This is a genomic window from Amycolatopsis sp. NBC_01286 (assembly GCF_035982555.1).
Classification (GTDB): Bacteria; Actinomycetota; Actinomycetes; order Mycobacteriales; family Pseudonocardiaceae; genus Amycolatopsis.
Genome location: NZ_CP108428.1, coordinates 4980208 through 5037878 on the forward strand (window position 1 = coordinate 4980208; position 57671 = coordinate 5037878).

The window sequence follows — 57671 nt, forward strand, 5'->3', positions numbered from 1 at the left end:
AACCGCCGGGAGGCGGGGGAGACGGACAAGAAGAAGATCGACCAGGAGGCGCTGACCGCGGGCCGCCGCGCGACGCGGCAGGCGGTCGAGGACCTCACCGGCGTCACGATCGACCACTTCGCCGAAGTCAACCTGCTGAGCTTCTACGAGATCAGCAAGGCGGTCGGCGGCGTCGACGTCTGCCTGAAGGCGGACACGAAGGACAAGAACTCGGGGGCCGACTTCAAGGCGGGCCCGCAGCGGATCGCGGGCGCGGACGCGCTGGCCTTCGTCCGCCAGCGCGACTACGTCAAGGGCGGCGACCTGGGTCGCGCCCGGCGGCAGCAGGTCTTCCTGGCGGGGCTGGCGAAGCAGGTGCTGTCGTCGGGGACGCTGAGCGACCCGGGCAAGCTGTCGGACCTCATCGACGCGGTGAAGCGCTCGGTGGTCCTCGACGGTTCCTGGAACCTGCTCGACTTCGTGGCGCAGATGCGCGGGGTTTCCGGCGGTGGCATCCAGTTCGCGACGATCCCGACGGTCAACGTGGACTACCGGTACGACCCGGCCAACCCGCGCGCCACCGCGGTGCAGGTGGATCCGGCTCAGGTCAAGGCGTTCGCGGCGGGACTGATCGGCGCCGCGGCTCCGGCCGCACCCGCGCCGATCGTCGACGTGGCCAACGCGAGCGGACGCTCGGGCCTGGCCGCACGAGTCGGGGATGTTCTGCGGGACAAGGGATTCGCGCCGGGAACGGCGGGCAACACGGCCTCGCGCCGGACGTCGTTGGTCCGTTTCGGCCCGGACCTCGCGGACCGCGGTGCGGAGGTGGCGACGCTCCTGGGCGGCTTGACGACCCAGCAGGCGTCCTCGGTCCCGGCGGGCCACATCGAAGTGGTGCTGGGAACGGTGTACTCGGGCCCCGGAATAGCGGGCGGCGGCGGCGCCCCGGGCGGCGACGAACCGATCACATCGGGCGGCGTCGTCTGCGTGGACTGACCCGCGCTGGTCCTGCAAGCGGGCGGCCTTGGTCATGGCGGCGTTGCGGCGGTCGATCGTGACCTGCAAGGAGCTGGGCCACGCGATCGGCCTGAAGGAGATCGCGCTGCGCAACGAAGTGCCGCGCGTGCCGGCCGAATCCTGTTACGGCGCTGACGAGCCGCCGTTGACCGCGCTGATGGTCAACGCGCAGACCGGGGAACCGGGAGCCGGCCGGCGTGGCACCGGCAAGCCGTGACACGCCGACGTCCAACGGGTCTTCCGGTACTGGGCCGCGCGGGATTGACCAAAATACGCAGCCGTGCTGGTCATTTTCCCGAAACGCGTCGAAGTTGTTTTCTCCTGGCGGGGACCGGACCACAGTGGACCACCGGCGATGGTGGTCCTTGACGCTGCTGTCCTGGTGAGGCAGGGTTCATCAAACCGTGAAACCCCGGGTGCCGAACGGTTTCGGCGCCGCTCCACCGCAACTGATCACCGGATCGGCGATCATCAGGAAAACCGATTTCCACCGTTTTCGTCTCAGGAAAACCGAATGCGCAGAAGCTCCGTCCGCCAATGGTGGTGGACACTTCCGATGATCGCTTCAGCCGTTCTGCTCGCCGGCTGCCAGTCGATGTCCGGGACGGTGCACTACCCCGATGCCGTGGACGCCTGCAAGCTGCCCGGGCCGGACATCCTCAAGCAGCTCGCGCCCGGGACCGTCGAGATCCCGGCCGGCTCGATCAAGACCGTCGACACCAGGGTCGTGCCCGAAGACCGTTCCAGTGCCGGCAACGAGCTGACCAGCTGCAAGCGCCTGTTCGCCCGTGATCTCGGCGGCGGGAAGCCGAACCTGCAGGACTACCGGATCGTGACGATCGCCGTCGTGCGGTTCACCGCGTCCGACGCCGCCGAAGCGTCCGCCAAGGCCACCCAGCTGATGACCGACGCCCTCGGCGACCACTCGGGCGTGCGGCTCGCCACCGGCGTCGGCGACGAGGCCGGGTTCTCCGAGCAGTGGGCGGCCGTGCGCACCGGCAACGTCGTGCTCGGCCTGGCCATCGCCGACGGCGGGACCGAGGCCGCGCTGATCCCGCCGGCCACGCTCGACAACGTCCAGGCCATGGTCACCGACATGACCGGCACCCTGCGCCGGGACTACCAAGGCTGACGACCAAGGCCGACGGTCAGGGCTGCGGCTCCAGCCGCACCACGATCGCCTTGGACACCGGCGTGTTCGACTTGTCGGCCACCGAGCCGAGCGGCACGAGCGCGTTCGCCTCGGGGAAGTACGCCGCCGCGCAGCCGCGGGCCGTCGGGTAGGACACCACCCGGAACGCCGGGGCGCGGCGGTCGCCGTCGTGCCATTCCGACACGAGGTCGACCACCGCGGCGTCCGCCAGCCCCAGCGCGGCCAGGTCGTCCGGGTTGACGAGCACGACGCGGCGGGCGTTCTCGATGCCGCGGTAGCGGTCGGACAGGCCGTAGATCGTGGTGTTGTACTGGTCGTGGCTGCGCATCGTCTGCAGCAGCAGCCGCCCTTCGGGCACCTTCGGGTACTCCAGTCCGGACACCGTGAAGTTGGCCTTGCCGTTGGCCGTGCCGCTGAACTCGCGGGAGTCGCGCGGCGCGTTCGGCAGCACGAACCCGTCCGGCTCGCGGACGCGGCGGTTGTAGTCGTCGCAGCCGGTCACGACCCGCGCGATCCGGTCGCGGATCAGGTCGTAGTCGCCTTCGAACGTCCGCCACGGCACCGCGTGGCCCGCGCCGAGCAGCTTCTCCGCCAGCCGGCAGACGATCGCGACCTCGGACAGCAGGTGCTCGCTCGCCGGCTTCAGCCGCCCGTGGGAGGCGTGCACCTGCGACATCGAGTCCTCGACCGTGACGAACTGCTCGCCCGCGGCCTGGACGTCGCGCTCGGTGCGGCCGAGCGTCGGCAGGACCAGCGCCGTGCGGCCGTGCACGACGTGCGAGCGGTTCAGCTTCGTCGAGACGTGCACGGTCAGCGAGCACGACTGGAGCGCCTTCTCGGTCGCCTCCGTGTCCGGCGTCGCCGAGGCGAAGTTGCCGCCGACGGCGAAGAAGACCTTGCCGCGGCCGTCGCGCATCGCGTGGATCGAGTCGACGGTGTCGAGGCCGTGCTCGCGGGGGACGTCGATGCCGAATTCGCCGGCGAGGGCGTCCATGAAGGACTGCGGCATCTTCTCCCAGATGCCCATCGTCCGGTCGCCCTGGACGTTCGAGTGCCCGCGCACCGGGCACAGGCCCGCGCCGGGCTTGCCGATCATCCCGCGCATCAGCGCCAGGTTCGCGATCTCCGAGATCGTCGGGACGGCGTGCTTGTGCTGTGTCAGGCCCATCGCCCAGCAGTAGATCGTCCGCTCCGACGACGCGATCATCCGCGCGACGCGCTCGATCTGCTCCCGCGGCAGCCCGGTGGCCCGCTCGACCTCCGGCCAGTCGATGCGGTGCAGGTGCTTGGCGTAGTCGTCGAAGTACTCGGTCGAGTGCTGGACGAACTCCCAGTCGACGATCGTGCCCGGCGCCTGCTCGTCCCAGGTCAGCAGCAGGTGCCCGACGGCCTGGAACAGCGCCAGGTCGCCACCGAGGCGGATCTGGGCGAACTCGTCGGCCAGCGGCGTGCCTTTGCCGACGACGCCGCGGACGTTCTGCGGGTTCTTGAAGCGCATCAGCCCGGCTTCGGGCAGCGGGTTGACCGCGATGATCTTCGCGCCGTTGCCCTTGGCCTCCTCCAGCGCCGAGAGCATCCGCGGGTGGTTGGTGCCCGGGTTCTGCCCGACGACGACGATCAGGTCGGCCTTGTGGATGTCGGCCAGGCTCACCGAGCCCTTGCCGATGCCGGTGGTCGCCTGCAGCGCCGCGCCCGAGGACTCGTGGCACATGTTCGAGCAGTCGGGCAGGTTGTTGGTGCCGAACGAGCGCACCATCAGCTGGTAGAGGAACGCGGCTTCGTTGCTGGTCCGGCCCGAGGTGTAGAAGAACGCCTCGTTCGGGTCGGTCAGGGCCTTCAGCTCGCCCGCGACCAGCTCGAAGGCGTCGTCCCAGGAGATCGGTTCGTAGTGCGAAGCGCCTTCGCGCAGCACGAACGGTTCGGTGATCCGGCCCTGCTGGCCCAGCCAGTAGTCGGTCTTCCCGCGCAGTTCGGCGATCGGGTGCGCGGCGAAGAACTCCCGGCCGACCCGCCGTTTCGTCGCCTCCTCGGCGACGGCCTTCGCCCCGTTCTCACAGAACTCGGCCAGCTTGCGGTGTTCCCCGTCGACCTCGCGGGGCTCCGGCCACGCGCAGCCCGGGCAGTCGAAGCCCTGACGCTGGTTCAGCAGCCGCAGCGCCTTGACCGTCCGGCCGGTGCCCATCTGCTCGACGCTGCGCAGGAGTGACACGGCCACGCCGGGTATGCCGGCCGCCCAGCCCTTCGGCTTGTGCACTTCGAGCTGGTCCTCGTCCACGTCCTGTGCCGGCGCCTCACGGGTCATGTGTTCATGGTGCGCCCCGATGACCGTTCACGCGAGCAGGGGGTTCGTCACACCCGCGCGGCGCGCAGTCCGCGGTCGACGACGGTGACGACGAGCAGGGCGGCGCTGATGACGAGCAGCGCGATCGCCAGCCGGTGCAGCCCGGCCGAATCGGCGTGCGGGCCATAACAAAGCGCGATGAGCGTCGAGGCCACGATCGCGCCCAGGTACTGGGCCGTGCGGAACAGCCCGCTCGCCGTGCCCATCTGCTCGGCCGGGGCCTCCTGGTACAGCGTCGTCTGGTTCGCGACGCTGGTCAGACCCTGCGCCAGGCCGAACAGCGCGGCCAGGGCCAGCAGCGCGCCGATCCACGTGCCGTCGTGGACGACCAGCAGCAGCGCCGAGCCGCCGAGCAGCGCCACGGCGACCGTGACCAGCCGGGCCTTGATGCCGGTGCCGCGGCCGGAGAACGCGGCGGCGCACACCGCCGTGCCCGACATCGGGAGCAGCATCAGCCCGGCGGCCTCCGCGCTGAGGTGCCGCGCGGTCTCGAGCCACTGGACGTAGCCGAACATGATCGCGTAGATCGCCATGAAGCTCAGCGCCTGCCGCAGGTAGGTGCGCAGGATCGCGCCGTTGGCCGCGAGCATCCGCAGGTCCAGGAACGGGGCGGCGCGGCGCAGCTCGACCAGCGTGAACGCGATCGCGAAGGCGGCGACGACGGCGAGCAGCCACAGGTCCGCGCCGGGGTTCATCAGGAACAGCAGCAACGCCAGCAGCGTCGCGGAGAACAGCGCGATGCCCAGGACGTCGATCGGCGCCGCCGTGCGCGCGCCGCGGTCGTCCTTCGGCACCCACAGCAGGGCCAGCACCAGCGACAACCCGGCGAGCGGGATGTTCACGGCGAAGATCGCGGGCCAGCCGAACAGGCCGATGAGCAGCCCGCCGAGCGTCGGGCCGATGACCATCACCGTCTGCGCGGACATCGACAGCAGCGACAGCACCCGCGCGGGCACACCTTGGCCGCTCGCTTCGGCGTGGTGGCGCAGCACGGCCATCGCGGCCGGGAACCCGGCGCAGGTGCCCAGGCCCAGGACCACGCGCACGCCGGTCAGCCAGCCGACCGAGAGCGGGATCATGCCGGCGATCCCGGCGACGATCACCAGCACCGCCCCGCCGAGCAGCACCCGGCGGGCGCCGTAGCGGTCCACCAGCAGCCCGACCACCGGCTGCCCGACCGCGGTGGCCAGGTAGAGCGCGGAGATCAGCCAGGCCGTCTGGCCGGGGCCGGCGCCGAAGCTCCGCCCGATCGGCACGAGCGCGACGGCGATGAGCGTGGAGTTGATCGGGTTGAGCACCGCCCCGGCCACCAGCGGGGTGACCAGGCGGGCGCCGAACTTGGCGGGAGCGGTGAGGGTGGTCGTGAGGACTCCTTCGGGGTCAGTGCTGGGCGACGCGCTGCAGCAGCGGCAGGGCGCGCACGACGGTCTCGAGCTCGGCGGGGGACAGCTCGTCCACCAGCGCCTGGGCGAGCCATTCCTCGCGGTGCTGGAAGACGCCGCGCACGGTGTCGGTGCCGGCGTCGGACAGGCTGATCACCACGCGGCGCCGGTCGCCCGGGTCGGGGGTGCGGGCGAGGTAGCCCAGCTCGTCGAGGACGCCGAGGGTGGCGGCCATCGACTGCTGCCGCACGTGCTCGGCGGCGGCCAGCTCGCCCTGCGTGGCGGGGCCCCTGCGGTAGAGCCGGTTGAGCACGGCGGACTGCGACGGCGTCAGGATCCCGGCGTTGTCGACCTGGCGCAGCCGCCGGTGCAGCTGCCCGACGACCCCGCGGATCCAGCCGGCGTTCTCGGCGACGTGCGGTGGTACTTCACCCATACCCACAGCTTAGACTGCACAGTCCAGCCTGTGCATCTGGCTGTGACGCACTCCTCGGCGGGAGTGCGGGAGGGTCAGTCCTTGCAGCCGTGGACGTCGGGCATGGGGAGGCTCGGGTCGTAGGCGCCCGGCACGTCCTGGTCGTCGCCGGGCAGCCCGGGCTGGTCCGGGTTGGCGTAAGCGGGCGCGAGATAACCCTGCTTGAGCGCCTCGCAGCCGATCGAGTCGTAGAAGCTCCCCCCGCCGTCGCCGGGCCACAGGCCGCGGCTGCCCGCCGCGAAGTTCTTGCCCTGGCGGACGACGTAGCTCTCGTCCGACCGCACGAAACTCACGATCTCCCACGGGCCCTGCAGCCCGTCGGGGTGGACGTTGTCGAAGGCGTACGCGGTGACGTACTTGACGTCGACGACCAGCTCGCCCGGTTTCGCGCCGGCTTTCGCGGTCATCGAGCCGAACGTGCGCGGGCCCTGGTCGAGCAGGTGGTAGCCGTCGGCCAGCTCGGTGACGTAGGCCGAGAAGTCCGGCTTGGTCCCCAGCTCCTTCGCGATGGCGCCCTCGGCGTCCTTCGCGAACAGCGCCAGGTAGGCCGCGGTGTCGTGCCGGTCGAGCACGGCGGGGTCGAGCCGGGACGCCGTGATCGCCTGCTTCACCTTCGTGTAGGCGTCGCCGACCTGCGGTGCGGTGAACGACCCCAGCGCGGCCGGCGCGGGGACGGTGATCCCGTCGATGCCCTTGCGCCAGGCGTCCGCCGGGGTCCGCGCGTACGCGTGCTTCAGGTCCACCGGCGCGTACTGGGCGACCGAGGTCGGGTTGACCGTCGTCGGCACCGGCGTGTCCGGGGTGCCCGCTTCGCTCGCGGGCGTGCGCTGCCCGAGCGCCACGACCACCGCCGTCGTCACGGCCAGGATCAGCACGAACGCGATCAGGCCCCACCGGCGTCCCCGGCCCGGCGACGGCGCGTTCCGCCGGGCGCGCTTCTGCTGCTTGCGGAACTTCTTCCGGTCGCTCTTCGCCCCCAGCCAGGCGTCGGTCTGGGCGTGCTTGCGCCACTCCGGGTCCATCAGGTCCGGGTGCGTTTCGAGCAGGTTGTCCTCGTCCACGTGCTTCCCCCACAGTCGATGACTGATCATCGACGGAAGCGCGGGTTCGTTACGCGGAAGTGTGCAGCGAGGCGCCGAAGAACAGGAACGGGTCCTCGTTGACGCCGACGCCCTGGACCTGGTGCACGACGACGGCCGCCGCGACCAGCGCGACGACCAGCAGCAGGGCGAGCAGCCCCGGCCACCGGCTGCTGCCGGGCCGCTCGGTGCCGCCGGTCCGGCGGTCGCGCTTGCGGCGTTTCCTCAGGTCCTTCTTGGCGCCCAGCCAGGCGTCCCGCTCGGCGTACTTCTGCCAGTCGGGGTTCATCAGGTCCGGGTGCGTCTCGAGGCGCCGGTCGTCCGGATCCTGCGGTTGCTGAGGCTGTGCCATCCCGAGTGCCTTCCCCCTGGGTGACCCGCCGTGACGGGTTCGTAGACTTGTCCATTGTGACCGAGAACGCTCCGCAGCAGACCACCGACCTTCCGGGTGCCTGGGACCCGGCCGCCGAGGAAGCACCGATGTACGACCGCTGGGTAGCGGCCGGGTACTTCACGGCCGACGCCTCGTCGGAGAAGCCGCCGTTCTCGATCGTACTGCCGCCGCCGAACGTGACCGGTTCCCTGCACATGGGCCACGCGCTCAACCACACCCTGATGGACGCGATGAGCCGTCGCCGTCGGATGCAGGGCTACGAGGTGCTGTGGCTGCCGGGCATGGACCACGCCGGCATCGCGACGCAGAACGTCGTCGAGCGCCAGCTCGCCGGTGAGGGCCTTTCGCGCCACGACCTGGGCCGCGAGAAGTTCGTCGAGCGCGTCTGGGAGTGGAAGGCCGAGTACGGCGGCCGGATCCTCGGCCAGATGAAGCGCCTCGGCGACGGCGTCGACTGGTCGCGCGAGCGCTTCACGATGGACGAGAACCTGTCGAAGGCCGTCCAGACCGTGTTCAAGAACTTCTTCGACGAGGGCCTGATCTACCGCGCCGAGCGGATCATCAACTGGTGCCCGCGCTGCCAGACCGCGCTGTCGGACATCGAGGTCGACCACAACGACGACGACGGCGAGCTCGTGTCGATCCGCTACGGCGACGGCGACGACGCGATCGTGGTGGCCACCACCCGTGCCGAGACGATGCTGGGCGACACCGCGGTCGCCGTCCACCCGGACGACGAGCGCTACGCGCACCTGGTCGGCACGACCGTCGAGCTGCCGCTCACCAGGCGCCGCATCCCGATCGTGGCCGACAAGCACGTCGACCCGGAGTTCGGCACCGGCGCGGTCAAGGTGACCCCGGCGCACGACCCGAACGACTTCGAGATCGGCCGCCGGCACGACCTGCCGATGCTCACGGTGATGAACGAGCGCGCCGAGATCACCGTGAAGGGCCCGTTCGAGGGGCTCGACCGCTTCGAGGCGCGGCCCGCGGTGGTCGCGGCGCTGCGCGAGCTCGGCCGGATCGTCGCGGAGAAGCGGCCGTACGTGCACGCCGTCGGGCACTGCTCGCGCTGCGACACGGTCGTCGAGCCGCGGCTGTCGCTGCAGTGGTGGGTCAAGGTCGAGGAGCTGGCCAAGCTGGCCGGCGACGCGGTCCGCGACGGCCGCACGAAGATCCACCCGCCGGAGCTGGGCAAGCGGTACTTCGACTGGGTCGACAACATGCACGACTGGACGATCTCGCGCCAGCTGTGGTGGGGCCACCGGATCCCGGTCTTCTACGGCCCGGACGGCGAAGTCGTCTGCGTCGGCCCGGACGAGCAGCCGCCGTCCGGCGAGGGCTGGACGCAGGACCCGGACGTCCTGGACACCTGGTTCTCCTCGGGCCTGTGGCCGATGTCGACGCTGGGCTGGCCCTCGTCGTCCGACGACCTGGCCAAGTTCTATCCGACCAGCGTGCTGTCGACCGGCTACGACATCCTGTTCTTCTGGGTCGTCCGGATGATGATGTTCGGCGTGCACCAGATGGACGGCCGTCCGCCGTTCGACCACGTCTACCTGCACGGCCTGATCCGTGACGCGCAGGGCAAGAAGATGTCCAAGTCGCGCGGCAACGTGATCGACCCGCTGGAGTGGATGGACGCCTACGGCGCCGACGCCACGAGGTTCACCCTGGCCCGCGGCGCCAACCCGGGCGCGGACATGGCGCTGGCCGACGAGTGGGCCGCGGGTTCCCGCAACTTCTGCACGAAGCTGTGGAACGCCACCAAGTTCGCGATGATGAACGGCGCGTCGGTCGCTGAGCCGCTGCCCGCTGCCGCTGACTTGACGGAGTCGGACCGCTGGATCCTCGGCCGCCTGGGCGCACTGGTGTCCGAAGTGGACGGCCTGTTCGAGGACTTCCAGTTCGCCAAGGTGGCGGGCGCGCTCTACCAGTTCACCTGGAACGAGCTGTGCGACTGGTACCTGGAGCTGGCGAAGGTCCAGCTGTATCAAGGGGACTCCTCCCGGGTGTCCGCCACCCGAGCGGTGCTGGGCCACGTCCTGGACACGGTGCTGCGCTTGCTGCACCCGTTCATCCCGTTCATCACCGAGAAGCTGTGGAAGGCGCTGACGGGCGGCGAGTCCCTGGTGGTCGCATCGTGGCCGGTCGCTTTCGCGGGCTACGCGGACCCGGTCGCCGACGCGCACATCGCCGACGTCCAGAAGCTGGTCACGGAGATCCGCCGTTTCCGGGCGGACCAGGGCCTCAAGCCGGGCCAGAAGGTCGCATCCCGCCTGGGCGGCTACGCGGGCGGCCACGAGGAGGCGGTCCGGTCGCTGGTGCGCCTGACCGAGCCGCCGGCCGACTTCGCGGCGAGCGCGTCACTGGAGGTCGCCTTGGCGGACGGCGTGGTCACGGTGGAGCTGGACCTCTCGGGCACGGTCGACGTCGAGGCCGAGCGCAAGCGCCTGCAGAAGGACCTCGCGGCGGCCCAGAAGGAACTGACCCAGACGGAGGCCAAGCTGGGCAACGAGGCGTTCATCGCCAAGGCCCCGGCCCCGGTGATCGACAAGATCAAGACCCGCAAGCAAACGGCGGCCACAGACATCGACCGCATCACGGCGCGCTTGGCATCGTTGCCGGCTTCCTGACACTCGGCGGCACTTTCACGTGAAAGTGCCGCCTCCCGGCCGACCCGAACGGGCGTTGTTCCCTTGTGGACAGCGCCCGTTTCGCGTTGCCGGAAAGGCCGGAACTGTCGTACCCCTCCGGTATGTTGGAAACGGGGCTGCTCAGCCGGTCTCCGGAACTGACGGCCCTTGTCGTGCGACGGCCGAGCGCAGCCGCCGGGCGTGAACTTGGTACCTGCCGCCGGGCAAGGCAGTGTCCTCCGGCGTCACCAGCGCGCTTCACAGCGGTTCGCCGCGCGCAGACACCTGCTCGAAATGCACCCACGTGATGCGCCTGGCGGCACTTTCACGTGAAAGTGCCGCCTCCCGGCCGACCCGAACGGGCGCTGTTCCCTTGTGGACAGCGCCCGTTCGCGTTGCCGGAGGAGGCCGGGACTGTCGTACCCCTCCGGTAGGTTGGAAACGGGGGCTGCTCAGCCCAGTTTCCCAAGATGACGGGCTTTGTCGTGCGACGGTCAAGCTGACCGAGCAGCGTGGTAGCACCGTTGCCGTTCCTCGTTCCACACTTGCTCGTCACCGGACTGGGCGTACTCGTCTCGCAGCCGCCGGGCGAGAACATAGAATCCACTGCTGGGCAAGCCGGTGTCCTTCGACACCACCAGCGCGCTCCAAAGCGGCTCGTCGCGATTCGCCGCGCGAGCGGACACCTGTTCGAGAAAGCGGCCCAGGTGGTGCGGCTGTACGCCGACGCGCCTGCCGAGCGGGACGTACTCGATCACGCCGCCTCCGGACGCGACGCCGTACAGAATGTCGGCGATGCGGTCCACGCGGTCCATCTCAAAGGTTTCCGGCATGTGGTGAAGTCGACCGCGGCGGTTCGGTTGTTACTCCGCTGCTCAGCCGGCTTCGGTCGCCCGGGCGGCTTCGATCAGCGCCACCAGTTCCGGCGTGACCCGGCGGTCCGACGGCGTTGCCAGGTACGTCGGCATTCGTGGTGACGGGTCGCGCAACGGGCGGAACGCCACCCCCGGCACCGGCAGCAGGTTCGCGTGCGCGCGGTAGAAGACCGTCCAGTGTGGACGGCCGAAGCCCAGCGTGCCCAAGGTGTCCTGCGCGGTCGTGAAATCCTTGCCCAGCAACGGCTCGAAACCCGCCTCGCGGCAGCAGGCGAGCACCAGGTCGTACAGCGGCTGGTTCCGCGAAGGCGGGCTCAGGCGTGCGGGGAGCGAAGCCAGTGAGGCGAAGGAAACGACGTCGCGAGAAGCCAGCGGGTGCGACGCGGGCAGTGCGACCATCACCTCGTCCGTCCACAGGGGAGTGAAGTCCAGCCCGGATCCCGGCCACGAGCCGCGGACGATCGTTGCGTCCAGCGAGCCGTCGCGGACGCGTTGCAGCCGTTGGGTCGTCGGGGCGTGGACCAGTTCCAACGCGGCCGACGGCGCGAGCCGGGCGAACGCGCTCAGCAGGACGTCCAAGCGGTCGCCGAGGCCCTCGCTCGTGCCCAGGCGGACCAGTGTGCCGGGCGCGCGGAACTCCGCGACCGAGTCCGCGGCCCGGTCCGCCGCCGCGAGCACCGCCCGCGCGTGCGGCAGGAACCGCCGGCCCGCCTCGGTCAGTGACACGCTCCGGGTCGTGCGGCTCAGCAGCGCGACGCCCAGCTCCCGCTCCAGCCGCCGGATCTGCTGGCTCACCGCGGGCTGGACGATGTGCAGCCGCTCGGCCGCGCGCCCGAAGTGCAGCTCCTCGGCGACCGCGACGAAGTACCGCACCTGCCGTAGCTCCACCGCCGCCCCCATTCATCAGCGTTCGTGATGAGTGTACGAGCGGAGTGCTCATCGGAAAACGCACGCCCGGGCGGTTGGCTCGAACCCGAGCGAAAGGAACCCGACATGCCCTCCCTGAACGTTCGCGGCACCCGCCTCCACTACGACGACGCCGGCCGCGGCCCCGCCCTGCTCCTGCTGCACGGCTGGGGGACCAGCGGCCGCGTCTGGCAGTCGTGCCTTCCCGACCTGGTGCGCGACCACCGCGTCGTCACCCTCGACTGGCGCGGGTGCGGCCGCTCGGACCAGCCGGCCGAGGGCAACACGATCGACGGCGTCACGGCCGACGTCGCCGCGGTGATCGAGGCGCTGGAACTGGAGAAGGCCGTCGTCGTCGGCTCGTCGTTCGGCGCGGTCTTCGGCACCGAGCTCGCGCTGGCCCGCCCCGAGCTCGTCGGCGGGGTCGTCGCGGTCGACGGCCCGGCCTACTGGCCGGCCGCGGCGATGCTGGAGAAGGTCCTCGACCTGCGCGAACGGATGCTCGACGACCGCATCGGCACCCTGGCGGAATGGGTGCCGAACTGGTTCGCCCCGGGCGTCTCGCCGCAGCTGGTCGACTGGACCGTGCGCCAGCTGGCCGACTCGAGCGTCTACCTCGACGACATGTTCACCGAGGTGACGCGCTACGACCCGCGGCCGCGGCTGCCACGGCTGTCCGTCCCGATCACCTACCTGCACGGCGAGCTCGACACCGAGATCCCCCTCGAAGTCCCGCGGGCGTGCGCGGCCCTGACGCCCGGCGCCCGGGTGCACGTCATCGCCGGCTGCGGGCACATCCCGCACCAGGAGAACCCCCGCGCGTTCACCGCGGCCCTGCGCGCGATCGTCCCGGTCGCCGCCTGAACCCGGAAGGAAAGCCATGCCCACGGTCCCCGTGACCCTCGCCGGCGGGAAAGCCGCCGTGCACTACGACGTCGACGGCCACGGCCCCGCGCTGCTCCTGCTCCACGGCACCGCCGCGTCCCGCGAGCAGTGGGGACCGCTGACGGCCCTCGCCCGCGACCGCTTCACCGTGCTCGCCCCGGACTTCTCCGGCTCGGGGCTGACCACCGACCACGGCGGGCCGATCGACGTCGCCGACCTGGCCGCCGAGGTGCTGGCGGTGCTGGACGACGCCGGGGTCGCGGCCGCGCACGTCGTCGGGCACTCGCTCGGCGCCGTGGTGGCCGCGCACCTGGCCGGCACCCACCCGGACCGGGTGCGCTCGGCCGTGCTGCACGCGGCCTGGCCGGTCACCGACGTCCGCCAGGACGCCGAGTTCCGCTACTGGCTCGAGCTGCTGGCCGACGGCCCGGCGGCGTTCGCCCGGATGCTGCCGCTGATGGCGTTCGGCCCGCGCTACTGGTCCACGGCGACCGCGGCGGGCAACGACCAGCTCGTCGCGGACCTGACGACGATGATCCAGCCAGGCACGGACCGCCAGACGGAAGCCGACCGCCACGTCGACCTGCGGCCGGTCCTCGGCGCCATCACCGCGCCGACGCTGGTGCTCGGCAGCGCCCACGACCGGATCGTCACGGCCGAGCAGCAGCGCGAGCTGGTCGCGGCGATCCCCGGCGCGCGCGCCGCCACGATCGACGCCGGCCACGGCGCCCCGGCCGAGCTGCCGGCCGAGTTCGCCCGGCTGGTCCTGGACTTCGTGGCCGCGACGGTCTCCGTCTGACCCAAAGCCGTGAGGGACACGGAGTCCCTGAGGGTGCCCCTCACGGCACGGGTCAGCGAGCCTGCTTCAGCACCACCGCGGCCATCCCGGCCATGCCCGCCTTCAGCGGGTGGTAGGCCGCCGCGACGAAGATGTTCTGGTCCTGGCCGTTGATCCACGCCGAGCCGCCGCGCGCGCAGGCGTCGTGCCCGCGGGACGGGCCGAACGTGTCCACGTAAGTGGCCTTGCCATCCGCGTCGACGGCGTCCGACAGGGCCTGGTTCAGCTCCTGCTCGACCTCGTTCAGCCAGGCGTAGTCGCCGTCGGCGAACGGCAGGACGTCCGGGCAGTAGCCGCTCGGCGGCGCGATCCGCGGGTAACCGACGACCAGGACCCGCGCGCCGGGCGAGCGCTCGTGGATGGCGGCGAGCACGGCCTCGACCCGCGGCACGGTGTTCCCGATGGCCGTCTTCACCGTGTTGACGCCGTTGGTCGTGAAGTGCTCTTCGCACGGGCTGCCGGTCGGATCGGCCTTCCGCAGGCCCGGGCACGTCCCGACGATGCCGCCGAAGACGCCGAAGTCGTTGCCGCCGATGCCGAGGGTGACCAGATCGGTGTCGATCCGCAGCGCGCCCAGCTGGGGCGGGTTGGTGCCGCTGAACGGCACGGACTGTGGCCGGGTCATGTTCGTGGTGTCGGCGCCGGCGCAGCTGACGTCGTCGAAGTCGCCGACGCCGAGCGTGTCCGCCAGCACCGACGGGTAGTTCGCCGTCGACCGGCCGCAGCCGAGCGGGTCGGTCCGCTGGGCCGGGATGAACGGCCCCGAGGTGTAGGAGTCGCCGAGCGCGACGTAGTGGTGGATGCGGGAAACCGGGAGTGCCGCCGACGCCGCGGTGGCGGACGCGGGAAGCAGGATGGCTGCCGAGACGACGGCGACGAGCAGCCGGGCGATGCGCATGAAGACCCCGTTCTGTTCTGCGGAACTCCCTCCACATCTAGCGAGCACGGGGTGGTGCGGGGGCGGACTTCACCCGCCCGTGGTGTCACAACGGGTGATCGTCTTCCGGCTCACGGTAAGTGATCAGCGTGCGCCAGAACAGCAGCGGCCGGACCGTGCTCCCGGGCAGCAGCCGGGCGGCGTCGCGCCGCACCTCGGCCACCGCCGGGAACCGGAACAGAGTGGGCGCCTGCGGCCCGTCGTCCCCGCCGCCGTTGAGCCGCTCGCCGGCGTGGACGACCAGCCGGGCCAGCCCGTTCGCCGGCACGGCCGCCAGCTCCCGCAACCAGTCGCGCGGGCCGCTCGGCCGGGCCGGCGTCAGCACCACGAGCACCCCGCCCGGCACCAGGGCGCGGCGCAGCTTGGTGACCGTCGCGAACGGCACGTGGTGCAGGGACGCGAGGCAGGAGATGTAGTCGTAGTGCTGCTCCGGCAAGTCGTCGGTGGTGATGTCCGCCTGCCGGTAGACGATCTTGCCCGGGCCCGGCGACCCGAGCCCCGACGCCGCCTCCACCATGGCCGCCGACACGTCGAGGGCCTCCACCGCCATCCCGGTCGCGGCCAGCCGCCGCGCGAACCGGCCGGTGCCGCAGCCGACGTCCAGCGCGATCCCCGGCCCCGGCGGCAGCTGGTCCAGCAGCAGCGGGTGGTAGTGGTCGTTGTGGTTGAACGGCATGCGTCGAGAGTGCCACCTGAGGCGCACGTAGACTCGCAAGGCAAGCCGAAAACCCCAGGCCGGAGGAGATTCAGTGCCGCAGGATGAGACAGGTCGCAGGCCGGACCTGTCGGATCTGGACAGCTTCGCGGGCGTCGACGAACTGGGCGCCCAGGGGTACGAGGACGACGACGACACCGACCCCGAACTGAACGCCCGGGACACCGCGTTCGACGCGGGCGGCGGCTCGCGCGGCGGGATCGGCGGCGTCGGCCAGCTGGGTGACAACCTCGCCACCGGCCCGGTGCCCGACATGATCACCGCCGAGGACGCCGAGCTGCACGAGCTCGACGACCAGGGCGCACCCGAGGCGTACGGCCACCCGGACGGCCCCGAGGCGCGGCGCGAGCTGATGGCCGTCGAGGCCGAGCTGAACCAGCGCTGGCCCGAGACGAAGATCGAGCCGTCGCTGACCCGCATCTCCGCCCTGGTCCAGCTGCTGGGCGAGCCCAACCGCGGCTACCCGGTGCTGCACGTGGCCGGCACCAACGGCAAGGGCTCCACGGCCCGGATGATCGACGCGCTGCTGACCCGGATGGGCCTGCGCGTCGGCCGCTACACCAGCCCGCACCTGCAGCTGGTCACCGAGCGGATCGCGCTGGACGGACACCCGATCTCCGCCGCGCGCTACGCCGAGCTGTGGCACGACCTGGCGCCGTACGTGGCCATGGTCGACGGCGCCGCCGCCGACGGCGTGGCGATGAGCAAGTTCGAGATCCTCACCGGGATGGCGTTCGCCGCCTTCGCCGACGCGCCCGTCGAGGCCGCCGTGATCGAGGCGGGCCTGGGCGGTGCCTGGGACGCCACGAACGTCGCGGACGCCGAGGTCGCCGTCATCACGCCGATCGGCCTCGACCACATCGAGTACCTCGGCCCCGACATCCTCGGCGCGGCCAGGGAGAAGGCCGGGATCATCAAGCCCGGGTCCGTCGCGGTGATCGCCGAGCAGGACCCCGAGGTGCAGAAGGTGCTGCTGGACCGCGCCGTCGAGGTGGACGCCTCGGTCGCGCGCGCCGGCAGCGAGTTCGGCGTGCTGGAGCGCGAGATCGCCGTCGGCGGGCAGATGCTGAAGCTGCAGGGCCTCGGCGGGGTCTACGACGAGATCTTCCTGCCGCTGCACGGCGCCCACCAGGCCCAGAACGCCGCGCTCGCGCTGGCCGCCGTCGAGGCGTTCTTCGGGGCGGGCAAGGACAAGCAGCTGGTCATGGAGGCCGTGCGCGAGGCGTTCGCGGAGGTCGAGAACCCGGGCCGGCTCGAACGCGTCCGCGCGGCGCCGACGGTGCTGCTCGACGCCGCGCACAACCCGCACGGCGCCCGCGCGCTGGCCGCGACCGTGGCCGAGGAGTTCGCGTTCCGCCGGCTGGTCGGCGTCGTCGGCGTGATGGCCGAGAAGGACGCCCGCGGCATCCTCGAAGCCCTGGAGCCGGTGCTGTCCGACGTCGTCGTCACGCGCAACTCGTCGCCGCGCTCGATGCCGCTGGAGGAGCTCAACGACCTGGCGATCTCGATCTTCGGCGAGGACCGGGTCGTCGCCGAGACCGACCTGGAAACCGCCGCCGAGACGGCGATCGCGCTGGTGGAGACCAGCGACGACCCCGAAGAGCCCCTCGCGGGCGGCGGCGTGCTGGTCACCGGCTCGGTCGTCACCGCGGGCGAGGCGCGCACGCTGTTCGGGAAGGAGCCGGCGTGAGTGAGACCCCGGAAACCCCGGAAACCCCGGAAACCCCGGAAACCGCACCGAAGCCGAAGGACCCGATGAAGGGGTTCCGCGGCGTGATGTCGGGGATGCTGATCCTGGAGGGCATCACCGTCGCCCTCGCGCTGCCGGTGGTGAACAAGCTCGGCGGCGGGATCAGCACCGGTACCGGCTGGACCGTGCTGGCCGTCGCGCTGCTGCACGTCGTGCTCTGCGGGTTCGTCAAGCGACCGTGGACGGTCCCGGTGCTCCTCGCGCTGCAGGTCGTGCTGATCGCGCTGGTGTTCTGGCTGCCCGCGATCGCCGTGCTGGGCGTGATCTTCCTGGCGGTCTGGCTGTGGCTGCTGTGGCTGCGCAAGGACGTCGCCCGCCGGATGGCGGCCGGCACCCTCGCGAGCCAGCAGCAGCCCCAGCCCTGACTCACCGCAGGACGACGACCCGCAGCGCGGGGGAGCGCAGGATGTCGGCTTCGCAGAAGCGGTCCTTCACCCACTGACCCCGGCTGTAGAGCTTCGTCTGGTCACTGAAGTACGGCGACTGCGGGTTCGCCGACTGCGAATAGGTCAGCAACGTCGAGGAGTCGGGGCACGCGTGCCCGCTGAACCCGACCACCTGGATGTAGCTCGACCCGTGCTGGATGTCGACGACCCCGCGCGACGGGTCCCACAGCGGCGTCATCACGTTGAGGATGCCGAGCTGGCCCGGTCCGCCGTGGATCGGGATCCGCTCGCCGTCACGGGTGACGGCCTGGCCGTCCCGCAGCGGTGCGTCCGGCGCGAGCCCCGCCTTGCGCAGGTCGGCCAGCGCGTCCCCGAACGCCTTCTGCACGCCGGCGTCCGCCGTGTTGAGCGTGTTCGGCGTGGTCAGCGGCGCCTTCGGGTCGAACGGCACCGCGAAGCGCGCCGCGCCGCCGAGCCGGACGGTGAACCGGTGGAACAGCAGCGAACCACGGCTGTCGAGCGAGTACGTGTGGTCCCAGTTCGCCAGGGTCGTGCACGCGGGCCCGACCGGCTGCGGGCCGGACGACGACGGCGCCTGCCCGCCGGGGAACGACGCGCACAGCTTCGCCAGGTCCGCCGCCGTCAGGTCGGCGAGCAGGCTGTGGTCGGCGAAGAGCAGCTGTTTCATCGAGTCCGTCGTGAACCCGCCCTTTTCGGCGCTCAGCAGCGCTTCCCGGGTCCGCGGTGAGCGTTCGGTGCCGATGTCGCCGGCGATCCGCGGGTAGCCGGTGATCGGGGTTTTCGCGTTCGCGAGCCACGCGCTGTCGTTCGTGTTCAGCTCGTAGTCCCGGCTCTGCTGCTGCGGCAGTCGTGACGGCGCGAAGATGCCCGGCTCCACCGCGCCTGGGTCGGAACCCCAGTTGCACGCCGACGTCGAACCGTCCAAGATGGACAGTCCTTCGGCCGGGAACGTCTGCTGCCCCAGCGGAGTGCTGCACGCCTTCGCCTGCTCGTCCGTGACGTGCGGGACGACCTGGACGTCGGAGTACAGCGCGTGGCCCGCCCGGTCGGTGGCGATCGTGTTGACCCACGGCACCCCCTGCGTGCGGCTCAGCGCGCGGGTGATGTCGGCCGTGCTGTGCGCCTGGTCGAGCTCGAACCAGGTGTTGAGGCCGCGCAGGTTGGTGGCGTTGGCGTCGCGCACCGCGTACGCCGACTTCGCCGTCCACGGCACCGGGATCCCGGCGACGTCCCCGATCACCGGCCCGTACCGCGTCGCCCAGAACGTCTGGCGGACCGGCTTCAGCGAGCCGTCGGCCTGGCGCACCTGGACCGAGACGTCGCGCGAGGTCATCTTCTCGGCCTGGCCGTCGACCAGGTAGGTCGTCGGGTCGCCCGGCTTCAGCGGGACTTCGAACAGGCCGAACGTGATCGGCGTGGACACCGTGTGCGTCCAGGCCGCGTCGGCGGTGTGCCCGATCTGGACGAACGGCATGCCGAGCAGGCTCGCGCCGGCCACGTCGAACCGGCCCGGGATGGTCAGCTGGCTCTGCCAGAACCGGCGCCCGGCCTGCCACGGGTAGTGCGGGTTGCCGAGCAGCACGCTGCCCTTGCCGGCCGCGGTGCTGTCGGCGCCGATCGCGATGCCGTTGCTGCCGAGCCCGCCCCCGCCGAGCGTCTCCCGCACGCGCGTCGCGAGCTGATCCGCGGTGCCGGTCCTGGTCGACGTCGCGCCGGTCGGTGGCGCGGTGAACAGGCCGTCGGTGATGGCGCCCTGCCCGCCGGTGATGGCGATGGCGTAGTAGTGCCGGTAGAAGTCCTGCTCGGTGATCGGCCGGACCCAGCCGGCGCCGCGGCAGGCCGGGTCGCTGATCCCGGAGCGGCCGGTGCGGGCGAGGTAGGCGTTGAAGCCCTTGACGTAGCCGGAGACGATGTCGCGGACCTCGGGCCGCGGTCCCAGCGGCGCGGGCTGCGCGACCAGCCGGTCGACGACGTGGGAGTCGTTGAGCTGCTGGAAGAACAGGTCGCTGTGCAGGTTGTTCCCGGCGTCGGACAGCGACGGGTAGCCCTCGCCGTCCGGGCCGAAGTACTTCGAGCGTTGCGCGCTCACCGTCAGGTAGATGTTCGCGAGCTCGCAGACGTTGTCGGTCGCCGCCGCGAAGCCGTAGCCGTAACCGAGCCCGGCGAAGTCCTTCGCGACGATGTGCGGGACGCCGTGTTCGGTGTAGCGGAGGACGGCTTTGCCGCTGTCCTGTCCCGCTTCCGCGATGCTTGTGCCCAGCGTGGTGACGGTGAGCGCCGCCGTCAGCACCGCCAGGGTTTTCCTGAATGGTCTCATCTGACCCCCTTGTCGTGATCGCCACGTTACCGACGGCGAGCCACCTCGGACATCGGGGAAACCCCCGGATCCGTTCACCCGCACGCCATCCGGCGTTGGCCGGGGCGGGGTTGGATCCGCGCATGACCGAACCGACCTGCCACTCCCGCCGCACGCTGTTCAAGGCCGGCCTGACCGGCGCGGCCGCCAGTCTCGTGCTGCCGTCGACCGCTTTCGCCGCGACGCCGCTCGTGCGCCGCGACCGGCCCGTGCTCACCCACGGCGTCCAGTCCGGCGACGTCACGCCCGGGTCCGCCGTCGTCTGGTCGCGCGCGGACCGCCCGGCGCGCCTGGTCGTCGAGATCGCGCGGGACCCGTCGTTCCGCCACGCCCGCCGGATCACCGGCCCCGCCGTCGGCCCGGACAGCGACGGCACCGGCCGGGTGCGCGTCGCCGGGCTGACGCCGGGGACGGAGTTCCACTACCGCGTCACGGCGGAGTCGCCGGACGGGCGCGCCACGAGTGAGCCGCTGACCGGCACGTTCGCCACGGCGCCGGTCGGGCGCAGCAGCGCCCGGATCCTGTGGTCGGGCGACGTCGTCGGCCAGAACTGGGGCATCAACCCGGACCTGGGCGGCATGACGATCTTTTCGGCGATGGCCGCCCGCCGCCCGGACCTGTTCCTGCACAGCGGCGACACGGTCTACTCCGACGGCCCGCTGACCGAGACGGTCACGCTGCCCGGCGGCCGCACATGGCGCAACGTCGTCACCGCGGAGAAGGCGAAGGTCGCCGAGACACTGGCGGAGTTCCGCGGCCAGCACGCGTACAACCGCCTCGACGAGCACTTCCGCCGCTTCGCCGCGCAGGTGCCGAGTTACGTCCAGTGGGATGATCATGAGGTCCTCAACAACTGGTACCCGGGCAAGATCCTCGACAACCCGGCGTACACCGAGAAGCGCGTCGACGTCCTCGCGCCGCGGGCCTACCAGGCGTTCCACGAGTGGCACCCGATCGACTCGCGCCAGGCCGTCGACGGCCGCGTCTACCGGAGCTTCCGGTACGGCTCGCGCGCCGAGATCTTCGTGCTGGACATGCGGACCTACCGCAACGCCAACACGGCCGACCAGACCAAGCCGGGTTACATCCTCGGCGACCGGCAGGCCCGCTGGCTGGCCGACGCGCTCGGCCGCAGCACGGCGACGTGGAAGATCGTCCAGGCGGACATGCCGCTGGGCCTGGTCGTCCCGGACGGCACCGCGATCGAGGCCGTGGCGAACAACCTGCCCGGCGCGCCCGGCGGCCGCGAGACGGAGCTGGCCTGGGTGCTGCGCGAGATCCAGCGCCGTCGCGTCCGCAACGTCGTCTGGCTGACGGCGGACGTCCACTACACGGCGGCACACCACTATTCGCCGGACCGCGCGGCGTTCCAGGACTTCGACCCGTTCTGGGAGTTCGTGTCCGGGCCGTTGAACGCGGGCGCGTTCGGCCCGAACACGCTCGATCCGACGTTCGGCCCGGAGGCGGTGTTCGTCCACGCCCCGCCGGTCGCGAACACCGCCCCGATCGACGGCTTCCAGCACTTCGGCGAGCTGAACATCGACGGCGCCAGCGGCGACCTGACGGTGGACCTGCGCGACGCCACGGGTGCGTCGCTGTGGTCGAAGAAGCTGCACCCGCAAGGCCGCTGAAGTGAGTCCAAAGCCGTGAAGGCCTCCTTCCCGGCCATAAGAGCCGGGAAGGAGGCCTTCACGGCTTTCAGGCCGGTTTGTGACGTCGACTACGAAGGGCCGGAAGACCGTCGGCTAGGCTCCGCGCACCGACACTTAACCGCAACAAGGAGAAACACCGTCGTGACTGAACGCACGCTGGTCCTGGTCAAGCCCGATGGCGTCGCGCGCGGCCTCGTCGGCGAGGTCATCTCGCGGATCGAGCGCAAGGGCCTCAAGCTCGTCGCCGTCGAACTGCGGACCGTCCCCCAGGCCCTGGCCGAGGAGCACTACGCCGAGCACAAGGAGCGTTCGTTCTTCGGCGAGCTGCTGGAGTTCATCACCTCGGGCCCGCTGGTCGCGCTCGCCGTCGAAGGCCCGCGCGCGATCCCGGCGTTCCGCCAGCTGGCCGGCGGCACCGACCCGGTCGAGAAGGCCACCCCGGGCACCATCCGCGGCGACTTCGCGCTGGAGACCCAGTACAACCTGGTCCACGGCTCGGACTCCGCGGAGTCGGCCGAGCGCGAGCTGAAGCTCTGGTTCCCCGACCTGTGATCGGCACCGGGGCCACCTCCGGGTGGCCCCGGCTCGACCCGGAGACCCGATGACGACGATGCCGTTCCCGGCCCGCGACTACCTCCCCGTGCTGCGGGAGCTGACCGACGGGTTCGCCGAAGTCCTGCGCACCGCCGACCCCGCCGCGGCCGTGCCGGACTGCGGCGGCTGGATGCTGCGCGACCTCGGCACGCACCTGGGCAACGTCCACCGCTGGGCCACCTCCGTCGTCATCTCCGGGGAATCGCAACGGCAGAGCTTCGACGATGGCCCGGGCGCCGACCTCGCGTCCTGGTACGCCGACAGCGCGAAGCAGCTCCTGGACGCGCTCGAAGCCGCCACCCCCGAGGACCGCTGCTGGCACTTCGCGGGCACGGAGAAGGTCAAGGCCTTCTGGTTCCGTCGCCAGGTCCACGAAACCGCCGTCCACCTGGCCGACGCGCACGCCGCCGCCGGCACCGCGGTCACGCTCGACCCGGCGGTCGCCGCGGACGGCGTCGACGAGGTCCTCACCGCCTGGCTCCCGCGCGTCTCGCGCTGGCACGCCCCACCGCCGCTGGCCGCACCGCTCGCGCTGCGCACCACCGACACCGGCGACGCCTGGACGCTGCACCCGGGTGAGCCGCCCGCACTCGGCCCGGCCACCGAACCCGCCGCGACCGCCGAGGCGACGGCGCAGAACCTCCTGCTGCACCTGTGGAAGCGCACCGCCCCCGCGCCGCGTCTCACCGGCGACACCGGGACCGCCGAACAGTTCCTCCAGGCGCCGTTCACGGCCTGACGCCGCAGCTGTTCTAGACCATTCAGGCGGCGTTCACCGCGAAGCCTTCCCGTGGCCGTGCCGCTGCGCTGTGCTGGTCCGGTTCACTCTAACTCGATACTGGGGTACCCGGTGAAGAAGTCACGCTTCGTGCTCTCCGGCGCGCTCTTGGCGCTGTTCACGTCCGGTCTCGTCGTCCCGGCCCACGCCGACCCGCTCGCGGCGCCGCTGGGGACGCCGCCGATCGAGGGCGCGCCCGCCGCGTCGTCGGCCCACGAGGGCCCGGCGACCGCCGCCGCCGCGGACCCCGACGACGGCCTCGTCACCGGCAGCGCGACCACCGAGGTCGCGCCCGGCCTGGACCTCACCCAGTTCGACCGGTACGACCCGGCGGGCTGGATCCGCGGCGACACCCTCGCCGTCGACCTGGGCAGCAAGGTGCTCCGGCCGACGTACCTCAGCCCGGGCACGGTTTCCGCGCGCACCCCGCTCTCGCAGCAGGTCGCGCGCGCCGGCGCGGTCGCCGGCGTGAACGGCGACTTCTTCGACATCAACGCCACCGGCGCGCCGATCGGCGTCGGCGTCGACCACGGGCAGCTGCAGACGGCGCCCGCGGCCGGCCATAACCTCACCGCGGCGATCACGGACGAAGGCAAGGCCCGGCTCGCTTCGGTTTTCCTCGAAGCGACGGTCACGCTGCCCGGCGGCGCCGTCAAGGCCACGAACTTCAACAGCCCGGTCCTGGACCGCGACGCGATCGGCGTCTACACGCCGTTGTGGGGCACGTCCGGCCGCGCGACGTCGGTGGCCGGCGCCACGCGGGTCCTCGAGGTGGAGCTGCGCGACGGCGTCGTCACCCAGGTGCGCACCGCACCGGCGGACGGCCCGATCGCGGCCGGCACGACCGTGCTCCTGGCCCGTGAGGCCGGGGCGGACGCGCTCGCCGCGCTGAAGCCGGGTGACGCGGTCGGCGTCACGTACGCGCCGCGCTCCGACGCCGGGAAGATCGCGGTCGCGGTGGGCGGCAACGAGGTCCTGCTGCGCGACGGCGTCGTGCAGCCCGTCGACAACGTGGCGATGCACCCACGGACCGCGGTCGGTTTCTCCGCAGACGGCACGAAGCTATGGCTGGCCACTGTGGACGGACGGCAGGCCGACAGCCGCGGCATGACCGAGCTGGAACTGGCGCGGCACATGAAGAGCCTCGGCGCCGACGACGCGATCAACCTCGACGGCGGCGGCTCGTCGACGCTGCTCGCGCGCACCGAAGGCGAGGCCGCGCCGAGCATCCGCAACGCGCCGTCCGACGGCGGGGAACGCCTGGTGCCCAACGGGATCGGCTTCGGCACGGTGCCCGGCAGCGGCCGGCTGACGGCGTTCGCGCCGGCGCCCGTGGTGGCGACGGCCGACGCGACCCGCGTCCTGACCGGCCTGACCCGGCACCTGGTCGCCGACGGTCACGACGAGACCGGCGCCGCGGTCGCCGCCGACCCGCGCTGGACGACGTCCGACCCCCGGCGGGCCTCCGTGACGCACGGGGTCGTGACCGGCCACGGTCCCGGCGGGGTCGACGTCGTCGCGAAGTCCGGCCGGGCGGCCGGGAAGACGGCGCTTTCGGTGCTGGGCAAGCCGGTCCGGCTCGGCACGAGCACCGAGCAGGTCGCGCTGTCGGCGGCCGGTGCGACCAGCACGTTCAAGGTGTACGGCTACGACGCCGACGGCTACGGCACCTGGCTGGAACCCGACGACGTCAAGCTCGATTACGACCACTCGGTCGTTCGCGTGACCCCGGCGGGCGACGGCTTCTCGGTGACGGCGCTGACCGCGTCCGGCGCGTCCGCGATCACCGCGACCGCCGCCGGCCTGACCACCCACCTGGCCGCGTCCGTGGGCACGGTCGCGCAGGTCGCGGCGCCGCTGGACGGCCCGGCGGGCTGGACCGCCACGGTGTTCCCGGCGGTCGTCGGCGCGGCGCTGTCCGCGGCACCGGGGCAGGACGGTGGCGCCGGTCTCGCGCTGGACTACCGGCTGACCGGCACGACCGCGACGCGCGCCGCGTACGTCACGCCTTCGGCGTCGCTGCCGGTACCGACGGGCACGCAGAAGATCGGCCTGTGGGTCGACGGTGACGGCAAGGGCGCCTGGCTGCGGGCCGAACTGCGCGACGCCGCGAACGTCGCGTCCATTGTGGACTTGGCGCTGAGCGTGGACTGGACGGGCTGGCGCTACGTCACCGCCGCGGTGCCGGCCGGACTGCCCGCCGGTCAGCGGCTGGCGCGGTTCTACGCCGTCGAAAACGTGCCGGACCAGCAGTACGAAGGTCATCTGGTGTTCGACGACCTGACGTTCGAGGTCGCACCGTCGGCGACGGTGCCCGCGGACCCGGCGCCGCACGACCCGGCGCTGGTCACCGACGGCACGCTCGCCGGCGGCCTGCGCGTCGCGGTCGTCAGCGACGCGCAGTTCACCGCCGACGACCCCACCGGCCCGCTGGTCGCCCAGGCGCGGCGGGCGCTGCGCGAAGCCGTCGCGGCGAAGCCGGACCTGGTGCTGCTCAACGGCGACTTCGTCGACCGCGGCACGCCGCCCGACTTCACGCTGGCGCGGCAGGTGATTTCCGAGGAGCTGGACGGCAAGGCGCCGTGGTACTACGTGCCGGGCAACCACGAAGCCGAGGGCGGCAACGGCCTCGCCAACTTCCAGGCCGTCTTCGGGGACACCCACCGCGTCGTCGACCTGCGCGGGATCCGGCTGGTGCTGCTGGACTCCTCGCGCGGCTCGCTGCGGGCCGGCGGGTTCGACCAGGTGCGGATGCTGCGCTCGGCCCTCGACTCGGCGGCCGCCGACCGCAACGTGCGCGGGGTCGTCGTCGCGATGCACCACCCGGTGAAGGACCCGAGCCCGACCGGGAACTCCCAGCTCGCGGACCCGAAGGAAGCGGCGCTGCTGACCGGCTGGCTGACCGGTTTCGAGCAGACGTCCGGCAAGCCCGCGGCCGCCGTCGCCTCGCACGCCGGCGTGTTCTCACTGTCCCGTGTGGACGGTGTGCCGTACCTGGTCAACGGCAACTCCGGCAAGGCGCCCGCGGCCGCACCGGGCGACGGCGGGTTCGTCGGCTGGACGCTGCTGCGCGTCGACCCGGCCGACCGCGCCCAGCCGGTGCGGTTCGAGACCCGCCCGAACGTCGACTCGCTGGTCGTCACGGGCCCCGCCGAGCTGTCCCGGGGTGCCCACGCCGACGTGCGCGCGACGCTGCGGCAAGGCACCCGCGACGTCCCGGTGTCGTACCCGGTCAGCGCGGACTGGACCGGCGCGTGGGGCACGCACATCGCTTCGGCCGGCTGGCCGCCCGCGCCGTGGGACGTCGCGTCGTTCGACCCGTCGACCGGGGTGCTGACGGCGCTGCGCCCGGGCGTCGCGCGGCTGTCGGTGACGGTCAACGGGGTGACGAAAACGCTGGTGTCGACCGTTCGCGGCTAAACCGTTCGGTTTTTGTCGGTGGCGGGTCCTAGGGTTCGGGTGTGGACCAAACGGAGGAGCGAGAGCCGGCGCTGGTGCAGGCCAAGGCACTGGTGAAGCGGTTCGGCGAGTTCGAGGCCGTGCGCGGGATCGACGTCGAGGTGCGGCGCGGGGAGGCGTTCGGCTTCCTCGGCCCCAACGGCGCCGGGAAGTCGTCGACCATGCGGATGATCGCGTGCGTGTCACCGCGGACCGACGGCGACCTGCGGGTCCTCGGTCTGGACCCGGACGCGGCCGGCCCGCGGATCCGCGCGCGCCTCGGCGTCGTGCCGCAGCTGGACAACCTGGACGTCGAGCTGACCGTCCGGGAGAACCTGATCGTGTACGCCCGGTACTTCGGGCTGTCGCGGGCGGTGGCTCGCCGCAAGGCCGAAGAGCTGCTGGAGTTCGCCCAGCTGACGGACCGGGCGGACGACAAGGTGGACCCGCTGTCGGGCGGCATGAAACGGCGTCTGACGATCGCGCGGTCGCTGGTCAACGACCCGGAACTGCTGCTGCTCGACGAACCGACGACCGGCCTCGACCCGCAGGCCCGGCACCTGCTGTGGGATCGCTTGTTCCGGCTCAAGGCCCAGGGCACCACGCTGATCGTGACCACGCACTACATGGACGAGGCGGAGCAGCTGTGCGACAGGCTGGTGGTGATGGACCACGGCCGCATCGCCGCGGAGGGCTCACCGGCCGAGCTGATCAGCCGCTACTCGACGCGCGAAGTCGTCGAGCTGCGGTTCGCGTCGGGGGAGCAGGAGTCGGCGGCCGCGCAGGTGGCGGACCTGGCGGAGCGGGTGGAGGTGCTCCCGGACCGGGTCCTGCTCTACAGCAACGACGGCGAAGACGCTTTGGAGCGCACCCACGCCCGGGGCGTCCGCCCGCTGTCGAGCCTGGTGCGCCGCAGTTCCCTGGAGGACGTGTTCCTCAGGCTGACCGGCCGAACGCTGGTGGACTGATGGACTCGGGTTCTCTTGGCGCACACGGCTGTCCCGCGCCCCTCCGCCCTCCCGGCGAGTCGGCCACTCCGGTCGGCGAGTCGGCCGTTCCAGTCGCGATGGTGGCCCTGGCCCGGCTGCCCCGGCCACGACTCCGCCGGGATCCGGCCGATGCCCCTCGCCGGAGGAACCCGCTGGGGCGTAGCTCCCACACCCCACGCGCGCACTCCTGCCGGGAGACCCGGCAAGCGCACCTCCGCCGGAAGAATCGGCCATGACCACCGTCGAATCCACCGGCCGGGTCGTCGGTCGGTGGCACGGGGCCTGGCTGCGCGTCGAAGGGCACTGGACCTGGTACCGCCGGCACTGGCTGTCCACTTTGTACTCCACCGGCCTGCAGCCGGTGCTGTTCCTCGCCGCGATGGGTCTCGGCTTCGGGTCGCAGGTGCGGCCCGGCACGGTCACCGGTGGCCTCTCCTACCTGCAGTACATCGCGCCCGCGCTGCTCGCCGCCGGTGCCGCGCAGCAGGCGATCGGCGAGTCGAGCTACCCCGTTCTCTCCGGGTTCAAGTGGCAGAAGGACTACTTGGCCGTCACCGCCACGCCGGTGTCGCCCGGCCAGGTGTTCGGCGGTCACCTGATCTGGTCGGCGCTGCGGCTGACCCTGGCCGGCGCGATCTACGCGTTCGTCGCGTTGTTCTTCGGCTCCTGGACCGGCCCCGGCGTCCTGCTGGTGATCCTGGCCGGCACCGTCACCGGCCTCGCCTGCACCACGCCGATGGCCGCGCTGGCGGCGAGCACCCACGACGAGGGCCAGCGCTTCGGGCTGATCTTCCGGTTCGTCGTGATGCCGATGACGTTGTTCTCCGGCACGTTCTTCCCGATCGCCCAGCTGCCCGCCGCGATCCGCTGGCTGGCCTGGATCTCGCCGCTGTGGCACGGCACCCAGCTGGCCCGCGGCGTGAGCGTCGGCGGGGTCGGCGGCTGGGCGATGCTCGGCCACTTCGCCGTGCTCGCGGCGTTGTTCGCGGCCGGGTGGGCGCTCGCGCACCGGGCCTTCTACAAGAGGCTGGTGGTCTGATGGTGAGCGTCCAGGCTCCGCCGGCCCGCGGCGGGCTGCTGCTGCGGATCCTCCCGCCCGGGCTCTACGCCGGCCGGGCGAGCGCGCTGATCGAGCGCGCGGCCATGGTCTACCGGAACAGCTGGCTGATCTTCCTGTCCGGCGCGATCGAGCCGTTCCTCTACCTGATGGCGTTCCAGCTGGGCTTCGGCAAGCTGGTCACCGAGGTCGCGGGCCCGGACGGGCGCCCGATGAGCTACGTCGCCTTCGTCGCCCCGGCGCTGCTGGCGATGTCGGCGATGAACGGCGCCGTCTTCGAGTCGACGTACAACCTGTTCTTCAAGCTGCGCTACGCGAAGCTGTACGACGCGATGCTGGCCACCCCGATCGGCCCGCTGGACGTCGCGCTCGGCGAGATCGGCTGGGCGGTCCTGCGCGGCGGCTTCTACGCGGTGGCGTTCCTCGGCATCGCGGCGGCGATGGGCCTGCTGACGTCGTGGTGGGCGCTGCTGATGGTCCCGGCGGCGCTGCTGGTGGGCCTGGCCTTCTCGGCGGTCGGCATGGCGCTGGTGACGTTCGTGAAGTCGACGGCCCAGTTCGACTACATCCAGCTGGTGCTGACCCCGATGTTCCTGTTCTCGACGACGTTCTTCCCGCTGTCGGTGTACCCGGAGCCGGTGCAGTGGGTGGTCCGCTGCTTCCCGCTCTACCACGCGATCGAGCTGATGCGCGGCCTCGCGACGGGCATCCTGTCGCCCGGCATGCTGGGCAACCTCGCCTACCTGCTGGTCCTCGGCGGCGTGGGCCTGTGGGCCTCGACCCGCCGCATCGCGAAACTCCTGCTGACGTGACGCGGCTCAGCGGGCCGGGTCCGGCCGCCCGGTCCGCGGCGCCACCGCCGCCATCGCGTCCACCATGCCGTGGCCGTAGAAGCCGTTGAACCCCTCGTACCCCGCGCAGTACGCGTCCTGGATCCCGTCGCCGGTCAGGTCGTAGTCGGCCGGGCACGCCATCGGCGTCGCCTGCTCGTCCAGCGACCGCCGCAGCTGCCGCGGCCCGGCGCCCGGGTGCTGGGACGCCAGCAGCGCGAGCACCCCGGCGACGTGCGGCGCCGCCATCGACGTCCCGCACAGCGGCGCGTACCCGCCCGGGACCGTCGAGAGCACGCACCGGCCCGTCTCGCCGCCGGGCGCGGTGACGTCGATCACGCCCAGCCCGTACGAGCTGTAGCCCGCCTTCACCCGGTCCGCTCCCACCGCCGACACCGCGACGACGTCCCGCAGCCCGGCCGGCAGGGCCTCGCACCCGGTGCCCGCGCCGGGCGCGCCCGACCGCGCGGACGGCGTCAGGCCGACGGCCTCGTTGGTCGCCGCCGCGACGTTCAGCGTGCCCGCCGTCGTGCTGTACTCCACCGCCCTGGCCAGCACCTCGTGCACGACGCCGCGGTCGTCGCCGCGGATGCACGACAGCGACCACGGGTTGACGAAGTAGCTGCTGTTCGTCAGCTGCATGTGCCGTGACGCCGCCCACATCAGCCCGCACACCGCGGCCTCGGGGTCGGCGTACCCGCGGTCGTCGATCACCTTCACCGAGGCGACGCGCACGCCGGGCGCCACGCCGGTGACGCCGTGGCCGTCGTCGGCCGCCGCGATGATGCCGGCCACGTGCGTGCCGTGCACCGACGTCGTCGGCGCCCACGCGCCGCGGTCCTGGTCGGGGGCGCCGGTGAGGCAGCCGGCGGAGTCGTCGCGGTCCAGCGCCGCGGTCAGGTCCGGGTGGGCCGGGTCGATCCCCGAGTCGAGCACGCCGACCACGACGTCGCGGCTACCCTCCGACACCCGGTGCGCCCAGCCCGCGTTGATCGCCTGCATGTCCCACTGCCGGGAGCTCAGGTCCGTGCCGGGCACCCGGGCCGGGTCGGTCGCGGCCAGCGCCGCCCGCGCGGGCTGGGGCTTGACCGGGTCGGTCGCGCGCTGCGCGGCCAGCCGCTCGCCCTGGGCGCTGAACGTCCGGTCGAGGCCGATCCGCGGCCCGAACCCCGGATCGCCGGACGTGGCCACGGCGACGGCGATCTGCGGGTAGTACACGGTCGTGGCGCCACAGGCGCCGGCAATCTGCGCGCGCGCGGCGGACTCGGCCGTGCCGCGGTCGAAGGTGACGACGTAACGCAGGGTCCGCCCGTGGGCGCAGGACGGCTCGTCGGCCGCCGCCGGACCGGCGGTGACGCATCCCGAAAGCACCAGCACGGTGCACACGGCCGCCCGCAGCGGCCGCGCCAGCAGGGACACTTGACCTCCCACCGGACGCCGGAACGCGGGTGCCGGCGCGCGTGCGCCCGGCCACCCCGAGCCGCACGCTAGCCACCCCGCGCCCGGCGGACAAGCTCTGCGGCCAAGTTCGCCCGGCCGGTGCCCCGCGGCACGCCCGGGCGGCCTGCGTGAGGTACCGAGTACACCGGTGCGGTCACCGGGTGTGGGATACTCGGGGAGGCCGCTGGGCCGCGGGGCGCACGTGAGAGGTGCTGCCTGCGGCATTGTGGCCCGGTGAAGTGCATGAACCAGCACCACGCGCGTCGCCGCCCGCAAGCCGGGTGGCTGGACGACGTGGCGGGCGGCCCGGGGGCCGCGAGGCTTGGGCAGGCACCCGCCGAGCAGACCTTTGACCGGGTTGCGCGCCATCGGGAGTCGGTGGTGCGGCGCCCGGTCGTCGGGCAAGGATTCCCGCCGCTGGTGACCACCACGGCGGAACGAACAGAAAGGGGCCCCTGCGCGGCCGCGTCCCTGCCGGGTTGAACCGGCAGACGCGCCCGGGGGCGGAGGAGACACATGTCGAACGCGGAAACACCCGCCGAGCACACCGGCGGGAATCCCGCCACACCCACGACCGGCCCGCTGGCCGACCTGCCCGCCCGGATCCGGGTGCACGCGCTGGCCAAGCTGCTCGAGTCGCACAGCCGGGACGTCCTCGCGAAGCTGGGCGAACTGGGCGAAAGCGTCCGCAGTGCGCAGTCGAGCGTGACCCGGGAAGTGGCCCTCAAGGTCGCCGAGGCGTTCTCCGGCGGCGACGTCGAGGTCGCGCCGGCTTCCGGTGGTGACGTCGAAGTGGCGCCCGCTTCCGGCGGCGACGTCGAGGTGGCCCCCACCTCGGGCGGTGACGTCGAGGTCGCGCCCACCGGGCGGACCCGGCGCAAGCCGGAACCCGAGCCGGCACCCGCCGAGACCGAGAAGCCGCGGCCGCGGCAGAAGAGCCGCGCGCACCTGCCGGTGTTCGCCGCGCCGTCGCCGGTTTTCCTGCCGCCGGAGCCCGCCGCGACCAAGCCGGCGCGCAAGCCGGCCGACCCGTTCGCGGAGCCGCCGGCTCCGGCCCCGGTGAAGCAGAAGCGCCAGCAGCCCGAGCCCGAGATCGTCGAGGAAGAAGAGGCCGAGGACACCACGCCGGCCATCGACGCCGACGACGACGGTGACGACGCCAACAGCCGCCGTCGCCGCCGCCGTGGCCGCCGCGGCCGTGGCCGGGGCAAGGGCGCCGACGGCAGCGACGACAACGAGGGCGACGACGCCCAGGCCGAAGAGGAGCAGCCGCCGCCCGCGCGCCGCCGCTCCCGCAACGGCAACACGGACGAAAAGCCCGCGAAGGACGAGTCGGACGTCGCGGAGGAGCCCGAGGGCGACGACGCCGACAACGACGGCGACAGTGACGGTGAAGGCGGCAGCAAGCGCCGTCGTCGCCGTCGCCGCCGCAAGGGCTCGGACGGCGACGACGCCGGGGACACCGGCACCGACGACCCGCCCAACACCGTCACCCACGTCCGCCAGGCCAAGGCCGAGCAGGCCGAACGCGCCGAGCGCGAGCGCCCGGCGGCACGCGACGAGGTGCGCAGCGTCCGCGGCTCGACCCGGCTCGAGGCCAAGCGCCAGCGCCGCCGTGACGGCCGCGAGGCCGGCCGCCGCCGCGCCCCGATCCTGTCCGAGGCCGAGTTCCTCGCCCGCCGCGAGGCGGTCGAGCGCACGATGGTCGTCCTCGAGAAGGGCGACTCCACGCAGATCGCCGTGCTCGAGGACGGCGTGCTGGTCGAGCACTTCGTGACGCAGTCGGGCTCCGGCTCGATCGTCGGCAACGTCTACCTCGGCCGCGTCCAGAACGTGCTGCCGAGCATGGAGGCCGCGTTCATCGACATCGGCCGCGGCCGCAACGCCGTGCTCTACGCCGGTGAGGTCGACTGGGACGCCGCCGGCCTGGAGGGCAAGGCCCGCAAGATCGAGCAGGCGCTGTCCACCGGCGACTCCGTGCTGGTCCAGGTGACCAAGGACCCGGTCGGGCACAAGGGCGCCCGGCTGACCACGCAGATCTCGCTGCCCGGCCGCTTCCTGGTGTACGTCCCCGCGGGCGGCGCCACCGGCATCTCCCGCAAGCTGCCGGAGAACGAGCGCCGCCGGCTCAAGGACATCCTCAAGCGGATCGTCCCGGAGGACGCGGGTGTGATCATCCGCACCGCTTCCGAGGGCATCGGCGAGGAGGAGCTCGGCCGCGACGTCGACCGCCTGAAGGCCCAGTGGGACATCATCAAGGAGAAGGCCGACGCCGGCTCCGGCCGCAAGGGCGGCGCGCCGACCATGCTCTACGAAGAGCCGGACCTGCTGGTCAAGGTCGTGCGTGACCTCTTCACCGAGGACTTCACCAAGCTGGAGATCCAGGGCAACCGGTCCTGGGACACCATCGACGACTACGTCCGGCACGTCGCGCCGGAGCTGGGCGAGCGCCTCAAGCGCTACACCGGCACCGGCGACGCCTTCGCCGACCACCGGATCGACGAGCAGATCACCAAGGCCCTCGACCGCAAGGTCTGGCTGCCCTCGGGCGGGTACCTGGTCATCGACCGCACCGAGGCGATGACGGTCATCGACGTCAACACCGGCAAGTTCACCGGCTCGGGCGGCAACCTCGAGGAGACGGTGACCCGCAACAACCTGGAGTCGGCGGAGGAGATCGTCCGCCAGCTGCGGCTGCGGGACATCGGCGGCATCATCGTGATCGACTTCATCGACATGGTGCTCGAGTCCAACCGCGAGCTGGTGCTGCGCCGCCTCACCGAGTGCCTCGGCCGCGACCGCACCCGCCACCAGGTCGCCGAGGTCACCTCGCTCGGCCTGGTGCAGATGACCCGCAAGAAGATCGGCACCGGGCTGCTCGAGGCGTTCTCGACGCCGTGCGAGCACTGCAAGGGCCGCGGCGTGGTCGTCTCGACCGAGCCGCAGCGCACGGCCGGCGGCATCGCCGCCCACTCTCCCAGCGGCAACGGGGGCAACGGCGGCAACGGTGGCGGGGGCAGCAACGGCGGCAGCGGTGGCGGGGAGAAGAGCTCCCGCCGGTCGCGCGGCCGTGGTGGCAAGGGCGAGGAAGCCGCCAAGGAGCAGGCCGAGGCCGCCAAGGCCGAGGTGCACGCCGTCCCGCCGCCGGAGAAGCGCGAGTCGATCGCGTCCGCGGTGGCGGCGATGGCCAACGCGTCCAAGGTCGCCAAGGAGCAGCCGCACGAGCACGGTGCCCTCAACGGCAACGGGCCCGTCCCGGAGGTGACCGACACGGCGGAGGCCGGTCAGGCCACCGAGACGCCGGCCGAGGCCGTGGTGGCCCCGGAGCCGGCGACCGAGGTCGCGGACGTCCCGGTGACCACCGAGGCGGACGAGACGCCGGCGCCGCTCGAGGAGCTGCCGGCCGTCGAGCGCTCGTCGGCGCCCGAGCCGGCGGAAGAGCCCGTCACAGAGTCTTCGGAGGCCGCTGAGCCGGTCGCCGAACCCGAGGTCAGCGTGCCCGAACCGGCTGTGCGCTCCACCCGGCGCCGTCCGCGCCGGGCGGCGTCACGCCCGGCCGGTCCGCCGGTGAAAGCCTCGGAGCAGAGCGCTAACTGAACACCAAGGGGACCCCGGTGGTAACGCACCGGGGCACCCCACGTAACCTGTAGTACGGCCTACCACCAGAGTAGGCCGCCTGCGTGAGAGCAGGACCGCCTTCCCGGAGGCGGGCCGATCGCGCGGGGCCCCCACCCATTGTCGAGTAATGCAGGAGACTTCCGTGTCGGCGTACGCGATCGTCAAGACCGGCGGCAAGCAGTACAAGGTTGCCGTCGGCGACGTGGTCGAGGTCGAGAAGCTCGAGGGCGAGCCGGGCACCGAGCACATTCTCCCCGCCGTGTTGTACGTAGACGGTGGCGATGTCACCACGGACGTGGACGCGCTGGCGAAGGTCTCGGTCACCGGCAAGGTCGTCGAGCAGACCAAGGGTCCGAAGATCCGGATCCACAAGTTCAAGAACAAGACGGGCTACCACAAGCGTCAGGGTCACCGGCAGAAGCTGACCCGCGTCGAGGTCACCGCCATCTCCATCTGAGGACTTTCCGGATCTTCGCAAGACTGAAAGAGGACTGAGCTATGGCTCACAAGAAGGGTGCGTCCAGCTCCCGCAACGGTCGTGACTCGAACGCGCAGCGCCTCGGCGTCAAGCGCTTCGGCGGCCAGGAAGTCAACGCCGGCGAGATCCTGATCCGCCAGCGGGGCACCAAGTTCCACCCCGGCGTGAACGTCGGCCGTGGCGGCGACGACACGCTGTTCGCGCTGGCCGCCGGCGCGGTCCAGTTCGGCGAGAAGCGTGGTCGCAAGACGATCAACATCGTCGTGCCAGTCGAGGCCTGAGTCTTCGGTTCTCGACGCTAGACCTCGAACGAGGGGTGGGACCGGAATATCCGGTGCCACCCCTCGTTTGTTTTGTGTATCCCCTGCTCGCGAATGAAAGAGGCAAGTGATGGCGTCCCGGTTCGTGGACCGCGCGGTGATCCACCTGACCGCCGGCGACGGTGGGAACGGCTGCGCCTCGGTGCACCGCGAGAAGTTCAAGCCCCTCGGCGGCCCGGACGGCGGCAACGGCGGCAACGGTGGTGACGTCCTGCTGGTCGTCGACCCGAACGTGCACACCCTGCTCGACTTCCACTTCCGCCCGCACGCCAAGGCGGGCAGCGGCAAGCTGGGCCAGGGCGGCGACCGCGCGGGCGCGGCGGGGGAGACCCTGGTGATGAAGGTGCCGTCCGGCACCGTCGTGTTCACCGAAGACGGCCAGATGGTCGCCGACCTCATCGGCCCGGGCACCACGTTCGTCGCGGCCCAGGGCGGCCGCGGTGGTCTCGGCAACCGCGCGCTGTCGTCGAAGGCGCGCAAGGCGCCCGGGTTCGCGCTGCTGGGCGAGCCGGGTGAAGCCCGCAACCTCGTGCTGGAGCTGCGTTCGGTCGCCGACGTCGGCCTGCTCGGCTTCCCGTCCGCCGGCAAGTCGTCGCTGATCTCGGTGCTGTCCGCGGCCAAGCCGAAGATCGCCGACTACCCGTTCACCACGCTCGTGCCGAACCTCGGCGTGATCACCGGTGGCGACACCGTCTTCACGATGGCCGACGTCCCCGGCCTGATCCCCGGCGCGTCCGAAGGCAAGGGCCTCGGGCTCGACTTCCTGCGCCACATCGAGCGCTGCGCGGTGCTGGTGCACGTCGTGGACTGCGCGACGCTGGAGCCCGGCCGCGACCCGGTGTCCGATGTGGACGCGCTGGAGCTGGAGCTCTCGAAGTACACGCCGGGCCTCGGCGGGAAGCTCGAAGAGCGCCCGCGTGTGGTCGTCCTCAACAAGATCGACGTCCCGGAGGCCGCCGAGCTCGCCGAGTTCGTCCGGCCGGAGTTCGAAGCCCGCGGTCTGCAGGTGTTCGAGATCTCCACGGCGTCGCGCAAGGGCCTGCGCGAGCTGACCTTCGCGCTCGCCAAGGTGGTCGAACAGTACCGCGAGATGCAGCCGGTGCTGGAGCCGGAGACGATCGTGCTGCGGCCCCTCGCCGTCAACGACGAAGGGTTCACCGTCGACGTCGATCCGGAAGAAGAGGGCGCCTTCATCGTGCGCGGCTCGCGCCCGGAGCGGTGGATCCGCCAGACGAGCTTCGGCAACGACGAAGCCGTCGGCTACCTCGCCGACCGCCTCAACCGCCTCGGCGTCGAGGACAAGCTGGCGAAGCTCGGCGCGCGCCCGGGCAGCCCGGTCACGATCGGCGACGTCCAGTTCGAGTGGCAGCCGTCGACGCCGAGCGTCGCGATGCACCTGTCCGGCCGCGGCACCGACGTCCGGCTCGAGAACCACGACCGGATCGGCGCGTCCGAGCGCAAGGAAGCCCGCCGGATCCGGCGTGACGGCCCGGACGAGCCGGAAGGCGCCGACGGGGACCTGGACGCGTGAGCGGCACGCGGGAGGCGATCGCCGCCGCCCGGCGGCTGGTGGTCAAGGTCGGTTCCTCGGCGCTGACCACCGCGGGCAGCGGCCTCGACGCGACCCGGCTCGACGCGCTGGTCGACGCGATCGCGCACCGGGTCGCCCGGGACACGCAGATCGTGCTGGTCTCTTCCGGTGCGATCGGCGCCGGCCTGGCGCCGCTTTCGCTGGGCAAGCGGCCGAAGGACCTCGCCACCCAGCAGGCGGCGGCGAGCGTCGGGCAGCTCGCCTTGGCGCACGCCTACGCCGAGTCGTTCGGGCGGTATTCACTCACGGTCGGGCAGGTGCTGCTCACCTCCGACGACGTCGTGCGCCGTTCGCACTACCGCAACGCGCAGCGGACGTTCTCGCGGCTGCTGGCGCTCGGCGCGGTCCCGGTGGTCAACGAGAACGACACGGTGGCCACCGAGGAGATCCGCTTCGGCGACAACGACCGGCTCGCCGCCCTGGTGGCGCACCTGATCGGCGCCGACGCCCTGATCCTGCTGTCCGATGTGGACGGTCTGTACGACGGCGACCCGCGCGAGGGCGCCACCCGCAAGCTCACCGAGGTGCTCTCGGAGTCCGATGTGGACGGTATCTCGGTCGGCATGTCCAGCTCCGGGCTGGGCACGGGCGGCATGGTGTCCAAACTGGCCGCGGCCCGCACCGCGGCGGGGGCGGGCATCCCGGTCCTGCTCGCGGCGGCGTCGGAGGCGTCCCCGGCCCTGACGACGGCGTCGCCGGGCACGGCGTTCGCGCCGGCGGACACCCGCCTGTCGGCCCGCCGCTTCTGGCTGGGCTACGCGGCGGACTCCACGGGCAAGCTCCGCATCGACGACGGCGCGGTGACGGCGGTGGTCCGCCGCCGCAGGTCCCTGCTGGCGGCCGGCATCATCGGCGTCGAGGGCGACTTCCAGGCCGGCGACGTCGTCGACCTGGTCGACACGAACGACCGCGCGGTCGCGCGCGGAGTGGTGGCGTTCGACGCGACCGAGCTGCCGGACCTGATCGGCCGCTCGACCCCCGAACTGCCGCCGGAGCAACGACGCGAGGTCGTCCACGCCGACGACCTCGTCCCGCTGCGCCGCTGAAAACCGCTGATCGGGGACCTGTCCCGGACGCCCCGTCCTAGGCTCCGCGCATGACCGGCCCCGCCGACATCCTCCGCACCGCCGCGCGGCGCCACCCCGACCGGACCGCGCTCGTCACCGCGACGCGCACGCTGACCTACCGCGAGCTGGACGCGGCCGCGGCGGCCGTGGCCGGCGGCCTGCGTGACCGCGGCATCGCGCCGGGCGACGTCGTGACGCTCTACGCGCCGAACCGCTGGGAGTGGCTGGCCGCCTACCACGGTGCGCTGCGGGCCGGCGCGGTCGTCAACCCGGCCAACGCCCTGCTCACCGCCGAAGAGCTCGGCTACGTCACCCAGGACTGCCGGGCCGCGGCCGTGATCACGACCAGCGCGCTGCGCGAGCGGGTCACCGGCGTCGCGCTCGTCGTGGACCTCGACAACGGCGCGGACGCCGTCCCGTTCGCGGACCTGCTCGAAGCGGCACCCCGGGAACCGGTCGATGTGGACGGTCCGTGCACCATCGCCTACACCTCCGGCACCACCGGCCATCCGAAGGGCGCGGTGCAGAGCCACTACGGCGTCCTGGTCAACTGCGCGCTCACCGCCACGATGCACGCCCGCCGCGAAGACGACGTCGTCGTCACCGCGTTGCCGCTCCCGCACGTCTACGGAAACGTCGCCGTGCACAGCACGTTCTGCGTCGGCGGGACGGTCGTGCTGCGCGAACGGTTCTCACCCGGAGACGTCTTCGCCGCGATCGAAGAGCACCGCGCGACCATCTTCGAAGGCGTGCCCGCGATGTACGCGATGCTGCTCGCCGACCCGGCGCTCGCGCGCGCGGACCTCTCGTCGCTGACCCGGAGCACGGTCGGCGGCCAGACGATCGCCGTCACGACCATGCGGGCCTGGCAGGAGCGCAGTGGCGCGCCGCTGCTGCAGGTCTGGGGGATGACCGAGCTGTCCGGGCACGCCACCACGCACAGCCCGCACGCGCCCGAGGTCCTCGGCTCCATCGGCGTCGCCTACCCCGGCGTGCAGATCCGCGTCGCCGACCTCGACGACCCGGCCCGCGACGCCCCGGACGGCGTCCGCGGCGAGCTGCTGGTGCGCGGGCCGGTCGTGATGCTCGGGTACCACGACCGGCCCGAAGCCACCGCCGAGACGATCGACGCGGACGGCTGGCTGCGCACCGGCGACCTCGGCTACCGCGACCCCACCGGCCACCTGTTCGTCGTCGACCGCAAGAAGGACCTGATCATCACCGGCGGCTACAACGTCTACCCGGCCGAGATCGAGCGGGTGCTCGCCGGGCACCCGGCCGTCGCGATGGTCGCCGCCGGGCCGGTGCCGGACGCCGTCAAGGGGGAGCTGGCCTGCGCGTACGTCGTCCTGCGCCCCGGCGAGACCGCCACGGCCGACGAGCTGATCGCGTTCACGACCCCGCACCTCGCCCCGTACAAGCGGCCGCGGCTGGTCCGGTTCGTCGACCGGCTGCCCGCGACGCCGTCGGGGAAGATCAAGCGGCGCGAGCTGGCCGGGCTGTGAGACCGCGCTCAGCCCCGGCCGGCCAGCTGCGCGCCGAGCTGGTCGAAGAAGACCCGCGTCCCGGCTTCCAGCGCCGCGAAGTGCTCGTCGGTCACCACGCCGGTCTGCCGGAACTCCTGGCGGGTGCCGCCGTCGACGTCCGTCAGCGTCACGGTCATCTCGGTGCGCATCGGCTCGTCCGGCGACGGCTCGTCGCTGAGCCCGAGCACCAGCCGTTCACCCGGGACGACGTCGACGTAGAACCCGGCGAACGGCATGGTGAAGTCGCCGGCTTCGGACGACTGCTTCGCGGCGAACCGGCCGCGCGGCTCGACCTCCATGACCAGGTCGTGGGTGCGGAAGCCGGGGCCGACCCACCAGCCCGCGAACCGCGCGGGGTCGGTCCACGCCGCCCACACCTCGTCGCGGGACACCGGGAAGGTGTCGGTGAGCACCAGCTCGTGCGGCGTTTCCACAGTTTCCATTTCGGACATCCGGACCACTCCTCGGGTTCTTCGGTGACTGGAGCCACCTTCGCCGGGCGGCCCATCCGGCCGCTATCGATCCGCTATGGACGACACTGGTGACGATGACCGAGCCCGTCACGCCGCCGCGACTCCGCCTGCTCGGACCCGCCGAGCTCGGGTCCCCGGCCACGCCCGTGGGCAGCCCGCGGGAGTCCGTCGTGCTCGCCGTCCTCGCGCTCGACGCCAACCGCGAGGTCGGGGCCGACCGGCTGGTCGACGCGCTCTGGGGCGAGCAGCCGCCGGCGACGGCCCGGTCGCAGGTCCAGATCTGCGTGTCCGCGCTGCGCCGCCGGCTGCGGGACGCCGGCGGGTTCGCGACGATCACCACCCGCGCGCCGGGCTACCGGCTCGACGTCGCCGCCGGAGACCTCGACCTGACGCGGTTCGCGGAGCTGGCCGTGCGGGCCCGGACGGACGACGACGCCTGCGAAGCGGCGCTTGCGTTGTGGCGCGGTCCCGCGTTCGCCGGCCTGGACAGCGAGGCACTGACCCGCGCGGCCACCCGGCTCGCGGAACGCCGGCTGGACCTGGTCGAGCAGCGCGTCCGGGCCCGGCTCGAGCGCGGCGACGACGTCCTGCCCGAGCTCACCGCCCTGGTCGACGAGCACCCGCTGCGGGAGAACCTGCACCTGCTGCTGATGCGGGCGCTGCACCGCGGCGGCCGCCGGGCCGACGCGCTGACCGCGTTCCGGCGGGCGCGGGACGTCCTGGTCGACGAGCTCGGCGTCGAACCGGGCCCGGAGCTGCGTGACCTGCAGGCCGCGATCCTGGCCGGGGAGCGGCCGGCCGTCCGGGACGTCGTCGCGCCGCCCGTGCCGCGTCAGCTGCCCGCGCCCGCCACCAACTTCACCGGCCGCGACGCCGCGTTGCGCGCCATCAGCGCACGGCTGTGCGGACCCGCCGACCCGCAGACGCCGTTCGCGGTCCGGGTCGTCGGGATCTCCGGCGCGGGCGGCGTGGGCAAGTCGGCGCTGGCGGTGCGGGCCGCGCACGAGCTCGCCGCGCAGTTCCCGGACGGGCAGCTCTACGCCGACCTGCACGACGACTCGGCCGAGGACAGCACGACCTGGTCGGCGCGGGTGCTCGGCAGTTTCCTGCGCGCCTTGGGCATGGCCGAGGAGCTGCTGCCCCGCGATCCGCGCGAACGCGCCGAGCTGTACCGCACGCGGCTGGCCGACCGGCGGGTCCTCGTCGTGCTCGACGGCGTCCGGCGGGAGGCGGACGTCCTGCCGCTGCTGCCCGGCTCGGCCGGCTGCGCGGTCCTCACGACGTCACGGGCGCGGCTCACCGGCCTGCCCGGCGCGGCCGGCGTCCAGCTCGACGTGCTCGAGGAGGACGTCGCGCTGCGGCTGCTCGCGACGTTCGTCGGCGACGAACGGCTGCGCGCCGAACCGGAGGCGGCCGAGGCGCTCGTCGCCGCGTGCGACCGGCTGCCGCTCGCGCTGAGCATCGCCGGGGCGAAGCTCGCGTCCCGCGACCACTGGGCGCTCGGCGACCTGCTGGACCGGCTGACCGACGAGAAACGGCGGCTGGACGAGCTGTCCTTCCGCGGGGTCCAGCTGCGGTCGACGATCGCGTTGTCCTACCACGGCTTGAGCGAGCCGGCCCGGTCCCTGTTCCGCCGGATGGCCACGCCGCAGCACCCCGACCTGCCGCACTGGGCGCCGGGTGCGCTGCTGGACCTCCCGCACGTCACGGCCGAAGACGCGCTCGCGGAGCTGCTCGAAGCCAACCTGATCGCCGACGGCGCCCCGCCCTCGGCGTTGTCCCGGCGCTGGCGGTTCCACGACCTCGTGCGCGTCTTCGCGACCGAGCGCGCGTCGGCCGAGGACAGCGTCGCCGAGCACGCGGCGGCCCTGCGCCGCCTCGGCTCCGGCTGGCTCGGTCTCGCCGCACAGGCCCAGCGCCCCGAGTTCGGCGATCGCCTCGACCTGCGCGGAACCGCGCCCCGCCGGGAGCCGCCGCCCTCGGCGACGGCCGCCGTCCGCCGGGCGCCGTTGCAGTGGGTCGACGAAGAGCGCTTCGCGCTCGTCACGGCCGTGCGGGAAGCGGCGGCCGCGGAGTGGGACGACCTGTGCTGGGAGCTGGCCGTCACGGCCGCGGCGCTGTTCGAGATCCGCGGCTACTTCGACGACTGGCGGGAGGTCGCGCAGCTCGCGATCACGTCGGCGGACCGCGCCGGCGACCCGGTCGGTGCCGCCGCGGCCCGCTATTCGCTGGGCGCCCTGCTCGTCCACCAGGGCCGCCCCGGCGACGCCGCCCGGCACCTCGAACCCGCGCTGGCCGGGTTCCGCGCCGCCGGGATCGGCCACGGCGTCGGCGCGACGCTCCGGCAGCTCGCCACGGTCCGGCGGCTGAACGGCGACCTCGCCGCGGCCCGGGCCTGCGCCACCGAGGCGTTGCCGCTGCTGCGCGCGGCCGGCGACCGCAGCGGCGAAGCCCACGCGCGGTCCGAGCTCGCCCGCCTCGACCTCGACGCTCGCGCGCTCGGCGACGCCGCCGGCCAGGTGGCCGAGGCGCTGCGGCTCGCGCGCGACGCGGGCGCGTCGCGCACCGAAGCGCAGATCCGCTACCGCAGCGCCGACGTCGAACTGGCTGCCGGGCACGTGGCCGCCGCCGGGGTGGCGGTGGACCGGGTCCTGGAGATCGCTTCCGGTCTGGGGGACCGGATCGGCGTCGGGTACGCGTTGTTCGGCCAGGGCCGGGTCGCCGTCGCGGCGGGCGACGCCGTCACGGCCACCGCCCGGTTCACCGAGGCGGTCACCGTGGCCGGCGTGACGGGTGACCGGCACCTGCAGGCGCGGGCGCACCGGCGGCTCGGCGAGCTGGCCGGGGACGCCGTGACGGCCGCGGAGCACGCTCACCGGGCCGAGCTGCTCCTCGCCGACGTCGCGCAGCACGCGAGCGGCGGCCGATAGCGCGTCGATAGCCCACCGGAAGCGTCGCCGCCGAATCTCGGGGCCCAGCAACCGAACCCGGGAGACCCCGATGCGCAAGATCGTCAACTCGACCTACGTGACCCTCGACGGCGTCGTCTCCGAGCCGCACCTGTGGTCCCTGGACTACTTCGACGAGGCCGCCGGCGCGTTCGCGCTCGACCAGCTGCGCGCCAGCGACGCCCTGCTGATGGGCCGGGCCACCTACCACAGCTTCGCCGGAGCGTGGCCGGCCCGCAGCGGCGACGAGTTCAGCGACACCATGAACAAGATGGCCAAGTACGTCGCCTCGACCACCCTGACCTCGCCGGAGTGGAACAACACGACCGTGCTGACCGGCGACCTGCCCGACGCCGTGCGGGAGCTGAAGCAGGCGCCGGGCGCGGACATCCTGGTGTACGGCTACGGTCCCGTCGCCCGCACGCTCGTCACGCACGGGCTGCTCGACGAGCTGCGGCTGTGGATCCACCCGGTGCTGCGCGGCGCCGGCGAGCAGCTCTTCGGCGAGGGCGTCACCGGGCGGTTCGGCAAGGTCGAGACCCGCACGTTCGCGAGCGGCACGGTGGTCCTCGTCCTGTCCGAGCCCCGGAGCTGACGGCCGACGAACTGCCGGCGCCTACGTCCCGCTGATCCGGTCCGGCTTGATCGTCAGCAGCAGCCGCGTCTGGTCGCGCCCGCCCCACCACGGGTACGGGCCGCCGAGGTACCGCTGCGCCAGCTTCTCGATGTGCTCGACGGCGCCGTCTTCGGTCATCCCGACGACCTGGCCGCGGATCGCGTAGTAGCGCGACGTCCGCTCGCGGTCGGCGACGTTGAGCGCGACCCGAGGGTCACGCTCGATGTTGCGCTGCTTCTGGTGGCCCAGCACGGTGTTCACCAGGATGTGCGTGCCGTCGGTGTCCACCCAGGTCTGGGTGAGCTGCGGCGAGCCGTCCGGCATCGACGTCGCCAGGAAGCAGAGGCTGGGCTCGCGCAGCAGCGCGAGCAGGTCGCCGGGCAGTTCCACAGTGGTCTCCCGCTAGAGCTGGTCGGGCGCGTCGATGCCGAGCAGGGAAAGCCCGAGCGCGAGCGTGTGCGCCGTCAGCGTAGTCAACCGCAGCCGGGACGCGCGCAGCTCGGGGGTCGGCGCCTTCAGGACCGGACAATCGTCGTAGAACCGGGAAAACGCGACCGCGGTCTCGTAAAGGTACGTACAGAGCTTGTGCGGCGCGTACGCGCTTGTCGCCGCCTGAAGGGCTTCGCCGAAGCGCAGCAGCTTCAGCGCGAGCGCCCGTTCCGCCGGTTCGTCCAGCAGGATCCGCGTGCCCTCGGGCTCGCCGCCCGCCTTGCGCAGGATCGAGCGCGTCCGCGCGTGGGCGTACTGGAGGTACACCGAGGTGTTGCCCTCCTTGGCGAGCATGCGCTCCCAGGCGAAGACGTAGTCGCGCTCGCGGTCGCCGGAGAGGTCGGCGTACTTGACCGCGCCGATGCCCACCGCGCGGGCGACCTCGGCCTGCCCGGCCGCGTCGAGCTCACTGCGTTCGGCGACGACCACGGCGGCCTGCGTCACGGCTTCGGTGAGCAGGTCGACCAGCTTGATCGTCTCGCCGGCCCGCGTCCGCATGGTCTTGCCGTCCGCGCCCAGCACGGTGCCGAAGCCGACGTGCTCGGCGTGCCCGGTCAGCCAGCCCGCCGTGCGGCAGGCCGAGAACACCATCGCGAAGTGCTGCGCCTGCGGCGTCCCGACGACGTAGAGCAGGTCGGTGGCGCCGCGCACGGTCGTCCAGTACCGGACGGTGGCCAGGTCCGTGGCGGCGTAGCCGTAGCCGCCGTCGCGCTTGCGGACGATCAGCGGCAGCCGGTCGCCGTCCCGATTGCGGAACCCCTCCGGGAACACGCAGACGGCGCCGTCGCTGAGCTCGGTCAGCCCGGCCGCTTCGAGATCGTCGACGACCGCGGCGAGGTACGGGTTGTAGAAGCTCTCGCCGTAGATGTCCTTGTCCGTCAAGGAGATCCCGAGCAGCGCGTAGACCTCGTCGAAGTGCCGGGTCGACTCGTCGACGAGGGTCCGCCACACGGCGAGGGTGTCTTCGTCGCCGCTCTGCAGCAGCACGACGCGGGTGCGCGCCCGCGTCGCGAACGCTTCGTCGCTGTCGAACTTCCGGCGTGCTTCGCGGTAGAAGGCGTCGAGGTCGGCGATCGCGCGCTGCTCGGACGGGACGTCGAGCAGGTGCTCGATGAGCATGCCGAACGGCGTGCCCCAGTCGCCGAGGTGGTTGTGCGGCAGCACTTCGTGGCCCGCGAAGCGCAGCAGGCGCGCGAGGGCGTCGCCGATCACGGACGAGCGCAGGTGCCCGACGTGCATCTCCTTCGCGACGTTCGGGCTGCTGTAGTCGAGCGCGATCGTGCGCGGCTCAGCCGTCTTCGGCACGCCGAGCCGCGTGTCGCCGAGCACCGCGGCCGTGCGCGATTCCAGCCAATCCTTGCGCAGCACGAAGTTGAGGAAGCCCGGCCCGGCGATTTCGGGCGCGTCCGCGATCCCGTCCAGCTCCACGGCTTCGGCGATCAGCGTCGCGACCGCGCGCGGCGGCCGGCCGAGCTTCTTGCCGAGGCTCATCGCGAGGTTGGCCTGGTAGTCGACGCCGTCGCGCGGCGACGCCTGGATCAGCGCCTGCTCCGGCGTCAGGTCCACGTCCAGGGCCCGGCCGGCGGCGGCCACCACGCGGCGCGCCAGCTCCTCGGTAACGTCGGCGGTGTGCACGGTGTCCCTCCTTCGGCTCGGTCAGTGAAGCCCTCAACTGCTTGAGGGGGTCAGGGTGGCGAAGCCCCCGGCACGGGGCGGAGCCCCGGATGTCACAGCCTAGCGAGCGGCACCGGCCGGCGACGAAGGGATTACCCCAGCTCGCTGCCCTTCGTCTCCGGCAGCGTCAGGATCACGGCGAACGCGATCGCGGCACCGGCGGCGACGTACCAGAAGTAGAGCGTCGGCGAGATCGCGCCGAACACCGTGATGAGCAGGGGAGCGGTCCCGCCGAAGACGGCGACGGTCAGGTTGTACCAGGCGCCGATCCCCAGCCCGCGCAGCTCGGTGGGGAACAGCTCGCTCATGATCGCCGGCGCGATCGACGTCATCGCCGTGTACAGCCCGAGCCCGACGCAGAACACGACGAGCAGGCCGCCGACGTCCGGACCGATCAAAGTGGACAGTGGCACGATGACGACGGCGGTCGCCCCGGACCACACGAGCAGCTGCGGCTTCCGCCCGACCCGGTCCGCGAGCGCGCCCATCGGGTACTGCAGCGCGATGAACAGCACGGTGCCGACGGACAGCGCGAGGAACACGGCCCCGGCGTCGGCGTGCCGGTTCTTCACCGCGAACGACGTGAGCGCGCTGAAGAACGTGTAGTAGCAGAGCGTCGAGAGCATGGAGAACCCGACGAGCCGGCCGACGGCCTTCGGGTGGTGCGTCAGCGTGGTCAGCAGCGGCCGTTCGAGCTTCCGCGCCTTGGTCTTCGTCCGCTCGAACAGCTTGGTCTCGGCGAGGCTGCGGCGCAGCCACAGCCCGACCAGCCCGAAGACGCCGCCCAGCAGGAACGGCAGCCGCCAGCCCCAGGACGCGAGCTGCGCCTTGTCGAGCGTCCGCGACAGCACGAACCCGAGCACGGTCGCGACGAGCACCGCGGAGCCGGTCGAGATGTAGAAGAACGCCGAGTACCGGCCCCGCCGCGCCGCCGGCGCGATCTCGCCCAGGTAGGCCGACGCGTTCGACACCTCGCCGCCGAGCGAGAGCCCCTGCGCGATCCGGGCGAGCAGCAGCAGGAGCGGCGCGAGCCAGCCGACCTGCGCGAACGTCGGCAGCACGCCGATCGCGACCGAGCCGCCCGCCATGAGCACGATGGTGAGGATCATGGCGGGCTTGCGGCCGCGGGTGTCGGCGAAGCGCCCGAGCAGCACGCCGCCGAGCGGGCGGAAGAAGAACGCGAGCGCGTAGGTGGCGAACGTGTTGATCAGGGCGAGGGTGTCGTTGCCGGACGGGAAGAACGCGCCGGCGAAGTAGATGCTGAACGTCGCGTAGATCGTCCAGTCGAACCACTCCAGCGCGTTGCCCGCGCTCGCCGCGAACAGCTTGCGCACCGGCAGCCGGTGCTGAACCTGCACGGTCATGGCAGCCTCCACGTCCCCCGAAGGTGGAACGCGACTTTGCCATATTCGTCCGCGGTACGAAAGATCCCGACCGTCCGGTTCAGCCGGCGGAACCCGTCGTCTGCTCGACGGCCCAGCTCAGCGCCTTGTCGGCCACTTCCTCCCAGCCGTCCTGCCCGACGGTGTAGTGCGTCCGCCCCGGGAACTCGGCGTAGTCGGTGACCGACGGCGCCCGGTGGTAGCGCCGGACGTTCTCCTTGTTCAGCGACGGCGGCACGATGTGGTCCGCACCGCCGGCGATGAACAGCAGCGGCGCCTTCTTCGCGGCGAAGTCCACCTTGGTCGGCGACTGGGGGTTGAAGTTCGCGAAGGCGCCCTGGAACAGCACGCGGGCGGAGCCGGGGACGTGGTACCGGTCGTAGACCTCCTGCGACTGCTGCTCGGTCAGCGTGTTGGTGAAGGCGTAGCGGAACTGCTTCGGCGTGAGCGGCACGGCTTTGTTGCGGTTGAAGGGATTCCCGAGCACGGGCCGCGCCGACCGCAACGTCGACAGCGGCAGCCCCAGCACCCCCTTGACGGGCCCCGAGTCGATCGCGACGCCCGCCGCGCCCACCCCGCGGTTCAGCAGCAGCTGCGTGAAGGTGCCGCCGAAGGAGTGCCCCATGATGATCGGCGGCTCGTCGAGCCCGCGGATGATCCGCTCGTAGTGGTCGACGATCTCACCGATCCCCAGCCCCGCAAGCGGACTCGGATCCTTCCTGATGGCCTCGACCCCACCTTCCAGCCCCGGCCACGACGGCGCCAGCACCCGAAACCCGGCGGCCTCGTACCGCTCGACCCACCCCTCCCAGCTCAACGGCGTCATCCACAGCCCATGCACCAGAACCACAGTCCGAGCACCCACGACAACCTCCATCCGATACAGAACGTTCTGTCTCAACTGGCGCTCAGCCTGCCGCCCCTAGCTCCCACGGTCAACCAAAACAAGACAGATCGTTCTGTCACCTAATCACGCGACGCCCGACCCCGCAGCCCGACCCTCCAGGCACGCGACCCGACCGCCCAGGCACGCGACCCGACCGCCCAGGCACGCGACCCGACCCTCCAGGTACGCGAGTCGTCCCTTCAATCACACGTGATGCCCCTCTAATCACGCGCGATGCCTCCCCAATCACACGCGATGCCCGCCTGATCACGCGAGATCCGCGTGCAATCACGCGAGTCCCGCCCTTGATCACGCGACTTCCGGGCTCAATCACGCGAGTCCCGCCGCCAGTCACGCGAAATCGGGACTCAAGCACGCGCGTCGGCCCGCCCACCGAGGGCGCCGCCGCGGCAGAATCCGCCGGGCGGCCCGAGGTCAGGCCGTGCTGGCCAACGCGAACGGCAGCACCGCGGGTGCCCCGGCCCGCCGCAGCAGCCGGGTCGCCAGCGTCATCGTCCAGCCGGTGTCGATGACGTCGTCGACCAGCAGGATCGGTCCTGCGGGCAACGCCGCGGCCAGGTCGGCCGGCATGCTCAGCCGCCGCCACAGGTCGGCCAGCCGTTGCGCGCTGTTCGCCTGGCGCGGCGGCGGGCCGTCCGCGTCGAGCGCCCCGAGGAAGTCGAGCTTGCCGATGTCCGCCAGCCGTGTCGCCAGGCTGTAGACCAGCCGCGGCCGCGTCGACGACGGCACCGCGACCACCGCCACCGGCCGCTCCGACCACTGCCACCCGGCCAGCACCTGGACGCACGCCTTGAACACCGAGTCCGGCACGTCCGCGTCCTGCGCCGCCGGGCCGACGAGCTCCCGCAGCCGGTTGCCCCAGCCGACGTCCGTCAGCCGCCCGAGGACCTGCCCCGGTTCGGCCTGGTCGTCGGCGCCGATCCGGCCGGAGACCGGAACGTCCAAAGAGGACATCCCGGTGGGCCACTGCTTCCGCGGCGCGACCTCGACGCCCGGACGCTGCAGGCGTTCCCGCGTCGCGTTGACGACCTCGTCGGTCACCGACGTGTCCCAGTGCTGCCCGGTGCAGTTGTCGCACCGCCCGCACGGCGCCGCGTCCGGGTCGTCGAGCTGACGCCGCAGGTACTCCATCCGGCAGTCGCCGGTCGCCAGGTAACCGAGCATCGCTTCCTGCTCGCGGTCACGCGCTTCCGCGACGCGCTGGTAGCGGCTGCGGTCGTACTGCCAGTCTTCGCCCGTGCTCTCCCAGCCGCCCTTCACGCGCCGGACCGCGCCGTCGACGTCCAGCACCTTGAGCACCATTTCCAGGCGGGAGCGGGAAAGCTCCACCGACGGCTCGAGCGCGGCCGTCGAAAGTGGACGGTCGGCGTAGGCGAGCGAGTTCAGCACCTGCGTCACCCGCAGCTCGTCCGGGAACGCCAGCGACCCGAAGTACGCCCAGATCGCCCGGTCCTCCTCGCCGGGCAGCAGGACGACCTCCGCGCGCTCCACACCGCGCCCGGCGCGGCCGACCTGCTGGTAGTACGCGATCGGCGACGACGGCGCCCCGAGGTGCACGACGAACCCGAGGTCCGGCTTGTCGAACCCCATGCCCAGCGCGGACGTCGCGACCAGCGCTTTGACGCGGTTGCCGAGCAGGTCGTCCTCGGCCGCCTGCCGGTCGGCCGGGTCGGTCTTCCCGGTGTAGGCCGCCACGGGGTAGCCGCGGTCCTTCAGCAGGGAGGCGACGTCGTGCGCCGCCGCGACCGTCAGCGTGTAGATGATCCCGGACCCCGGCAGCTCGGCCAGGTGCTCCGCGAGCCACGCGAGCCGCGCCTGCGACGTCGGCAGCTGGCAGACCGACAGCCGCAGGCTTTCCCGGTCGAGGCTGCCGCGCAGCACCAGCGTGTCGCCGCCGCTGCCCATGCCCAGCTGCTCGGCGACGTCGGTGACGACGCGGTCGTTCGCCGTCGCGGTGGTCGCCAGCACCGGCACGCCGTCGGGCAGGTCGCCCAGCAGCGTGCGCAGCCGCCGGTAGTCCGGCCGGAAGTCGTGGCCCCAGTCGGAGATGCAGTGCGCTTCGTCGACCACCAGCAGGCCGGTGCTCGCGGTCAGCTTCGGCAGCACGTTGTCGCGGAAGTCCGGGTTGTTCAGCCGCTCGGGGCTGACCAGCAGGACGTCGATCTCGCCGGCCGCGACCGACGCCTGGACGTGCTCCCACTCCTGCGGGTTCGCGGAGTTCATCGTCGCCGCGTGGATCCCGGCCTTCGCCGCCGCCGAGATCTGGTTGCGCATCAGGGCCAGCAGCGGCGAGACGATCACCGTCGGCCCGCTGCCCTGTTCGCGCAGCAGGGCCGTGGCCAGGAAGTAGACCGCCGACTTGCCCCACCCGGTGCGTTGCACGACGAGCGCGCGACGCCGCTCCGCGACCAAGGCCTCGATGGCCGTCCACTGGTCTTCGCGCAGCTTCGCCGAGTCGCCGGCGAGCGCCCGGAGGAGGGTCTCGGCGCGGTCGCGGAGTGCTGGGGTGGTGCTGGTGGTGTCCACGTCCCCACGTCTACCCCATGGCACCGACGAACCGGGAATCGGCGGCGGCGCGAACGGACCGTTCGTGTCGAATACCGGCCGTAATGTGAGCTGAATCACACTTCCTGCACGGTTGGGCGAGGTGTGCTGCTGGACCGGACGGCCCACGGGTCCGGTGTATAGGCTCGGGTCCCATGTCACCACGGCGGATCGGGGTCATGGGCGGCACTTTCGACCCCGTGCACCACGGCCACCTCGTCGCGGCGAGCGAGGTCCAGTCCCGGTTCGGGCTCGACGAAGTGATCTTCGTGCCCACCGGGCAGCCCTGGCAGAAGACCGACCGCAAGGTCACCAAGGCCGAGGACCGCTACCTGATGACGGTCATCGCGACCGCGTCCAACCCGGTCTTCTCGGTCAGCCGCGTGGACATCGACCGCGCCGGCCAGACCTACACCGTCGACACCCTGCGCGACCTCCACGCCGAGTACCCCGACGACCAGCTCTACTTCATCACCGGCGCCGACGCGCTCGAGCAGATCCTCACCTGGCACAAGGCCGACGAGCTGTTCGACTTCGCGCACTTCATCGGCGTCACGCGGCCCGGCTACCGGCTCAACTCGCACCACCTGCCCAGCGGGAAGGTGAGTCTCGTCGAGGTCACCGCGATGGCGATTTCGTCGACCGGCTGCCGCGACCGCGTCGAGCGCGGGGAGCCGGTCTGGTACCTCGTTCCCGACGGCGTCGTCCGCTACATCACCAAGAAGGATCTCTACCGGAAGAGCGACTGAAGCACCGCTGGTCGCGGCGGGTACTCTTCTCGGGCGAACCCGATCCGGAAAAGGAGCACCGTGACAGCCACGTCCGAGGCACGAGAGCTGGCCGTAGCGGCCGCACACGCGGCGGCGGACAAGAAGGCCAGCGACGTCGTCGTGCTGGACGTGTCCGAGCAGCTCGTCATCACCGACGCCTTCGTCATCGCCTCCGCGCCCAACGAGCGCCTGGTCGGCGCGATCGTCGACAACGTCGAGGAGCAGCTGCGGGTGGCCGGGCACAAGCCGGTCCGCCGCGAAGGCGCCCGCGAGGGCCGCTGGGTCCTGCTCGACTACGTCGACGTCGTCGTGCACGTCCAGCACGTCGAGGAGCGCAGCTTCTACGGCCTCGAACGGCTGTGGAAGGACTGCCCGCGGATCGAGGTGGCCGGTCTCGAGGAGCCGCCCGCCGATGAGGACGCGGACGCCCGGTGAGCCCGCGGCGGCTGGTGCTCTGGCGTCACGGCGAGACGGACTACAACGCCGCCGGGCGGATGCAGGGTCACCTGGATTCGGCGCTGACCCCGGTCGGCTGGAACCAGGCTCGCTTCGCCGTCCCCGCGCTGGCCCGGTTCTCCCCGGACCTCGTGATCGCGTCCGACCTGCGTCGCGCGACCGACACGGCGACCGTGCTCACCGACGCCATCGGCGTCCCGCTGCGCATCGACAAGCGGCTGCGCGAGACGCACCTGGGCGAGTGGCAGGGGAAGACCGGCGCCGAGGTCGACGCCGAGTACCCCGGTGAACGCGCCCGCTGGCGCACCGACGCCACCTGGGCCCCGCCGGGCGGCGAGAACCGCCTCGACGTCGCCGAGCGCGCCGGCGAGGTCGTGTCCGATCTGCAGCAGGCCAACTCCGACGTCGGCGACACCGTGCTGCTGGCCGCGCACGGCGGGCTGATCATCGCCCTCACGGCGGGGCTGCTGAAGCTGCCGGTCGAGATCTGGCCGTCCCTCGGCGGGATCGCCAACTGCCACTGGGTCGAGCTCGGCCTGCGCGACGGCAAGTGGCGGCTGCACGCCTACAACGCGGGGATGACCGGCTAGCCGATGGCCCCACACCTGTTGGTGTTCGGCGATTCGCTGAGCTTTCACGGCCCCGAGGGGCCCTGCGCCGCGGACGAACCGCGGCTGTGGCCGAACATCGCGGCGGCGGCCCTCGGCGGCACCGCCGACCTGGTCGCCGGGATCGGCTGGACCGCCCGCGACGTCTGGTGGTCGCTCACCGGCGACCCGCGCGTCTGGGCCGACCTGCACCACGTCGACGCCGTCGTGCTGGCGATCGGGAGCATGGACACGCTGCCTTCGCCGTTGCCGACCTACTTGCGCGGCGGGCTGAAGTACCTGCGGCCCGATCCGGTGCGACGGGTGGCGCGCAAGGCTTATCTCGCCGCGCAGCCGCGGTTGTCGATCGCGTTCCGCGGCCGTCCGCGGGTGCTGCCGGTGAAGCTGACCGTGCAGTACCTCGACACCGCCGTGGAAGCGTTGCGCGTCCTGCGTCCCGAGCTGCCGATCTTCGGGATGCTGCCGTCGGTGCACCGGGCCGCGGCCTACGGCGGTGTGCACACCGCGCGGCCGGGCGCCGAGGCCGCGATGAGGGCCTGGGGCGAGCGTGCCGGCGTCCCGTTGCTGGACCTGAAAGAGGTCGTCGGCGAACACGTCCTGAGCGGCGCGGGCAACCTGGACGGCATGCACTGGGGCTGGGCCGGGCACGCCGCCGTGGGCGAGGCGATGTCCGTGTTGCTGGCCCCGGTGGCGGCCCCCGGCCACGTAGGCTGACGGCGTGTCGGTCGCCGTAGTCACGGATTCCACCGCCCACCTGCCGGAGGGGTTCGCCGAACGGCACGAGGTCCGGGTGGTGCCGCTGCACGTCCTGGTCGACGGCGTGGTGTCGCTCGACGGCGTGGAAACCGGCCCGGCGGCGGTCGCCGAGGCGATGAGCCAGCGCAAGATCGTCACTACGTCGCGGCCGACCCCGGCCGAGTTCGCGAAGGAGTTCCGCGCGGCGCTCGCCGACGGCGCGGACGCGATCGTCTCCATCCACCTTTCCCGCGAGCTGTCGGGCACCTGGGAAGCGGCGGTGCTGGCGGCCCAGGAGGTCGGGCCGGACCGGGTGCGCGTGGTCGACTCGCGCACGACCGCGATGGGCCTCGGGTTCGCCGCGCTGCACGCCGCGGACGCCGCCGCGGCCGGCGCGGATCCGAAGGCGGTCGAGGCGGCGGCGATGACCGCGGCCAAGTGCTCCTCGACGTTGTTCGTCGTGGAAACCCTGGAGTACCTGCGCCGCGGCGGCCGGATCGGCCCGGCGGCGGCGCTGCTCGGGACGGCGCTGGCGGTGAAGCCGGTGCTGCACATGTCCGACGGCCGGATCCTGCCGCTGGAGAAGGTCCGGACCATGAACCGGGCGATCGCGCGGCTGGTCGAACTGGCGGCCCGCGCGGCGGACGACGACGACGTCGAGCTCGCCGTCCACCACCTCGCGTCGCCGGACCGGGCGGTCGAGCTGGCCAACCGGCTGGAAGAAGCCGTGCCGCGGTCGGCGGGCTGCGTGGTCTCGGAGCTGGGCGCGGTGATCGGCGCGCACACCGGGCCCGGCGTGCTGGGCGTGGTCGTGCAGCGCACGGTGCCGGCCCGGCCGGACGCCTGACCCTCCAGCATCTCATCCGGGTACGACGAAAACCGCCGTTCCCGGGCCCGGCCGGCGGCATCCGTCCACAACACCCCAGTTGTCCACAGGACGCGGCGCCACCCCTGTCGCCCGCCTCCCCGCGGCCCCTAACGTCGATCGTGTGTTCGAGCAGCCCGCCCGGGATCCGGGCCTCCCCGTCAACGACCGGCTCGCCTGGCTGGCCGACCAGCTCTCGCCCGACGCGAGCACGGTCGGGCCCGGCGGCCGGTTGGTCCGGCGCTGGCTGCCGGGCGGAGCGACCGGCGCGGGCCGGCGCCGCTGGGCGTTCGCCGGTGTCTTCGTGGCCGTCGTGGTGCTCGTCCTCGGTTCGGTCGCGCTGCTGGGCGGCCGGCCGGCGCCCGAGCCACCGCCTCCGCTGCCCAGCGCGAAACCCGCGGCCGAGGCCCCGGCCGCACCCAAGGCCGGTCTCGTCGTCAGCGTGATCGGCCGTGTCCGGTCGCCCGGTCTGGTCACCGTCCCCCAGGGATCCCGCGTCGCCGACGTGCTGCGCGCCGCCGGGGGAACCGACCCCGGCGCGGACCTCAGCGCCGTGAACCTCGCCCGCAAGGTGACCGACGGCGAGCAGCTCGCGGTCGGGATCCCGGCGCCCATGGCACCGCCCGGTGCTCCCGAAGGCGGAGGCGGGAAGGTCGACCTCAACGCGGCGAGCCCGGACCAGCTGGACACCCTGCCCGGTGTCGGCGAAGTGACGGCCAAGCGGATCGTCCAGTGGCGCGCGGAGCACGGCGGCTTCACGAAAGTCGAGCAACTGCGCGACGTCGACGGCATCGGCCAAAGCAAGTTCGAGAAGCTCCGCGAGCAGGTGACGGTCGGATGAGCACGATTCCCGCGACCGACACCCGGCAGGACATGCGGTTGGTCCCGGCGGCGCTCGCGTGCTGGCTCGCCGCCCTGGCCGGGCTGCTGCTCGGCTGGTGGACGGCGGTCGCCGTCGGTCTCGCCGCGGCCGTGCTCGCCGGGGTGCTGCTCTGGCGGGCACGTGGCCGGCCCCGGGTGTTCGGCGCGGCGGCGGCGCTGCTGGTGCTCGGCCTGGTCGCCGCCGGTCCGATCGCCTGGCGGATCCACGACGCCGAGCAAGACGGCCTGCGTGCGGCCGCGGCCCAGGGGCTGCCCGCGACGCTCACAGTGGTCGTCGCGGAACGGCCGAAGCCGGTGCGGAGCGCGGGGTACGCCGATCGGCAGGCGGGCGCCCGATCCGTGGTCCTGTCCGCCGACGTGCGCACGGCGTCCGTCGACGGACAGTCGGTCGTCTCGTCCGGGCGGGTCCTGCTGCTTGCACCCGTCGCGGACTGGGCGGGCGTGCTGCCAGGGCAGGAAGTCCGGGTGGCGGGCCTGCTGATGCCACCGCGTGGCGCGGACCTGACCGTCGCGGTGCTGTCCGTGCGTGGCCCGCCGGGTGATCCGGGCCCGGCGCCGTGGTGGCAGAAGGCGGCGGCCGGACTGCGGGCTGGCCTGCACGACCTGAGCCAGATCCTGCCGGAGGAACCTGCGGGACTGTTGCCGGGCCTGGTCCTGGGCGACACGAGCGGGTTGTCCCCTCGGATCGAGCAGGAGTTCGTCACCGCGGGGCTAGCGCACCTGACAGCGGTGAGCGGGGGAAACCTCGCCGTGGCGTGCGGCGCGGTCCTGCTCCTGCTGCGAGTGCTTCGGCTGGGCCCGCGGTTGTCGGCCGTCGCGGCGGGCCTGTGCCTGGCCGGGTTCCTGGTCCTGGTCGGTCCGGAGCCGAGCGTGTTGCGCGCCGGAGTCATGGCGGCGGTCGCGTTGCTGGCCCTGGCACTGGGACGGCGGGGCTCGGCGCTGCCCGCGCTGGCCTTCGCGGTCTGCGTGCTGGTCGTGGCGGATCCGGCGATGGCCACGGACTTCGGGTTCGCGTTGTCGGTCTTCGCCACCGCCGGGCTCGTCCTGCTGGCTCCACGCTGGGCGGGGGTGCTGGTCCGCCGCGGCGTCCCGCCGGGCTTCGCCGAAGGACTGGCGATCCCGCTCGCCGCCTTCGTGGTGACGGCGCCGGTGCTGGCCGGGATGGCGGGCACGGTGAGCCTGGTGTCGGTGGTGACCAACGTCCTCGCCGCGCCCGTCGTCGCCCCGGCGACGGTGCTCGGGGTGCTGGCGACGGTCGTCGGGCCGTGGTGGCCGGGCGCTGGCACGTTCCTGGTGCACCTGGCCGGCCCGGAGGCCGAGTGGCTGATCTTCGTGGCGCGGCACGGCGCGCGAGCCCCGGGCGCGGTCGTTCCCTGGCCCGGCGGCTGGGCGGGCGCGCTGCTCGCGGCGGCCGTCCTCGCGGTGCTCGTGTTCGCCGTGCGGTACCGGCGGGTCCGGCTGCTCCTGGCGGTGCTGATCGTCGGCGCGTTGCTGGTGTTCGTGCCGGTGCGGGTGCTCGCGCCCGCGTGGCCGCCGCGGAACTGGGCGATGGTCGAGTGCGACGTCGGCCAGGGTGACGCGGTCGTGCTGGCGACGGCCGAGCCGGGGCGGGCCGTGGTGGTGGACACCGGGCCCGAGCCGGGGCCGGTTGACGAGTGCCTGCACCGGCTGTCGGTCGACCGGATCCCGTTGCTGGTGCTGAGCCACCTGCACGCCGACCACATCGGCGGGCTCGCGTCGGTCTTCGACGGCCGGTCGGTCGGCGGGATCGCCGTCGGGCCGGGGCGGACGCCGGAGTGGGCGTGGCGGCAGGTCGCCGCGGAGGCGTCCCGCCGGGGCGTGCCGTTGGTGGAACTGAGCCCGGGCGAGCGGGTCGACCTGCCCGGGCTGGCGCTCGACGTGCTCGGGCCGCGGTACGTGCCGTCGCGGTCGGCCGGCCAGCAGGACGGCACGACGATCAACAACAGCTCGGTCGTCCTGCGCGCGGAAACGGCCGCCGGGCGGGTGCTGATGACGGGTGACGTCGAACTGGCGGCCCAGTCGGACCTGCTGGCCGATGTCGGAGACCTGAAAGCGGAGGTGCTCAAGGTGCCCCACCACGGCTCGCGGTACTCGCTGCCGGCCTTCCTCGCCGCGGTGGCGCCGCGCGCGGCGCTCATCAGCGTCGGCGCGGGCAACACCTACGGCCACCCGAGCAAGTCCACAGTGGACACTCTGACGGCGCTGGGTGCCTTGGTGACCCGGACCGACGTCGACGGCGACACCGCTGTGGTCCCGGACCCGTCAGGCCCGGCGATAGCCCGCCGGGGCGAGCCACGCGGCCCGCCCCACCGCTGACTTCCGTTGCCCGGCAACGCGTTCCCGCCGGGGCGGGCGTGGCTCGCCCCGGCGGGGAGACGTCAGTAGCCGAGGGCCTTGTTCACGGCCGCGGCCGAAGCCGGCACGGTCGCCTTGGGGCCGACGTGGTTCTCGATGGCGTCGAGGGTCTTGAGGCCGTCGCCGGTGATGAGGAGCACCGTCTCGGCGTCCGGGTCCAGCTTGCCCGTCTCGATGAGCTTCTTCGCCGTGGCGACGGTGACCCCGCCGGCCGTCTCGGTGAAGATGCCCTCGGTGCGGGCCAGCAGCCGGATGCCTTCGACGACCTCTTCGTCGGTGACGTCCTCGATCGAGCCGCCGGTGCGGTTGACGATGTCGAGCACGTACGGGCCGTCGGCCGGGTTGCCGATCGCCAGCGAGCGGGCGATGGTGTCCGGCTTCACCGGCTGGACGACGTCCTGCCCGGCGCGGAACGCGGCCGAGACCGGCGAGCAGCCGGTGGC

General features: G+C 72.5%; 48 protein-coding genes (2 of these 48 only partly in view). 30 read left to right on the forward strand and 18 right to left on the reverse strand.

The window, feature by feature from the left end; all coding sequences use genetic code 11:
• The 3 genes from OG570_RS23825 to OG570_RS23835 form a co-directional block, all read left to right on the forward strand.
• Positions 1-975, forward strand: the 3' portion of a protein-coding gene (locus OG570_RS23825) for an LCP family protein (protein WP_326959387.1). Its footprint begins 414 nt before the window's first position; the window shows 975 of its 1389 coding nt (coding positions 415-1389); its start codon lies beyond the left edge, outside the window; its stop codon occupies positions 973-975.
• A 34-nt stretch (positions 976-1009) separates the two neighbouring features.
• Entirely contained in the window at positions 1010-1213 is a 204-nt protein-coding gene (locus OG570_RS23830; RefSeq protein WP_326959389.1) for a hypothetical protein, read from the forward strand.
• Positions 1214-1552: 339 nt separating this feature from the next.
• Positions 1553-2128 (forward strand): hypothetical protein, encoded by a 576-nt coding sequence (locus tag OG570_RS23835; protein WP_326943359.1) that lies wholly within the window; start codon positions 1553-1555, stop codon positions 2126-2128.
• A gap of 16 nt (positions 2129-2144) precedes the next feature.
• On the opposite strand, the gene OG570_RS23840 is transcribed toward OG570_RS23835, so the two are convergent.
• The 5 genes from OG570_RS23840 to OG570_RS23860 all read right to left on the reverse strand — a co-directional run bounded on the left by OG570_RS23840 (position 2145) and on the right by OG570_RS23860 (position 7778).
• On the reverse strand, positions 2145-4451 hold the full coding sequence (locus OG570_RS23840; protein ID WP_326959391.1) for an FdhF/YdeP family oxidoreductase: 2307 nt from the start codon (positions 4449-4451) through the stop codon (positions 2145-2147).
• 47 nt (positions 4452-4498) lie between these two features.
• Positions 4499-5800 (reverse strand): MFS transporter, encoded by a 1302-nt coding sequence (locus OG570_RS23845; RefSeq protein WP_326959393.1) that lies wholly within the window; start codon positions 5798-5800, stop codon positions 4499-4501.
• A gap of 70 nt (positions 5801-5870) precedes the next feature.
• Entirely contained in the window at positions 5871-6308 is a 438-nt protein-coding gene (locus OG570_RS23850) for a MarR family winged helix-turn-helix transcriptional regulator (protein ID WP_326943356.1), read from the reverse strand.
• A 74-nt stretch (positions 6309-6382) separates the two neighbouring features.
• Positions 6383-7438 carry a hypothetical protein gene (locus OG570_RS23855; RefSeq protein WP_326959395.1) on the reverse strand — a complete coding sequence of 352 codons (1056 nt, stop codon included), beginning with the start codon at positions 7436-7438 and terminating at the stop codon, positions 6383-6385.
• A 19-nt stretch (positions 7439-7457) separates the two neighbouring features.
• Positions 7458-7778, reverse strand: coding sequence for a hypothetical protein (locus OG570_RS23860; protein ID WP_326943354.1), 321 nt, complete (start codon positions 7776-7778; stop codon positions 7458-7460).
• Positions 7779-7834: 56 nt separating this feature from the next.
• Here OG570_RS23860 and OG570_RS23865 point away from each other — a divergent pair, with 56 nt between their 5' ends.
• A complete protein-coding gene (locus OG570_RS23865) occupies positions 7835-10456 on the forward strand; it encodes a valine--tRNA ligase (protein ID WP_326959397.1) in 2622 nt (873 codons plus the stop codon).
• Between the two features lie 494 nt (positions 10457-10950).
• Here the strand turns inward: OG570_RS23865 and OG570_RS23870 are convergent, their stop codons facing one another.
• Together OG570_RS23870 and OG570_RS23875 are read right to left on the reverse strand one after the other, a co-directional pair.
• On the reverse strand, positions 10951-11289 hold the full coding sequence (locus OG570_RS23870; RefSeq protein WP_326959399.1) for a hypothetical protein: 339 nt from the start codon (positions 11287-11289) through the stop codon (positions 10951-10953).
• A gap of 42 nt (positions 11290-11331) precedes the next feature.
• Complete coding sequence (locus tag OG570_RS23875; protein WP_326959401.1) at positions 11332-12219, reverse strand: LysR family transcriptional regulator; 888 nt, start codon at positions 12217-12219, stop codon at positions 11332-11334.
• Between the two features lie 105 nt (positions 12220-12324).
• Between OG570_RS23875 and OG570_RS23880 the strand changes: the two genes are divergently transcribed.
• Positions 12325-13101, forward strand: a complete 777-nt coding sequence (locus tag OG570_RS23880; protein ID WP_326943350.1) for an alpha/beta fold hydrolase — start codon at positions 12325-12327, stop codon at positions 13099-13101.
• A 16-nt stretch (positions 13102-13117) separates the two neighbouring features.
• On the forward strand, positions 13118-13921 hold the full coding sequence (locus OG570_RS23885) for an alpha/beta fold hydrolase (protein ID WP_326959403.1): 804 nt from the start codon (positions 13118-13120) through the stop codon (positions 13919-13921).
• 52 nt (positions 13922-13973) lie between these two features.
• Here the strand turns inward: OG570_RS23885 and OG570_RS23890 are convergent, their stop codons facing one another.
• The gene (locus OG570_RS23890) at positions 13974-14858 is read right to left on the reverse strand and encodes an SGNH/GDSL hydrolase family protein (protein WP_326959405.1); all 885 of its coding nucleotides are present in this window, start codon (positions 14856-14858) and stop codon (positions 13974-13976) included.
• Between the two features lie 85 nt (positions 14859-14943).
• On the reverse strand, positions 14944-15573 hold the full coding sequence (locus OG570_RS23895) for a class I SAM-dependent methyltransferase (protein ID WP_326959407.1): 630 nt from the start codon (positions 15571-15573) through the stop codon (positions 14944-14946).
• A gap of 73 nt (positions 15574-15646) precedes the next feature.
• Here OG570_RS23895 and folC point away from each other — a divergent pair, with 73 nt between their 5' ends.
• Together folC and OG570_RS23905 are read left to right on the forward strand one after the other, a co-directional pair.
• Positions 15647-17302: a bifunctional tetrahydrofolate synthase/dihydrofolate synthase gene (gene folC, locus OG570_RS23900; protein ID WP_326943346.1), complete on the forward strand. Its 1656-nt coding sequence runs from the start codon at positions 15647-15649 to the stop codon at positions 17300-17302.
• A gap of 65 nt (positions 17303-17367) precedes the next feature.
• On the forward strand, positions 17368-17727 hold the full coding sequence (locus OG570_RS23905) for a DUF4233 domain-containing protein (protein WP_247064493.1): 360 nt from the start codon (positions 17368-17370) through the stop codon (positions 17725-17727).
• Between the two features lies 1 nt (position 17728).
• Here the strand turns inward: OG570_RS23905 and OG570_RS23910 are convergent, their stop codons facing one another.
• Complete coding sequence (locus tag OG570_RS23910; RefSeq protein ID WP_326959409.1) at positions 17729-20086, reverse strand: penicillin acylase family protein; 2358 nt, start codon at positions 20084-20086, stop codon at positions 17729-17731.
• A gap of 122 nt (positions 20087-20208) precedes the next feature.
• Between OG570_RS23910 and OG570_RS23915 the strand changes: the two genes are divergently transcribed.
• The 7 genes from OG570_RS23915 (at position 20209) to OG570_RS23945 (ending at position 29445) form a co-directional block, all read left to right on the forward strand.
• On the forward strand, positions 20209-21756 hold the full coding sequence (locus OG570_RS23915) for an alkaline phosphatase D family protein (protein WP_326959411.1): 1548 nt from the start codon (positions 20209-20211) through the stop codon (positions 21754-21756).
• 162 nt (positions 21757-21918) lie between these two features.
• Positions 21919-22329 (forward strand): nucleoside-diphosphate kinase, encoded by a 411-nt coding sequence (gene ndk, locus OG570_RS23920; protein WP_247055230.1) that lies wholly within the window; start codon positions 21919-21921, stop codon positions 22327-22329.
• A 49-nt stretch (positions 22330-22378) separates the two neighbouring features.
• Positions 22379-23110 (forward strand): maleylpyruvate isomerase family mycothiol-dependent enzyme, encoded by a 732-nt coding sequence (locus tag OG570_RS23925; RefSeq protein WP_326959413.1) that lies wholly within the window; start codon positions 22379-22381, stop codon positions 23108-23110.
• A 111-nt stretch (positions 23111-23221) separates the two neighbouring features.
• Positions 23222-26569: a phosphodiester glycosidase family protein gene (locus tag OG570_RS23930; RefSeq protein WP_326959415.1), complete on the forward strand. Its 3348-nt coding sequence runs from the start codon at positions 23222-23224 to the stop codon at positions 26567-26569.
• Positions 26570-26610: 41 nt separating this feature from the next.
• Positions 26611-27555 (forward strand): ABC transporter ATP-binding protein, encoded by a 945-nt coding sequence (locus OG570_RS23935; RefSeq protein WP_326959417.1) that lies wholly within the window; start codon positions 26611-26613, stop codon positions 27553-27555.
• Between the two features lie 253 nt (positions 27556-27808).
• The gene (locus OG570_RS23940) at positions 27809-28615 is read left to right on the forward strand and encodes an ABC transporter permease (RefSeq protein WP_247055223.1); all 807 of its coding nucleotides are present in this window, start codon (positions 27809-27811) and stop codon (positions 28613-28615) included.
• On the forward strand, positions 28615-29445 hold the full coding sequence (locus OG570_RS23945; protein ID WP_326943339.1) for an ABC transporter permease: 831 nt from the start codon (positions 28615-28617) through the stop codon (positions 29443-29445). The genes OG570_RS23940 and OG570_RS23945 overlap by 1 nt, the downstream gene beginning before the upstream one ends.
• 6 nt (positions 29446-29451) lie before the next feature.
• On the opposite strand, the gene OG570_RS23950 is transcribed toward OG570_RS23945, so the two are convergent.
• On the reverse strand, positions 29452-30882 hold the full coding sequence (locus OG570_RS23950; protein WP_326959419.1) for a S8 family peptidase: 1431 nt from the start codon (positions 30880-30882) through the stop codon (positions 29452-29454).
• 537 nt (positions 30883-31419) lie between these two features.
• Between OG570_RS23950 and OG570_RS23955 the strand changes: the two genes are divergently transcribed.
• From OG570_RS23955 to OG570_RS23980, 6 genes are all read left to right on the forward strand, one after another.
• Positions 31420-34500: a translation initiation factor IF-2 N-terminal domain-containing protein gene (locus tag OG570_RS23955; RefSeq protein ID WP_326959421.1), complete on the forward strand. Its 3081-nt coding sequence runs from the start codon at positions 31420-31422 to the stop codon at positions 34498-34500.
• Positions 34501-34663: 163 nt separating this feature from the next.
• Positions 34664-34978, forward strand: a complete 315-nt coding sequence (rplU, locus tag OG570_RS23960) for a 50S ribosomal protein L21 (protein WP_247064489.1) — start codon at positions 34664-34666, stop codon at positions 34976-34978.
• Positions 34979-35019: 41 nt separating this feature from the next.
• Positions 35020-35280: a 50S ribosomal protein L27 gene (rpmA, locus tag OG570_RS23965; RefSeq protein ID WP_155545674.1), complete on the forward strand. Its 261-nt coding sequence runs from the start codon at positions 35020-35022 to the stop codon at positions 35278-35280.
• Between the two features lie 109 nt (positions 35281-35389).
• Positions 35390-36850 (forward strand): GTPase ObgE, encoded by a 1461-nt coding sequence (gene obgE / locus OG570_RS23970; RefSeq protein ID WP_326959423.1) that lies wholly within the window; start codon positions 35390-35392, stop codon positions 36848-36850.
• Positions 36847-37956 carry a glutamate 5-kinase gene (gene proB, locus OG570_RS23975; RefSeq protein ID WP_326959425.1) on the forward strand — a complete coding sequence of 370 codons (1110 nt, stop codon included), beginning with the start codon at positions 36847-36849 and terminating at the stop codon, positions 37954-37956. Before obgE ends, proB begins: the two co-directional genes overlap by 4 nt.
• A 50-nt stretch (positions 37957-38006) precedes the next feature.
• Positions 38007-39482: a class I adenylate-forming enzyme family protein gene (locus OG570_RS23980; RefSeq protein WP_326959427.1), complete on the forward strand. Its 1476-nt coding sequence runs from the start codon at positions 38007-38009 to the stop codon at positions 39480-39482.
• Between the two features lie 8 nt (positions 39483-39490).
• Here the strand turns inward: OG570_RS23980 and OG570_RS23985 are convergent, their stop codons facing one another.
• Positions 39491-39955, reverse strand: a complete 465-nt coding sequence (locus tag OG570_RS23985; protein ID WP_326943334.1) for an SRPBCC family protein — start codon at positions 39953-39955, stop codon at positions 39491-39493.
• A 95-nt stretch (positions 39956-40050) separates the two neighbouring features.
• Here OG570_RS23985 and OG570_RS23990 point away from each other — a divergent pair, with 95 nt between their 5' ends.
• Positions 40051-42906, forward strand: a complete 2856-nt coding sequence (locus OG570_RS23990) for an AfsR/SARP family transcriptional regulator (RefSeq protein WP_326959429.1) — start codon at positions 40051-40053, stop codon at positions 42904-42906.
• 70 nt (positions 42907-42976) lie between these two features.
• Positions 42977-43519: a dihydrofolate reductase family protein gene (locus OG570_RS23995; RefSeq protein ID WP_326959431.1), complete on the forward strand. Its 543-nt coding sequence runs from the start codon at positions 42977-42979 to the stop codon at positions 43517-43519.
• Between the two features lie 21 nt (positions 43520-43540).
• Here the strand turns inward: OG570_RS23995 and OG570_RS24000 are convergent, their stop codons facing one another.
• The 5 genes from OG570_RS24000 to OG570_RS24020 form a co-directional block, all read right to left on the reverse strand.
• On the reverse strand, positions 43541-43930 hold the full coding sequence (locus tag OG570_RS24000) for a PPOX class F420-dependent oxidoreductase (protein WP_326943331.1): 390 nt from the start codon (positions 43928-43930) through the stop codon (positions 43541-43543).
• 12 nt (positions 43931-43942) lie between these two features.
• On the reverse strand, positions 43943-45664 hold the full coding sequence (gene argS, locus OG570_RS24005) for an arginine--tRNA ligase (protein ID WP_326959433.1): 1722 nt from the start codon (positions 45662-45664) through the stop codon (positions 43943-43945).
• 131 nt (positions 45665-45795) lie between these two features.
• Positions 45796-47067, reverse strand: coding sequence for an MFS transporter (locus OG570_RS24010; RefSeq protein ID WP_326959434.1), 1272 nt, complete (start codon positions 47065-47067; stop codon positions 45796-45798).
• Positions 47068-47146: 79 nt separating this feature from the next.
• Positions 47147-47935 carry an alpha/beta hydrolase gene (locus tag OG570_RS24015; protein ID WP_326943328.1) on the reverse strand — a complete coding sequence of 263 codons (789 nt, stop codon included), beginning with the start codon at positions 47933-47935 and terminating at the stop codon, positions 47147-47149.
• Between the two features lie 471 nt (positions 47936-48406).
• Entirely contained in the window at positions 48407-50518 is a 2112-nt protein-coding gene (locus OG570_RS24020; protein ID WP_326959436.1) for a RecQ family ATP-dependent DNA helicase, read from the reverse strand.
• A gap of 197 nt (positions 50519-50715) precedes the next feature.
• Between OG570_RS24020 and nadD the strand changes: the two genes are divergently transcribed.
• The 7 genes from nadD to OG570_RS24055 all read left to right on the forward strand — a co-directional run bounded on the left by nadD (position 50716) and on the right by OG570_RS24055 (position 57189).
• Positions 50716-51285 carry a nicotinate-nucleotide adenylyltransferase gene (nadD, locus tag OG570_RS24025; protein ID WP_410622071.1) on the forward strand — a complete coding sequence of 190 codons (570 nt, stop codon included), beginning with the start codon at positions 50716-50718 and terminating at the stop codon, positions 51283-51285.
• 60 nt (positions 51286-51345) lie between these two features.
• Positions 51346-51741, forward strand: coding sequence for a ribosome silencing factor (rsfS, locus tag OG570_RS24030; protein WP_247055190.1), 396 nt, complete (start codon positions 51346-51348; stop codon positions 51739-51741).
• A complete protein-coding gene (locus OG570_RS24035) occupies positions 51738-52352 on the forward strand; it encodes a histidine phosphatase family protein (RefSeq protein ID WP_247055188.1) in 615 nt (204 codons plus the stop codon). Before rsfS ends, OG570_RS24035 begins: the two co-directional genes overlap by 4 nt.
• Positions 52353-52355: 3 nt before the next feature.
• Positions 52356-53084: a diglucosylglycerate octanoyltransferase gene (gene octT / locus OG570_RS24040; protein WP_326959440.1), complete on the forward strand. Its 729-nt coding sequence runs from the start codon at positions 52356-52358 to the stop codon at positions 53082-53084.
• A 4-nt stretch (positions 53085-53088) separates the two neighbouring features.
• A complete protein-coding gene (locus tag OG570_RS24045; RefSeq protein WP_247055183.1) occupies positions 53089-53952 on the forward strand; it encodes a DegV family protein in 864 nt (287 codons plus the stop codon).
• A 142-nt stretch (positions 53953-54094) separates the two neighbouring features.
• Positions 54095-54811, forward strand: a complete 717-nt coding sequence (locus OG570_RS24050; protein ID WP_326959442.1) for a ComEA family DNA-binding protein — start codon at positions 54095-54097, stop codon at positions 54809-54811.
• A complete protein-coding gene (locus OG570_RS24055) occupies positions 54808-57189 on the forward strand; it encodes a ComEC/Rec2 family competence protein (RefSeq protein ID WP_326959444.1) in 2382 nt (793 codons plus the stop codon). Before OG570_RS24050 ends, OG570_RS24055 begins: the two co-directional genes overlap by 4 nt.
• 62 nt (positions 57190-57251) lie before the next feature.
• Here OG570_RS24055 and thrC read toward each other — a convergent pair whose 3' ends face one another.
• Positions 57252-57671, reverse strand: partial view of a threonine synthase gene (gene thrC / locus OG570_RS24060; RefSeq protein ID WP_247055177.1) — the final stretch only. It continues 846 nt past the right edge of the window; the window shows 420 of its 1266 coding nt (coding positions 847-1266); the start codon falls outside the window, past its right edge; its stop codon occupies positions 57252-57254.

Excerpts from the sequence above, each read along its gene's own strand:
- OG570_RS23945 (WP_326943339.1), top strand. The coding sequence starts at position 28,615 with ATGGTGAGCGTCCAGGCTCCGCCGGCCCGCGGCGGGCTGCTGCTGCGG.
- obgE (WP_326959423.1), top strand. The coding sequence starts at position 35,390 with ATGGCGTCCCGGTTCGTGGACCGCGCGGTGATCCACCTGACCGCCGGC.
- OG570_RS23880 (WP_326943350.1), top strand. The coding sequence starts at position 12,325 with ATGCCCTCCCTGAACGTTCGCGGCACCCGCCTCCACTACGACGACGCC.
- OG570_RS23830 (WP_326959389.1), top strand. The coding sequence starts at position 1,010 with ATGGCGGCGTTGCGGCGGTCGATCGTGACCTGCAAGGAGCTGGGCCAC.
- OG570_RS23990 (WP_326959429.1), top strand. The coding sequence starts at position 40,051 with ATGACCGAGCCCGTCACGCCGCCGCGACTCCGCCTGCTCGGACCCGCC.
- OG570_RS23895 (WP_326959407.1), bottom strand. The coding sequence starts at position 15,573 with ATGCCGTTCAACCACAACGACCACTACCACCCGCTGCTGCTGGACCAG.
- OG570_RS23890 (WP_326959405.1), bottom strand. The coding sequence starts at position 14,858 with ATGCGCATCGCCCGGCTGCTCGTCGCCGTCGTCTCGGCAGCCATCCTG.
- OG570_RS23850 (WP_326943356.1), bottom strand. The coding sequence starts at position 6,308 with ATGGGTGAAGTACCACCGCACGTCGCCGAGAACGCCGGCTGGATCCGC.
- OG570_RS23980 (WP_326959427.1), top strand. The coding sequence starts at position 38,007 with ATGACCGGCCCCGCCGACATCCTCCGCACCGCCGCGCGGCGCCACCCC.
- OG570_RS23840 (WP_326959391.1), bottom strand. The coding sequence starts at position 4,451 with ATGACCCGTGAGGCGCCGGCACAGGACGTGGACGAGGACCAGCTCGAA.
- OG570_RS23885 (WP_326959403.1), top strand. The coding sequence starts at position 13,118 with ATGCCCACGGTCCCCGTGACCCTCGCCGGCGGGAAAGCCGCCGTGCAC.
- OG570_RS23870 (WP_326959399.1), bottom strand. The coding sequence starts at position 11,289 with ATGCCGGAAACCTTTGAGATGGACCGCGTGGACCGCATCGCCGACATT.
- OG570_RS23910 (WP_326959409.1), bottom strand. The coding sequence starts at position 20,086 with ATGAGACCATTCAGGAAAACCCTGGCGGTGCTGACGGCGGCGCTCACC.
- OG570_RS23995 (WP_326959431.1), top strand. The coding sequence starts at position 42,977 with ATGCGCAAGATCGTCAACTCGACCTACGTGACCCTCGACGGCGTCGTC.
- OG570_RS23915 (WP_326959411.1), top strand. The coding sequence starts at position 20,209 with ATGACCGAACCGACCTGCCACTCCCGCCGCACGCTGTTCAAGGCCGGC.
- OG570_RS23860 (WP_326943354.1), bottom strand. The coding sequence starts at position 7,778 with ATGGCACAGCCTCAGCAACCGCAGGATCCGGACGACCGGCGCCTCGAG.
- OG570_RS23955 (WP_326959421.1), top strand. The coding sequence starts at position 31,420 with ATGTCGAACGCGGAAACACCCGCCGAGCACACCGGCGGGAATCCCGCC.
- OG570_RS24010 (WP_326959434.1), bottom strand. The coding sequence starts at position 47,067 with ATGACCGTGCAGGTTCAGCACCGGCTGCCGGTGCGCAAGCTGTTCGCG.
- rpmA (WP_155545674.1), top strand. The coding sequence starts at position 35,020 with ATGGCTCACAAGAAGGGTGCGTCCAGCTCCCGCAACGGTCGTGACTCG.
- OG570_RS24055 (WP_326959444.1), top strand. The coding sequence starts at position 54,808 with ATGAGCACGATTCCCGCGACCGACACCCGGCAGGACATGCGGTTGGTC.
- OG570_RS23905 (WP_247064493.1), top strand. The coding sequence starts at position 17,368 with ATGAAGGGGTTCCGCGGCGTGATGTCGGGGATGCTGATCCTGGAGGGC.
- nadD (WP_410622071.1), top strand. The coding sequence starts at position 50,716 with ATGGGCGGCACTTTCGACCCCGTGCACCACGGCCACCTCGTCGCGGCG.
- OG570_RS23855 (WP_326959395.1), bottom strand. The coding sequence starts at position 7,438 with ATGATCAGTCATCGACTGTGGGGGAAGCACGTGGACGAGGACAACCTG.
- OG570_RS23940 (WP_247055223.1), top strand. The coding sequence starts at position 27,809 with ATGACCACCGTCGAATCCACCGGCCGGGTCGTCGGTCGGTGGCACGGG.
- OG570_RS23985 (WP_326943334.1), bottom strand. The coding sequence starts at position 39,955 with ATGTCCGAAATGGAAACTGTGGAAACGCCGCACGAGCTGGTGCTCACC.
- OG570_RS23925 (WP_326959413.1), top strand. The coding sequence starts at position 22,379 with ATGACGACGATGCCGTTCCCGGCCCGCGACTACCTCCCCGTGCTGCGG.
- octT (WP_326959440.1), top strand. The coding sequence starts at position 52,356 with ATGGCCCCACACCTGTTGGTGTTCGGCGATTCGCTGAGCTTTCACGGC.
- OG570_RS23835 (WP_326943359.1), top strand. The coding sequence starts at position 1,553 with ATGATCGCTTCAGCCGTTCTGCTCGCCGGCTGCCAGTCGATGTCCGGG.